This window comes from Azospirillum soli (assembly GCF_017876165.1).
Classification (GTDB): domain Bacteria; phylum Pseudomonadota; class Alphaproteobacteria; order Azospirillales; family Azospirillaceae; genus Azospirillum; species Azospirillum soli.
Genome location: NZ_JAGINQ010000026.1, coordinates 1 through 57,671 on the forward strand (window position 1 = coordinate 1; position 57,671 = coordinate 57,671).

Here is a 57,671-nt window from a genome sequence, read left to right on the forward strand (position 1 = left end):
GGCATTCGCCAGGGCACCATCCGGATTGACCGCCACCCCGGCACCGGGCGGTACCTGTTTCCGGATGCCGATTGGACCTTCGATGTCCTCCGGAAACTGCGGGCGCACCAGATCCCAGCCGCCGACTTCAGGGCACATCAGGCGAACACGGAGGGGAATCACTATGGGTGATCGAGCAGCATGGCGAGTTCGGCCGGAGTCAGCCGAACCCGCTCGGTGGCCGGGCTGGGCCAGACGAAGCGGCCTTTCTCCAGCCGCTTGGCGACCAGCAGAAAGCCCTGGCCATCCCAGAGCAGAAGCTTCAGCAGGTCGCCGCGCTTGCCGCGGAAGGCGAAGATCTGGCCGGAGAACGGATCCTGGCCGAGGTGCTGCTGGACGACGGCGGCCAAGCCGTCGAACCCCTTGCGCATGTCGACCGGCCGCGCCGCCAGCCAGATCCGCACGCCGGGTGGGACGCTGATCATCGCCGCCCCGTCACGGCGGCAATCAACGCCTTCAGCGCCGACACCGGGTAATCCGCTCCAACCTCCAGGCGCGTCCCGTCGGGAAAGGTGATCAGGGCGCGTGACGGCACCGGCGACGGTGGCGCCTCCGGTGTAGGAACCGGCGTCGCATTCAGCGTCACCGGGATCAGCTCGTTCGGGACGACGGCGCCGGGGATCCCCAGCTGCTTGCGCCACAGGTGCAGGCAGCTCTCGGCGACGCCGTGGCGACGCGCCACGTGGGTGATGACCGCCCCAGGCTCGTACGTCTCGGCCACCAGCCGGGCCTTCTCCTCGGTGCTCCACCGGCGCCGCTCACCGCGGCCGGTGATGATCTCCACTCTCGACATCAAGCGAGCCTCCAATGGGGCTCCCTTGGAGCCTCCGCTGACTCGCTCTTCGCCGATCACCTCATCCTCGGCAAGGCGGCGTTCCGCAGATGCTTACTCCGGTTCCTATGGCCCGGCTCTGCGCATGGCCGTTGACCTTTTTGGCCAGTTCGCGGCCTCGGTCGAGGCCGGCGAAGCGGAGAAGGCCGCGCGGATGGCAAAAGGGCTTTTCCATGACCTTGCCCGGGAGACCCGCTGGAACCCAGCCTACCTGCTGACCATGCTTGGCGGTCTGGTGGAAGCCCTGACCACGGGAGCCCTGACAGAACCGTCCTATCAGGCCCGTTTGCGGACCTATATTGAAACCGATAACCGTTTCAACGAGTTTGTCGCCTGGTTGACCCCGGCCTACAAACCGCCCCAGAACGTTCCGCCTGCCCCCGGAGTCCTAGGCGTGGCCGATCCCGCCGTGCTGGAGAACAGCATTTCCACCCTGCGCCGGGACGGATATCACTTGTTCGAGAAGCGTGTGCCGGACGAGGTGATGGTACGCTTGGAGTCCTTTGCCCTTCAGGCCCCGGCGAAGGCCATTTACCCTGAGCGGCGGCCGTCCCAGGACACGGCGGTCGATCTGACGAACAAGGAAGTCGACGGCTTTCAGCTCGACGCGCAAGCCGTTCTCGATTGTCCGGACGTTCAGGCCCTTCTGATGGACCCCAGCTTCTGGTCGGTGGCGCGCTCCTATCTCGGCTGTGAACCGGTATGCATCGGCGCCACCATGCGCTGGAGTGTGCCGTCCGCCCGTCTGCCCAGCGATTCCCTGGCTCAGTTCTACCATTGGGACGCCGGCTGGCTGAACTGGCTGAATTTTTTCTTCTACGTTACTGATTGCCCGTCGCCGGAGTACGGTCCCCATGTTTATGTCCGCGGCACCCACGTGCACGGGGCCAAGCCCGCGGAACTGCGCCAACGTTTCTATGCCCGCATCAGCGACGCCGATATTGAGCAAATTTATAAGCGCGAGAACATCATTCCCGTCACCGGCCCGCGCGGATCGGTCTTCGCCGGCGATACGCGCTGCTGGCACAAGGGCCTTCACCCCACCGGACACCATCGGCTGACCCTGCAGTTCAGCTTCGTCAGCACTCCTTTGCTGGCCACTCGCTTCTTCGATCGGAAGCTGCTCTTCAAAAACAGCCACACGGAACCTTTTAAGGTCTTTGTCCGAGAGAACCGGGACCGCTTCTCCCCGCTCTATTACGATTGGGAGTGAGGTTAGCGGGCGCATTCTTCGCCGCTCGACCGGCACACCGACGAAACGGTGTCCCGGTGGAGCGGCGGCCTGCCCCGCGTTAGTCGATCAGAGGCCAGTCCAGCGCGGTTCCACGGGGGATCGCCCGGCGCGCCCGACGGCCGAGAACCCGCGGCAGTTCCTTGGGAGCCATGCCGTAGCCGGGCCGGATCACCCGGACGCTGTCCTCCGTGAAGACCTCACCCTCGGCCATGTCGCGCACGATATAGAGAGAGCGTCGGAAGATCATGTTTGGGCGTTCGCTTGCGGCCCGTTCGTAAGAGACGCGGCCCAGGGCCTCCCAGGCATCGCAGCATTGAGTGACCAGCGTGCGGAGTTCGTCCGGTTCCAAGGAGAAGGGGCCGTCAGGCCCGCCGTCAGCCCTATTCAAAGTAAAGTGCTTTTCGATCAGGACCGCCCCCTGGCCGACCGCCACGACGGACACCGCGGTCCCGAGCGTGTGGTCTGACAACCCGGTCGCCACGCCGAACGCCTCGGCAAGGTGGGAGATGGTGCGCAGGTTGGCCTCGCGGGCCGGTGCCGGATAGGCGCTGACGCAATGGAGCAGGATGAGGTCGCGCGCGCCGTTCTCGCGCGCGGTGCGCACCGCGTCGCTGATCTCGCCGAGATCCGCCATACCCGTCGACATGATGATCGGCTTGCCGGTTTGGGCAACCCGAGCAATTAGCGGCAGATCCGGTACCTCGAAGGAGGCGATCTTGTAGACTGGATTATCTAGCTTTTCCAAGAGATCGACCGCTGTCGCATCGAACGGCGTGCTGAAAACGGTGATCCCCAGGCGCCGTCCCTCGGCGAACAGCTCGTCATGCCAATCCCACGGGGTCTGCGCCTCGCGGTAGAGGTCGTAGAGCTTGTAGCCGTCCCACAACCCGCCCTGAATTCGGAAATCCGGACCGGAATGATCGATGGTCATGGTGTCGGCGGTGTAGGTTTGAAGCTTGACCGCGTCGGCGCCCGCCTCCTTCGCTGCACGCATAATGGCCACGGCCCGACCAATGTCGCCGTTGTGGTTCGCCGACAGCTCCGCCACGACGTAAGGAGGATGGTCGGGTCCGACGGGTCGGCCCGCAATGGTGAAGGTGCCGCTCATGAGGTTGGCTCCGTGAAGTTCGGACAGCTGGATCAGGACCAGAAGGAGCGGATGACGCCGAATGCCTCGGCGGCGGCCAGGCCGGATTGGGCACCCCGCAGACGGGCAAGCGCCTGCACCGCTTCCAAGGATCGCGCGTGAGGGAAGGGCCGCATCTCGGCCTCGTAGCAGCGCAAGGCAGTTATTTTCTGTGCCAGCGTGCCGGAGACATTGACGAAATGGGTCGGCTGGAAGGGAGTGCCCGAGTCGGGCGATCCCCACTCGGTGCTCGACAACGTTTCGAAGGTGTAGATCGCCCGCAACACGTGACCAGGCAAGGGGCGGCAGGCCGTCAGCGTCGCGCGGTGGACAATCAGGTGGTCGACGTTCAGATCACCGCCATGATGGGTGTAGACGATGGTTGGGCGGATCTCGGACACATGTGTCTCAATCTGCTTGACCACGTCCAGCAGGTCTAGGGAATCCATCCGATTATCGGGTAGCGTCGTGAAGCGAGGCGGGCGGGTCCCGAGCAGACCGGCGGCCGTGGCGGCTGACTGGCGAAGGTCCGACAGGTTGGCGTCGTGCTGCTCGACATTCCGGATCGTGCTGCGACTGGTGACCCCTTCGGCCATGATCAGCACATGGACGTCGTCTCCCTGTGAGGCGTGACGAGCGGCAGTGCCCCCGACCCCCAGCACTTCGTCGTCGGGATGTGCGGCAATGATCAGGACGGTTTCACTCATGGCAGTGCAGGCTCCGACGCTGGGATCAGGAAGCGGTCTTCGGACGGATGGTGACGGTGGCCGTCACGGCGCCGTCTTGGCGCCGCGCGTCAGAGAATTCCAGGCGCAGGCTTCCGTGATCCAAGAAGGCGTGCGGGTAGCTTTCAGCGTCGAGCATCCGGATGTGGTCATAGAGCGCATCGAGGTCCGCCATGTCCGGCAACCGGCTGTCCTCGGGCTTGCGCCGGGTGAACAGCACCGGCGTTCCCTGCTGAGGGGTCGGGACCGGTTCCAACGCCACGATTTCGGCGATCATGTCCCAAGCCAGATCGGCCATCCGCTCGAAAATGTCCTGTGCGCGCCCCGACAGCGACAAGGGACGCTTCAGGTAGACTGGACCGGCGTCTAGCTCATCGACCATCCGCAAGGCGGTCAGCATCGTATCGCGGTGGCCGCGCTGGATAAGGTTCTGAAGCGGGCTGCCGCCGCGACCATAGGGGACGTCGGCCATGTGGAAGCAGACGCATTCGACCGCTGCCAGCACATCGGCCGGGACCTTCCAAGACCAATGCGGGAAGAACACGTAGCGGACGCCTAGAGCCTGGAGCCGGTCGGTGGTCAGGTCCTCAGGCCGCTCAATCAAGCTCCATTGCCCTAGCAAGCTGGGCGAACGACGATGAAAAGCATCGATGTTCCAGGGCTTTACCGTAGCGACCGCATAGCGTTTCACGGCTCTGCCTCATCCCACTTCTCAATCCTCAGCCGGTAACGATGCCCGGCAAGGCGAAAGAACGCCGGATAGCGGTCGTTGTCAACGACGCGCAGCAGGTTGAATTGTTCGGCAATGCTGCGGTGCGGATCAAGTTCGCTGTCGACCGGGCGGCGGCGCGGAAAGAAACTGGGGTCTCCGACCTGCGGTTCCCCGGCCGGGGGGGACGGCATCGCAAGATAGCGCAAGCACACGTCGATGGTAATCCGTCCCTGGGCATTGCGAATTTCGTCGTTCAGCTCATGACCAGAGAACTGCATGGTGTTGCGCAGGATGACGTCACCCGCATCGACCTCGGCCGCCATATCGATCAGACACACCGGGATGCGGTCGGCACCCCCTAGGATCTGCCAAGCGACCGGAGCGAATCCGCGCCCCTTCGGCAGGTCACTCTCGTGCACAACCAGATTGACCCTGTTGCGCCCCAGAACCCCGGGGGGCGTAATGTGCATGCATCCCAGATAGAAGGCGACTCCGCCTTTCCCGACCGCATCGTGGTTGCGGCACAGAACGGCGTCGTCCCCGCCGGCCTTGATCATTTCCACCAGCTGTTCCGCGTAGGGCAGAATCCAGCTGGGGTTGTCGACCACGACATGAATTTTGCGGGGGGACGACCACCAGTCAGGGGCGCGATCTGTGGTCGCCGGAGTGGATTGGGACGTCATCGCAGGCTTCTCTCCAAGTCTTCCAGCAGCCGCTCGCATCCCAGCCCGTCGCACAGAGCGGTCGCGGCACGGCTCATGGCAATTCTTGCTTGGTCGTCGTGGACCAGAACAGACAGAGCCTCGGCGACAGCCGAGGCCGGCACCGACGGGTGCCGACCAAGCATCTGTATAGCTCCGGCGGCGTCGAGTTCGTGCGCGATCCGTTCCTGGTTGTTGGCCGTAACGATAACCAAGCCCGGCAAGCCCAAGCAGCAGCGTTCCCACGAAGTGGTGCCGCCGGCCCCTACCGCTAGGTCGGCTTCCACCATCAGGCCAGCCATGTCCGTGACGTCGCAGAGCAGCCGAGCCGGCTGCGGCATGGATGTGGTCCGGGCACGCACCCGTTCCACGTGGGGAGCGCCGCTGCCCAACACCACATCGACCCGCAAGGGCAGTCCGCTTGCGGCGATCCCGTCCAGAACCAATCCGGTAGCGTCGTCGGGATCGCTCATGCCCATGGCGACAAGAACCCGCGGCTCCGCCGGCAACAACACCCGCCGCGCGAGAGCGGCAGGCTGGGCGGCGGCGAAGACCGGCCGCAGGAGCGCATGTGTGGAGCCGGTGAAGATCCGGCAGTCTGGACCGACCAAGCCCCGGTATTCCTCGGCCGCCCGCCCGAAGGTCTGGTCGAGCAGGATGTCGGCATCATGGGGTCGGTTCGCGAGATCGTCGATGGCGAGAATCCGGCGGGCCCAGGGTCGGTTCGCCCGTTCCCAACAGGCATCGAGGTCGTAATGGTCGACGACCAGCAGTTCCGCCCCTTCCGGCCATGAGGCGGCAAGCGTCTCGGGTGTCGGATCCTCCAAGATGCGGAACTCGTGTTGTGAGCGGGGCAGAGCTGCAGCGGCCTCCGGCGTGCCGGGGGCAACGGCGAATGCCGTCCGCCAGCCCCGCGCCGACATGCCGTCAGCCAAGGTCAGACACCGCATGATGTGCCCCCCGCCTATAACGCGGGACGCATCAGCACGGATGACGGCCAGCGGATTTGTAGTCACAACTTTCCCATCGGCGCCCATGGGATCGACGATCTGGCTTCCCATTACGCTCCGCTCGGCCACAGTCCGTTCACCCGATCCCCAAGCTGTCGGCTAGGGCGGCAACCACCCGGTCCACGTCGCTGTCGGCCATGCTTGGGAAGAGTGGCAGGGAAAGTGCGCGATCGTAATAGGTGCTGGCCCCCGGAAGGCGGATGTTGCCATAGCGGGCTTGGTAATAGGGTTGGCGATTGACCGGCAAATAATGAACTTGGGTGCCGATCCCTTGTTCGCGCAGTTGGCGCATCACCACACTGCGCGTCACGCCGGCACTGGAGAAGTCGATCAAGGCCACAGCCAGATGCCAAGCCGGTGCGCAGCCCGGGACCTTGCCAATGGGGCGAACCAGCGGCGCCAGAGGTGCTAGGGCTGCGGCGTAGCGATCCACCAGAGCCCGCCGGCGCGCGACGAACCTCTCCAGCTTGGCAAGCTGGCTCAGGCCAAGGGCGCACTGAATGTCCGTTGCCCGGTAGTTGAAGCCGATCTCCGGCATCTCGTAGTACCAGGGGTTGGGAGAGCCATCGGCGTCGAAGGCGTCGGCATGGTGCATGAAGTCTGCGCTCTCCCGCACCATGCCGTGGCTGCGCAGACGGCGGAGCCGGCGGGCGTCATTCGGATCGTGGATGGTCACGGCCCCGCCTTCTCCCATTGCGATCGTCTTTACGGGATGGAAGGAGAAGCAGGCGAAATCGCTGTGGCCACAGTCGCCGATCTTCCATCCGGGACCGCTCGTGCCGAGCGCGTGGCAAGCGTCTTCGATAAGCCGAAGCCCATGACGGTCGGCCAGCGTCTTCAAGGATGCCATGTCCGCCGTCTGGCCATTAAGGTGGACCGGAGCGGCCGCCCGCACCGGTCCGTCAGCGCGGGCAAGAGCCTGCTCCAGATCCTGCGGACGCATCAGACCGGTATCGGGATCGACATCGGCGAAGACCACTTCAGCGCCGACATAGCGAACCGCGTTGGCTGTGGCAAGGAACGTTACGGCAGGAACCACCACTCGATCGCCGAGTCCGATACCCGCACCCAGCATCGCCAGATGAAGAGCCGTCGTGCCGTTGGAGCAGACTACCGCAAAGGCGGCACCAGTGCGTTCGCACAGTTCCTCTTCAAACCGCTCCACCATTGGCCCGGTGGTCAGCGCCTCACCACGCAGAACTGCCGCCACAGCAGCGACATCATCCTCCTCGATCACCTGCCGACCATAGGGCAGGAAATTCCCGGCACCTGCAATTGCCATTTTCACATAGCCTGATCTTGCAAGAATGCCGCCATGGTTGGAATATCCAACCACTCGTTATTGTTGTCGCTGGTATAAGAGAAGTTGTCCGCCATCAGTTCCCCCGCTTGTAGGGGAGGCGCGTCCTTATCGCGCCAGAAGGAATAAGCAGGCAGAATGGCGTAGCAATCGCCCAGGCGCACTGTTGTGCGCGCATCGCCTTCAGGAATCATCATTTCATGCAGCTTTTCACCGGGACGGATACCGATCACTCGCTGTGGCAAATGGGGAGCCATTGCAGAAGCAAGATCGGATACCTTCATGCTGGGAATCCGTGGCACGAAGATTTCCCCCCCTTGCATTCGAACCAAGCTCGAGAGCACGAAATTGACCCCTTGGTCGATCGTTATCCAAAAGCGGGTCATGCGCGGGTCGGTAATCGGTAAGCTGTCGGCACCCTCGTTGATCATCCGGCGGAACACTGGAATGACGCTACCGCGCGATCCCATCACATTGCCATAGCGCACGATGGAAAACCGGGTAGGCATGTTGCCAGTCAAATTGTTGGCTGCCACAAAAATTTTATCAGAAGCCAATTTGCTTGCGCCATAGAGATTGATTGGACTAACAGCCTTATCGGTTGATAGAGCGATTACTCGCTTAACACCGTTGCGCAATGCTGCCTCAACGACGTTTTGTGCTCCTAGGACATTGGTGCGAATGCATTCAAACGGATTGTATTCCGCTGCCTCGACCTGCTTGATGGCAGCAGCATGAATTACGATGTCAACATCATGCATTGCCATTTCGAGCCGGCCAGCGTCTCGAACATCACCAATAAAGAAGCGCAAACGATCAGCATTAGACCGATACGGCTCGGTATTCTGCATCTCATATTGCTTCAACTCATCGCGAGAAAACACAATCAAGCGGCCAGGATTAAACTGGGAGAGTACTTTGGCAACGAAAACTTTCCCAAATGTCCCTGTGGCACCCGTCACCAAAATACTGGCGCCATCGATCATGTTGCGGAGTGTGCTGAGTTCGGTGTCGTTTGGTGCGAAACGATCGGCTGCGAAGGTCTTCATTGGTCGTTATTCTGCTCTTGGCTGATGCCGTTGATCTCTGACGTTATTGCCTGCAATGGGCTTTGCGTTGCTAAAACAATAAACGGCAACGCCAATACACGTTCATGTTAACTGTCCATATTCCGTTCGATCCAAAGCGGATTGACATTGATAGACCGCACAACGCATCGTTTAGCAAAGCGGGGGCACTTTACCACAATGCCGCTAAATCGCAATGACATCCCAAGGACATTAAGCCCACAAGGCAGTGTGTCCCACATCCATCACGCATAAAGCCTGCGCGGGTTACAACATACAAAATTCACGCTGCCCTATCTGGGGAAACGCGCGATCAAGTTGCCAGAGGCATTAGGGGTCTAACTTGACACCTGATGCACGACTTCCTTTCCACAACTTTCAATTGAATATTTAGCCCTCCTTAAAGCAATGAATCTATTGCTTGACTAGCATCCACCTCCAACTTTTTATATTGATTCCATTAAAAATCCTTAACGCAGAGACAGTTACACACCAATTTATAAAGCCTCTCCTGCAAAGGCGACGTCCAACAGCCGGTCCACCGCATGCCGCCACGTGAATCCGTTGGCGACAAAGGCGGGGCCGGCACGCCGGGCCTGTTCCCGGAACTCCGAGCGTTCGATCACCTGGGTCATCAGCGCCAGCAGATGGTCGGGGTCCGGGCGTAGGGCCCATCCCTTGATGTCCGGCACCTGGGGATAGGGCACGAACGGCTCGATCCGGCTTTCGATGCGCAGGGCGAAGTCGGGGGTGGTGAAATCGTCGGTGGAACCGCCAGCGGTGCAGATGACTGGAAGCCCGCAGGCGACCGCCTCCAGCACCGGCATGTTGAAGCCCTCGCCACGGTAGGGCGACACATAGGCGTCGGCCGCCTGATAGAGCCGGGCCATCAACCGGAAGGGCAGAGACTTGCCGGTATAGCGCAAGCGCGGCCGCACCCGTTCCCGCTCCTGGTCGGTCAGCCCGCGAATGCTGGCGAGAAGCTTGTCCTGAGACCCGTACATGGTGTCGAGCCCCTTGACGAACAGCAGGGCGTCCGGATGGCGTTCGAGCACGGTGGCAAACGCCTTGAGGGTCAGGTCGAGGCCCTTGTTCGCGGTCATCCCGCCGACGGCCAGGAACACGAAACCGTCCCAACCAAACCGCCGCCTCAACTCCGCGCGCTCTTCGGCCGACAGGGGGTGATGGAGCGACGGATGAACGCCATGCGGCACACAGAACACGCGGTCCTCGGGAACGCCGCTTTCGATGTAACCATCCCGCGACCATTGGGATGGCGTCACCATCAGCACGTCGGAGCGGGTTACCGCAACGTGCACCTCCTCCTGCCCGACGATGTTCAGCCGGGACAGCGTCCGCCATTCCGCCGTCCCGAATACCAGGGTACGGCGGGCCGGAGACGGGCTGTAATCATAGGGAAACCCCATGCGCAGGACGGCATCGAAGGACTCGCCCGGTTCCGGTGCCGGAATGGCGCGGATCGCCACGTCCATTTCGGGTTCGAACAGGCCCTCTTCCGCTTTCCAGATGTCGGGATGCGGAACGTCCCGGTGCGCCAGCCGAAGGCCGGGACGGCCTGCCATCTCCAGGCATTGGAATTGGTTCACGATGGCGTAGGAATGGGGGATATGGCGCCATCCCTCGACCAGAAGTGATCCGGTGCTCACGTCTTCTTCTCCTATCTCGGAATGGTCCGGCCGGTCAGCCGGCGGAGCGTGGACAGCGCCCGCGCCGGCACCCCGGTCCTCAGCCAGTTCGGGAAGGGGCGCCGGTAGGGGTGGATGATCCGCAACCCGTCCGGCCGGGCCATCTCCGCCAGCACCGTGTCGAAGGCTATGTCGTCACCCACGGCGTTGAGCAGCCGCTCGCGCGCCGGGGCTTGCCGGGTCGCGGGGTTGCTGGCCCACCATGGGCGGTACGGGTGGTCCTCGCAGAAGGGGATGCCGAAAATCCGGGCCATGGTCGGCAGCTTGTATTCGAGGAACCCGACCTCCGGCGGTCCGGCCGCGACGTAGAGGTCGAGGAAGCGCCGGGGCAGGCAGGCCACGATGAACAGGCAGCACAGCAACTCGCCCCGGTAGCCGTGCGTGTCCTCCAGATAGGCCAGGAAGGCGTCGCGGTCGGCCCGCTTGTCCGGATCGGCGCCGTTCAGCCAGCCCCACCAGCCTTCGACCTCCCGCGCCGGACGCAGGCCGGAGAACAGGATCTGCCCCGGCTGGAGGGTGGCGAACAGCCGGCTGACCGGGGCCAGCATCAGCATGTCCCACTGGACGATCACCAGGCTGTCCCAGGCCAGGGCGTGCCCGCGGTCACGATGCCACGCCGCGATCAGGGCGTCGCCATGCTTCCATTTCCAGTGAGGATCGCGCTCCTCCGCAAAGGCGTAGAAATCGTCGAACCAGCGGCCCAGCCGCCGTTCGGCCTCTCCGGCCTCCCCCGGATCCCCGCCGTAGAGACCGTAAATCCTGATGCCTGGATTGTTGGCGCGCAGCGCCGCCAGCCGGTTCTCGCAGACATCGAAGTCTTTGTAAAACCAGAATAGAACGGCGATCTGCATGGGCTGGGCGGTCTCTTCGGAAGGCGGGAGGGCGATCCTACGCCGCCACCGCCCGGACTGTCATCCTTCGGGGCGGCATTCCTCGAATACGGTCGCCGTCACGGCCCCGGCGCCAAATCAAGGACCAGACGGTGGCTTCGGCTGCCGTCGGCCGGCAAGGCGAACAGGCTTTTCAGCCGGAAGGCCTTGTCGCTGTCGATCAGGAGACGGCTGTTCCCACCGGGCACGCTTTCGATCCGATAGCGCAGGGCCTTGGGCAGCAGGGCTCCCTGCCGGGCCGGTTTCCAGACGGCGTTCGGCAGTTCCACGTCGAGGGAGCGCGGATCCCGCTGCACCCGCTTGCCCATCGCCATGGGGCCGTTCATCTCCAGGACGATCCGGGTGAAGCTGGTGTGTGACGCGGCCCGGATGCCCGAGACCGTCACAACACCGTCGGAGATCGGTTTGGCCGGAGCCGGTGCGGCCGCGGCGGCAACCGGGGAAACGACCGTGACCGGCGGTGCCGGCTTTCGTCCGGGCAGGATGGGCGGCGCGAGGGCGGGCGGAGCGGCCACGGGAGGTTCCGCCGGCGGTGGAACCGGCTGGGGCGCTGCCGCGACGATGGGCGGCACAGCTGGTGCCGGCGCGGCTGGGGGTGCCGAGGATGGCGGCGCGGCCGGAGTGGCGGCTGGTGGAGTGACATAGGCGCCGTGACGCCCCTCGGCCCGGCCGTACAGCACATAATGCTGATAGCCGCTGCGCAACGCGCCTTTCTGGATCGCCTCCGCAACGTCGGGATAATGGATCAGGTAGACGACCTCCAGCCAATCGGGCGGCGGCGTCTCGGATATGAGCGGCTTGCTTCCGCTCTCACCCTTCACCCAGGGAGACAGCAGCGGGCCGGGAAAGACCCGGAGCCCGAGACTGGTGCCCAGAATGGATAAGCCCCAGGGCGCGAAAATCAGCGCGACCAGGATGAGAATGCTCCTGAGCACGGCGGCGGCGACTCCTTGCCCATCCCATGGGCCTTCTTTCCCGGCGGGCATCATCCGCCGGAACGATGAACGAGCCCTGAATGGGCGAACCATGCCCGAGCCTGGGCCCGCGATCACGCGACGAGGATCTTACCCCATGGACCGGACCCCATGCACCGGGCGCATACCCTCCATTGTGCATCCCATTGTGCATCGTTGTGCAGATTTCGCGGAATCCCGATTCTGCACAATGGCGAATAATCCTACTTTGTCTTCTTAAGACAAGGCGTTGCCGCGCTTTGTCCGTGTACGTCCATTGTGCGGCGACTGCACAACGAGTCGTACACGAATGGACGTCTGAGCCATGCGGGCAACGCATTAACCAATGCAACACCGTGCACCATATCGTCCGGGAATGTTGCACAGGGCATCGGTCACGGTCTGGATACGGGCGCGGGCGTTCCCTTGATGATAGGATTTATAGCCTAAATTCGAACGAACGGCAACGGCACGCACAAAGCCGGCCGGCAGAGGACTGCCGGCCGGAGGTTCTGCGAGGATGGAGGGGAAGCCAGGCGTTACTGCTGGACGCCGAGCACCTGCTGCTGGGCCTTGTTGCCGATGCCGGCGGCGAGGTTCGACACGGTGCCGATGTTGGAGTTGAACATGCCCTTCGGGGCGCCGAACTGCATGGCCTTGACCTGCTGCTGGGCGGTGTTGCCGATGCCGACGGCGGCGTTCGACGCGCTGCCCAGGTTGGAGTTGAAGCCGCCGAAGCCGTAAGCGTATCCGGGGGCGCCGTGGCCGGCCTGGACGCCGGTCACCTGCTGCTGGGCCTTGTTGCCGATGCCGGCGGCGAGGTTGGAAACGGTGCCGAGGTTGGAGTTGGTGCCGAAGCCATGGCCGAACCCGCCGCCGGCCTGCACACCCGTCACCTGCTGCTGGGCCTTGTTGTGGATGCCGGCGGCGGTGTTGGAGATCACGCCGAGGTTGGAGTTACTGCCCAGCGGGATGCCGCCGGTCATCAGGTCGCCGGCGAAGGCCGGGGCGGTGAACAGGGCGACGGCGGCGGCGGCGAACAGGACGGTGCGGCGCATGGGTCAGGTCTCCTTCAGGGCGGTGGTTGATGCCGGGTTGGCCTCGTTTCGGGGTCCGGCGGTTTCGATGGCCTGAAGGTACGCGGGCACGGCACGCCCGGCTGTGGCCTGGGCCACAGTTGGTCACAGCTTTTCGGGAAGGCGGATTTTTCCGCTCAGAGCCAGCCGTAAGGGCCGTGGAAGAGGTCGCCCAGGGCGCGGCGCATCAGGATGGTGACGCGGAAGCGGCGGCGGTGCTCGGCCCGGTCGTGTTCCAGATGGCAGCGTTGGCACAGCGCCACCAGATTGGCCGGCCGGAGGTTGGCCGGGTCGTGGTCGCGATGGCAGGTGGCCAGGATCACCCGCGTGGTGCGGTGACGCGCGTAGTCCACCACGTCCGGCCAGGGCGCCGCCTTGCCCCGCGCGTCGCGCCATGTGTGCGCCTCCACGTCGAACCACCGCCCGTCGGGCAGGCAGCGGACCTCGTGCCCGTGCGGCCGTGCGCAGCACTCGCACCGGCCCTTAGCCCGCACGAAGCGGACCTCGTGGCTGATCCGCGCCCAATCGACGGGCCGGCGCCAGCGAAGCCGGGGCTGGAACTCGACCGGAAGGAGCGAACCGGATGCCGGATTGGACAGGGACGAGCTGGACAAGGAGGCGATCCCGTGTGCGGGAGGAAGGCGCACCGTCCGGAAGGGCTGGGGAAACCCTTGGGACCCGACGGTTCACGGGGAATCATCTCACAAGATGTAGATCCTGGGAATCCAGGATTTGCGGCCGAGAGGGTTAATCTTGGGGGAGTGCTTGGCGCGGGAGGGCTGATGAGCCGATCGGTCCCGGCGGGGCGGTGTCGATCCGCCATCCTTCGCAAGACTGGAGCGGGCGAAGGGATTCGAACCCTCGACCCCAACCTTGGCAAGGTTGTGCTCTACCCCTGAGCTACGCCCGCGCCGCTCCAACGAAGGAGGCAGGCTGATACCCCAACCGGCGGGGGGACGCAAGCCTTTCCATCATGGGATCGGTCGATTTCGTGGACGGGGTGCGCGATGGCACAGTGTCCCGGCTCCAGGCCGGCAGGCGATTCGCAAGACACCGCTAGGCTTAAAGTTATATCCCGCTAAACTTGATTGACACCCTGAGCCTCCCTATGGAATTTTCCTCCCAACAAAACAAAGGCCTTGAGGTCTAGGGAGGAAACCAAAAACATCATAATGCTCCAAGAGCATTTGGCTGCCGCGCCGGCTTATAGCCTGGACGCGGCATTTTTTTGTCCGCATGCGACTGGTATTACCAGAATGCGCCGCAGCATTGAGCAATCGGCAAAGAAAAAGGCCGCCGCCAGTGAGGCGCGGCCTTAAGTCTAGGGAGGAAACGCCCGAAAGGGCATCCGAGGGTGAATCTATGCTGCGTTGCAGCAGGGGGCAATCCTCCTTTCGTACGAGCCCGGAAGGGGCAGACCCCATAAATCCATTATCATGAATTCATGGTCTTAAATCATGAATTTCTGCCGGGCAGCGCTTTCGCGATTTCGTCCGGCCGATGGCCGCCGGGAAAGGCCAAGCTAACGCGCCGAGGGCCATGACGGTACTGGCGCTAGGTTCGACCTTGTCCCGCTGCCCTCAGGTTTTTGGCTCCCGTTTCGTTGCCGCCGGAGGTGGCGCGGCCGGCCAAGCCGGGCAACCGGAACGAGGGAGAATTTCTGGAAAACCGCTATATGCTTTTTGAAAGTTCAAGACGCTACAAAGCACGCTCGCGTTTTTTGGCGTCGACAAAATTCAACTGATCCATGTCAAGGCGCATTCTCACGTCGCCTTGCAGTTATGGAACAGGAAAGCGTGACAACCAAATCCGCCTTAACTTTAACCCCGTGTGTTGCTGACGCGCGCTGACTGCTCGCCCATGGGCATGAGGCGCGATCCGGGCTCCCTCCCTGGCCCCCCTGGAAAAACGCCCCTGGAAGACACCCATGCCGAGCGCGCACCTGTCCGACCAACCCCTCCGCGATGGCGCCGCGCGCCCAGGCACCGGCCCAGGCGCCGGTCGCATCCGGGCGCCGCAGGATCTGACGGCCGGCCTGCTGATGATGGGGATCGGCCTCGCCGCCCTGTGGATCGGACGTGACTGGAACACGGGCACGCTCGCCTATGTGCAGTCCGGCTTCTTCCCCCGGCTGATCAGCGGGCTGCTGGTCCTGTTCGGTCTGGTCACCGCCGGGCGCGGCCTGCTGCTCCACGGGGCTAGCCTGTCGAATTGGGCGTGGCGCCCGCTCGCCGGGGTGACGGTGGCGGTGCTGGCCTTCGCCGCGATGCTGGAAACGCTGGGCCTCGTGCCGGCGGTGCTGCTGTTGGTGGGGCTGGGCAATCTGGCCGGCCAGCCGCTCCGCGCCGGTCCGCTGGCGGTGCTGGGCGGTGCCCTGGCGCTCGGCAGCGTCGCGATCTTCGTCTGGGGCCTCGGTCTGCCCATGAAGGTGTGGCCGTGATGGACGTCTTCGGGATGGACCTGTTCGGAAACCTGATGCTCGGCCTCGGCGTGTCGCTGTCGCCGGGCAACCTGATGCTCTGCCTAGGGGGCGCGCTGATCGGCACGCTGATCGGCGTGCTGCCCGGCATCGGCCCGACCGCGACGGTCGCCATGCTGCTGCCGCTGACCTTCTATCTGCCGCCGGTCGGTGCGCTGATCATGCTGGCCGGCATCTTCTACGGCTCGCAGTACGGCGGCTCGGCAACGGCCATCCTGGTCAACCTGCCGGGCGAGTCCTCCTCGGTGGTCACCTGCCTGGACGGTTACCAAATGGCGCGGCAGGGCCGGGCCGGGGTGGCGCTCGCCACGGCGGCGCTCGCCTCGCTGTTCGCCGGCATCGTCACCACGCTGGTCATCGCGGTGGCCGGCCCGCCGCTGGCCGGCATCGCGCTCGCCTTCGGGCCGGCGGAGTATGTGGCGCTGATGCTGCTGGGCCTGATCGGCGCGGTCACCCTGGCGCACGGGTCGGTGGTCAAGGCCATCGCCATGATCCTGCTGGGCCTGCTGCTGAGCATGGCCGGCACCGACATCAACTCCGGCGACACGCGCTTCACCTTCGGGCTGCCGCAGCTTTACGACGGGATCGACTTCGTGCCGCTGGCCATGGGCCTGTTCGGCCTCGCCGAGATCATCCACAACCTGGAGCAGACCGGCGGCGAGGGGCGCAAGACCGCTCCCATCTCGCGCCTGTGGCCGAACCGGGAGGACTTCCGCCAGGGCTGGCCGGCGGCGGTGCGCGGCACCGTGCTGGGCACCGTGCTGGGCATCCTGCCCGGCGGCGGCGCGACGCTGAGTTCGTTCGCCGCCTACTCGCTGGAAAAGAAGATCTCCCGCACGCCGCAGCGCTTCGGCAAGGGTGCCATCGAGGGCGTGGCATCGCCGGAGGCCGCCAACAACGCCGCCGCGCAGGCCTGCTTCATCCCCATGCTGAGCCTCGGCATCCCACCCAACGCCATCATGGCGCTGATGATCGGCGCCATGACCATCCACGGCATCACGCCGGGGCCGCAGATCATGGTCAAGCAGCCCGAGCTGTTCTGGGGCATGATCGCCAGCATGCTGGTCGGCAACGTGATCCTGGTGATCCTGAACCTGCCGATGATCGGGCTGTGGGTGCGGCTGCTGAAGGTCCCCTATGGCTATCTGTTCCCGGCCATCCTGGTCTTCTGCTGCATCGGCACCTACAGCCTGAACAACAGCGCCTTCAACGTGCTGCTGATGGGGCTGTTCGGCATCCTCGGCTACGGCTTGCGCAAGCTGGAGTGCGAGGCGGCACCGCTGATGCTGGGCTTCGTGCTCGGCCCCATGCTGGAGGAGAATCTGGGCCGCGCCCTGCTCCTGTCCGGCGGCGACCCGTTCGTCTTCCTCACCCGCCCGATCAGCGGCAGCCTGCTGGCCGTCGCCGGGCTGCTTCTGGCGCTGATGGTGCTGCCCTCGATCCGCCGCCAGCGGGACGAGGCCTTCAAGGAATAAGGAAAGGGTCCGCGTTCAAATGACCGTCATCCATGACTTCGCCCGCCCGGCCCAGGACCTGATCGACGCCTTCCGGAGCCAGTCCCCCGCCACGCTGCACGAGGCGATGGGGAAAAAGGGCGCCCTGCCCTTCCCCATCAAGCCGCTCTATCCGGGAATGCGGGTGTGCGGCCCGGCGGTGACCGTGTCCTGCGGGCCGACCGACAACCTGATGATCCACGTCGCCATGACCCTGACCAAGCCGGGCGACGTGCTGGTCGTGGACTTCAAGGGCATGACCGAGGCCGGTCCCTGGGGCGACGTGCTGACCGCGTCGGCGCTGCAGCGCGGTCTCGCCGGGCTGGTGATCGACGGCTGCGTGCGCGACGCCGCGGCGATCCGCGAGATGGGCTTCCCGGTCTTCTGCCGGGGCACCAACATGAAGGGCACCACCAAGAGCCAGCCGGCCGGCGACGTGAACACGACCATCGTCTGCGCGGGTGTGATCGTGTCGCCGGGTGACATCGTGGTCGGCGACGACGACGGCGTGGTCGTGGTGCCCCAGGCCGAGGCCGCCGCCACGCTGGCCAAGGCCGACGAGCGCGAGCGGATCGAGGCGGCGTTTCGCGAGAAGCTGAACGCCGGCCAGACCACCGTCGATGTGCTGGATCTGAAGCCCTATCTGGCCAAGGCCGGCATCATGCTGTGAACGGGAAAAGGCGGGAGGGTTGGTCCTTCCGCCCTTCTTACCGTTTGGTCCAGGGGGGCCCATCCCGCAGGGAGCGGAAATTGCGGGCCATGCTCCGCAGTTCGGCCGCGAAGGCCTCGGGTTGCAGCGTCCGGTGTGTTCGGAAAGGCCTTACGAGCCCGGCACGGCCAGGATGGTGACACCGTCCACCGAGTCACGGGTGGCGATGCAGATGGTGCGCGGCGGATCGTTGGGGTCGGCCGGCCGCAGGTCCAGTGTGAAGCCGGCGAAGGCCAGGCGCGAATCCTTGAAGTAGGACGCCACATCCGGGCGCACGGCGTGGAAGGCCGTGGCCCCTGCCAGAGGCCGGTCGGCGGCAACGATGAAGGCCTGGTCCTGGAAGGGGCCGCGAAAGCGCGACCAGCCGGACAGGCGCACCCGCCCGTCGGCCTCGACGCTCCGGCGGTCGATGAAACCGCCGGCTTCGCCGGACGGGCAGTCGGCGGCGATGGTCACCGGGCGGGCGGGCAGGAACGCCTCCACCGGCACGCCGACGGCGTCGGCCGCATCGAGGTAGGGCTTCTCGATGCCAAAGCGCGGGCGCACGTGGGTGTAGCGGTTGAACAGCCAGTTCAGTTCCTCGTCCGGCAGGTCGGGAAAGCGCGGACGGAAGAGGTCGGGACGCGGGATGGTCAGCACGTGGTTGACCGCCTTGAAGCCCAGCCCGCCCGGCACCGCGCCGAGGCCGGCAATGCGATGCTCGACGAGCAGCCAGCCGTCGGGATGCTGGCGCGCCCGCTCGGCCCAGGCGGCCGTCTCCGGCGTTTGCGGCGGACGGAAGATGGCGTGCGCCGACATCACCGGGTTGTAGTCGCCGAAGGCCACGACGCTCACCAGCCCAACGGCCGCCAGCATGGCGCGGCGCAGCCGGGGGCCGCTCCAGCCGGCCAGCAGCGCGCCGCCCAGGCCCGCCACGGCCGCGACGATCAGCAGGTCCTTCCAGCCGGCCGCGAGCGCGCCGTGCGGCGCCTTGGAATAGATCCAGGCGGCGATACCCAGCCCACCCAGCAGCAGCAGACGCACAGGCGTGATCCGCAGCGGCCGGTCGCGCAGGACCACCAGGGCCATGGTCGTGATCAGCAGCCCGGCGCTGAAGAAGTGGCGCTGCGGCGAATAGGTGCTCCAATACAGCAGCCGCCCGGCCCAGGACGGCACCGGCAGCATCATCCACACGGCGGTCGGCACCAGCCCGGCCGCGAGCACCAGCAACGCGGTGCGCGTGCCGCGCGCCATGCCTCCCCGCCAGCCATGCAGCAGCAGAGCCACCAAGGGCAGATAGCTGCCGACCACGGTGATCTCGCAGCCGTTCGGCGCGCGCAGCTTCAGGCCATCGGCCAGGGGTTCATGCCGCAGGATGTTGATGTGCGGGAAGATCTGCTGAAGGAAGTGCCGCAGCGAGATGCGCCCGCCCGTCACCTCGCGTTGACCGGGGTAGACGGTGTTCGCCATGGCCGGGATGACGTCCATGAAGTAGATGCCGGCGGTCGCCGCCGCCGCGACCCCGGCGAGCGCGGCGACCACCACCCGGTTCAGCGTCACCGTGTCCGGCCGCAGCGCCAGCACCAGGAACACCCCGGCGTAGGCCAAGGGCACGATGATCGGCGGGTAGAGATGCCCCAGAAGCAGGGCACCGGTGATCCAGTACACCGTCACGAAACGCCGCCACGCCGGCCCCGACGAGAGCAGCGCCACCACCAGCCACGGGTAATAGGCGAGAATCGGTTGCCACGTCGTCCACCACGCCTGGGTGAAGGCCGAGAAATACAGCACCACGCTGCCGACCGTCGCCAGATCGCCGGGCATGCCCAACGCCCGGAACATCGCCCGGTATCCCAGCAGAAACAGCGCCGTGAAGAGATAATGGCTGAACGAGAAGGCGTGGGCCGGATCGGTCAGGAAATACAGCCAGTATTGCGGGCGGAAGGCCAGTGCCCAGTCGAGCAGGGGCAACGCGTTGAAATTCCGCAGATCCTCGCCGTAGATCGACTGGCCGTTCCAGCGCCCGAAGCCGTTCGCCACCGACATTTGGGTGAGCGGCGTCCACACCGACCATTCGTCGGAACGGATCGCGTGCGGCTCGAACAGCATCACGCCGTCGTTGGCGGCGCCGAGGTCACGCAGCACGACGCCGTAGGACGACGGCGACCACGCGTTCCCGACATAGACCAGCCCGACCAACAGCAGCACGAGCAGCAAGGGATCGCGCAGCAGCCGACCGGGAGACGGCAGGCGGGAGGCAAGGGCGTTCGTCATGACGGAATGGCACGGGACGTTGCGGCGAAGCCCGGCGAGGGCGGCGCATCTTAGTGCAAGGGCCGGCCCTGGCAAGGCGCGTAGCCCGCGGCATTTCGATCCGTGACCCTATCCGCGACCTTCGTGGCGCCGGTATCAAACCGTCTCGATCAAACCGTCAGGATCGCAAACCAGTCGGACTTCACCTGATCCGGCCGCAAGCCGGCCAAGGTGACGGTGTGGGTGTCGGAGAAGACGATGACGGCCTCGCCGGCCCCGTTGGCGGCGACGCTGTAGGCCTGGCCGGGGGTGAGGCCGATGCGGTCGCCGTCGCCACCGGTGAAGTCGGTGATGCGGTCGGCGCCGCCGCCGGTGGAGAAGACGAAGACGTCGGCCCCCGCTCCGCCGGTCAGCGTGTCGTTGCCCGCGTCGCCCGCCAGCCGGTCGTTGCCGAGGTTGCCGAACAGCGCGTCGTCGCCCGCCCCGCCGAACAGGGTGTCGTCACCACTGCCGCCGAACAGGGTGTCGGTGCCGGCGTTGCCGAACAGCAGGTCCTGGCCGGCGTTGCCGAACACCAGGTCGTTGCCCTCGCCGCCGGACAGGGCGTCGCTGTCGCCGCCACCGGCCACCGTGTCGTCGCCCGCGTCGCCCACGACCACGTCGGAGCCGTCGTCGCCGCTCAACAGGTCGTCGTCGCGGCCGCCGAACAGAACGTCGTCGCCGCGCCCGCCGTACAACTGGTCGGCTCCGGCGTTGCCGAACAGCGCATCGTTGCCCGCGTTGCCGTAAGCCAGATCGGCGCCGCCCGCGCCACAGAGGGTATCGGCTCCGTCGCCGCCCAGGATCGTGTCAGCGCCCCCCTTTCCCTGCACGGTATCGGCATCGTCCGTACCGATGACGCGCGTGGGCGCATCCGGTTCGGGCACGGGGGGGAGCGGCGAAGGCGGCAGAGGGAGTGGTGGCGGGGGGGATGGTGGTGGTGACGACGGAGGCGGCGAGCCGCCTCCATTGGAGACGGTGGTGACCGGAACGCTCGGCGCCGTACCCGGCATCGTGTCGGGGGCGCCATAGAGATAGACGCCGCCCGCAATGTCGTCGCTTTGCAGGTCGCTGAAAGATGAATTGTAGATCGGCGCCATCAGTGAGGAAGCCGAGCCGTTGTGACTCAGGCCGATGGCGTGGCCGATCTCATGCAGGGCGACCGTGTAGAAGGAATAGCGCCCGGACGCCTCCGTGCCGGGGATGGTGTAGTTCCAGGACTCGGCGGAATCGAACCGGATGAAGGCCCGCACGAAGTCGGTGCCGTTGTAGACGTAGCTGCATTGGGCGAGTGTCTTGTTCTGCCCGTCGAGGGCGTCGACGCCGAAGCGCAAATCCACGGAGGCGGAATCCTCGCTCGCCTCCACGAAGTCGATCCGGCACACCTCCTCCCAGCGGGCCAGGGCGGCTCTGGTCGCGGCCTTCTGGTCGGCGGTCAGCGTGGCGTCGTAGTCGCCGCCCGGCTGGTTGGAGTAGTTGCTGGTCGCGAAGCTCCAGGTGACCTGCGCGGTTTTCCCGACGTCGGACATGCCGCCCCAACGCCAGCCGTAAGCACTGTAGCTGGAACTGCCGGTGCTCAGATCGGCGGACGAGGTTCGATCGCTTGTTTCGGCATCGCTCTGGAACCGGCCGGAAGGTCCAGAGCAAAGCGCACAGAAACAGGGGGCGTACTGCATTCCGCAAAAGTCCGCTGTTGCCGCGCATTTGGCGCGTTTATGCGGAGCTTTTGGCAGGCTATCGCTTAATGGAGTGTCACCGGCCCAAGGTTGTCACAGGAAAGTCAAGGCAGGGGCAAGGTCGGTCCGGCGGGCTGGAGCCAAGATGGGCGAGACCGGCGTGAAGGGCCCACGGCCTCGCGAACCAGTCCATCTTGAACGGCATCCCTCGGCGGAAGAAGGGTGTCCCCTTCACGCGGCGACCGCGATGCCCGGCTCGGCGAAGGCGGCGTAGCTGTCGCGCTGCTCGGTCAGATTGGCGATCAGATCTTTCAGGCTGTCACGGGCGAAGGGGTTCACGGTCTCGTTCAGCTTCGCCTGCGCAATGGCGATGAATTCATCCAGGACGTTCAGGTGAAGCTGCGCCGCGACGAAGATGTCATAAGAAGAGGAGGAGGTGGTCATAATCAAAACTCCCGATTGGCTTGTTTTCCGTGAACCCATGAAGCCATTCCGCCAGTTAACGAGGTGTTAAGATCGCCTTTTGAGCGTATGTCTATAGGTGATTACCTCTTTTGTCTAAAAATTGCGCGATCGGATTTTGACTGGCCAAGCTCCGGACCACTAAGCGTACTCTTTTAGTGAAAGATAGAGGCGGGGCAGAGGCCGGTTCAGCGCTTGCTTGTAACGCACCGCCGTGTCGCTGCCGGTCCGCCGGTCATGCTCGGCGAGCAGCCGATGGACGAGATCGTAGGACTGATAAATGTCGTTCAGAACAAGCGCCCCCTTCAGAAGGGCTTCGTTGCCCCACATGTCCAGACGGGAGACATCCCGCACGAAAACCGCATCCGCCCACAAAATCTGGCTTGTCGCTTGGAACGGGTTTGCTGGCCGGATCGGCCGGTAGGATCGCCCGGCAATGTCGAGAAACTTGTGCAGGATGAAGCCGTGCTGGCGCAGAAAGACCTGGAGGTCGCCGAACAGGGGCTGCTGCTTGTAAAGCGCCACGAATTCGGCCTCGGTCTCAAGGACGAGCGCGCTGGAAAGAGCGCGCGTGCCGTTCTCAAGCACCATCAGCTCGGCGCCTTGGACATCGATCTTGATGTAATCGGGCGCACTGAGGTCGGGAACGTCGTCCAGGCGCACCGTCTGAACCGTCTCCCGGGCAATGACTTCAAAATTGCCCCCGGGATCGGCCCCGATCGACACGAACATGTCGATGACGGCCGGGTCGGGCTCAAGCAGCGATGAGCAACCCGGATAGCGGGCGATCTGAAAGCTGGCCGGCCCGCCCGGCCCGAGGAAGACAGGGTGGTAGCGGTAGGGCCCCTGGCGCTCTTGAAGCTTCTTGAACTGCTCGGGCGCGGGTTCGAACCCGGTGACGTGAGCCAGCCCCTGCGCGACCAGCGGCTGGTACCGGTCGTTCCCCTCCGGCATCGCGCCGATGTCAAGAACCTCGACCACGGGAAGTTCCTCACCGACAACGGGCTTCAAAAAGAACGTATTCATCGACATGGCACCATTCCTGTTCCGGCCGCCTTTGCATTGCCGCAGCCATCGCCGTTTTGGCTCCCTCGAAGCAGAGCGGCCCGATCATAGCCCTGAGTTCAACTGTGCCAAAAGCTTATCCGGGAGAGCCCGTCGCATGCGCCGTCATCGGCGCTACGTGGATCGGTCTCCATCAAAACCGCTTCAGAGCCATGGTTGCATGCCGAATCACAGCAGACCACCGCCTTGCTCAAGTCCGGCAGCCCGCCAGTCGGCGGTGCCGGTTCCCCTCCGGCATGCAGGATTCTGCACCGTGCAAAATTGCAAGGGCATCGACCGCACTCCCGCGTTTCGGGTGACATGGGCGGCGTGTCCGGCTCGGCCATGGCGGCGTTCACAAGCTCGTCCACGGCCGACGCCATCGCGAACACGCCAACGCGCACCAATGGGCTGGGAATGCCCGTCATCCCAAGACGTTCAACGTGGAGTATCCGGTTCCGCTCCTGTTTGCACCGTGCAAGCCCCCATCTCCCGGCCGCCCGGCGCCCGACCGGACGCTACGGTCGACGGTCATGGGCGCCACGATCTCACCGGCTTGAAACCCGCTCGCACCGTTTCAAACCGGCTCCCGCTCTTCGGGCCTGCGCTGGACCCGCGTTCCGCATCGCTCGCGTCGGACAACGGAGTCCGAGCACGACGGAAGCGGCCGGCTCCATGGATGCCCTCCATGGCCCCGCTCAGGCTTGCACGGTGCAAGACGCCGTCACCCGTTATCGTCGTATCGGATGGCCCGCCGCCGTGGCCGGTTTCTGCGCCGCGCTTCGGCCTCTCGGGCCTCCGCAGCGACGCGGTCGACCGCCCCCAGCGCGGCGGTCTGGCGCTCGGCATCCGGCAGGCCCCAATAGTCGAAGTTCCCCGTCATCACCGCGACGACGCGGCGCATCTCGATTCGGATCAGCTCCGCCGCCTCGCGGGCGGCGTCGCCCGGCCGCAGTGCCGGGTCGCCGACGCCGTCCAGCGAACGGGCGATCCGCTCGACGCCATGGCCAATGGCCCGCAGCTCCCGAAACACGTCGCGCAACGTCTCCACCTCGGCCGGCGTCCATTGCGGACGGCGGGCCAGGTGCACCAGCGCCAGCGAACGGAGCCAGTTGGCGGGACTGGTGCCGCGCGCCGTCGCGGCGTCGCTCAAAGCCGCCCGTTCCGGTCCTTTCAGCCGCACCCCGATCTGCTCACCGGTCCCGATGCCGCGTGGTGGCGCCGGAGGGCAGCCGCGGACCGCCTCGCACACCAGGCGACGAAGCGCGCCCGACGCGCCGCCCTCGGTCTTCCTGGCCTCGGCTTTGAAAGCGGCGGCCAGTTCGGCCGGCACCCAAGCCGAGAGCAGTTCCTGCCCGTTTCGTCCGGCCATCAGCCCTCCTGTATTACTCTGCTCCCACCAGACATATCCTGCCCCTCTCTTCCTTTGAGCGTTCCACGCTCTCGGTTTTCCTACGGCTCCGTTTCCCTTTGCACGGCGCAAAACCCGCCATGCGGTCGGGCTCCGGTGAACGGGACGGTCCCGTCCTTGGCGATCAACCGAAGCCGGCCGACACCGGCGGCGCTCGGCGACGCAGGGCAGGCAGCGGCTTCGCGGCGGCCTTTGGGTCCTGGCAGGCTCCGTCCGCCGCTCATTCAACGCGGACGATGCGTAGATCGGCGGCGGTCACCTCCGCAAGGCCGGTGGCGTAGACCACCAGCGCCATGCCAGGCCGCCCGGCTGGCCGGTCGACGACCAAGCGGCCCACCGCCCCGTCTCCCGCCGTGACGTGAAAGATGGGCGCCCGCACCGCGTCGGCCACCGCCGGAGCTTAGACCGCCGGCCCCGCCGGATCGGCCATGTGCCGGTGGTCCCCCTCCGGCGTGTCGGGTCTTGCACGGTGCAAGACATCGGCTGTCCCGCTTACCCTTGCACGGTGCAAGACCGTGGCCTCCACCAGGCTGGACGACGGCTTACCCAAAAGTGTCAATCGGCTTCGGGCTCAGACCCTGGATCGGCGTTCAACATTGGCTCTGACGCAGTTTTGGTGATGTTGCGTGTCGGCAAACGTTGGTTTCTCAAAAGGAATCAATGTCATGCCCCAACCTCTCCGACCAGCGGCCCTCGTGCCGCGTGGCTTCGTCGTAGATGGGACCGCCGATGACGGCGCCCGCACACGGATCACCGTACGACACGCAAGCCCGAGCAGCCCCCGTGACCGGGATGCGGGACTCCGTCGAGCCGGGTGCACAGTCGCTATCGCAGGCACCTTGCGGGTCCGCCGACATGGCAGTCTACGCTTCGTGCCACCGACGGTCGTCGGGGTCCTGGAGGTGCATCTGGCGTGGTTCGACGCGCAATGGGTGGCCGGCCAGCGGAATGGCGCCGCGCTGTGGCGCCAGCTCAAAAAACGGCTTCCGCGGCAGCCTTCGGGGCGGCGGCGAGTGGGCGACGCGACGTCGGCGGGCGGAGCCGGCGGATCGCCGAGCGTTGAGCCAAACCCCGTCGGCACGCACCATCGCGCGCTTGATGACCATTGACCGGGACGAGCTGAGCAAAGCCGAGACCGTCGTTGTTGCGGCAACCGAAGGTGGCGTGCCGCGGCTGGCCGAGGCTCGGGAGATCATTGCCGGCTTCCAGGCGATGATCCGCAAGAAGACGCTGGCCGATCTCGATCCGTGGTTGGTTCGCGCCCGCTCGAGCCTGGTTGCCTCCTTCGCCAACGGCGTTATGAAGGATCTGGCGGCGGTCACCGCCGCGATCACTTCGCCCTGGTCCAACGGCCAAACCGAGGGACAGATCACCAAGCTCAAACTCGTGAAACGCCAGATGTACGGCCGCGGAAAGCTCGATCTCCTTCAGGCGCGTCGTCGGCTTCACGTGACCGGCCACCAGCAAAACTGCGTCAGAGCCAAAATTACATCCCTAACAGAAAGAGATTTTCGCGCTACAGCATGTACACAAGGGCCTATCCTGCGTGGAATGGACGTTATGGAAACCGCCAGAGCAAAAGGGGATAAACAATCTCCGATGGTAAACGGCGCCTATGATCGGGATGTCGTGCCTGCTGGGAAGGCCCCCGGTTTCCTTTCGTTCTATGCCGTGGCTGGGCTGTCCTCCTGGTCGATCATCCCCTGCTCGCGAGCCCGGTCGAGCAGACCCTTGACGCTCGACGGCCCCCAGGTCTTCGCGCCGGTCGCCGTGCGGACCCCCTGACGTTCCAGTTGGCGGCCAATGCGGGCCAAGGTGGGCTTGTCGCCCTCGGCGGCGTTGTGGATGGTCGCCACCAGTTCCACCAGACGCGCGGTCTGCGCCACCGCCTTCTTGGAGCGGCGCGGGGCGGCCTTCAGCAAACCGGGATCGGCCAAGCCGTCGGCGACCAGACGCCGCACCGCGCGGATCAGCGCGTCGCGCGTCCACGGCGCCGGGTTGTCGCCCGGGCGCTTCTTCACTGCGGTGTTGAGGACGTCCACGACACGGTCCCAGGGGTGGTCCGGCCGCAGGCGCTGCACGATGGGCAGGAACGCGTCGGCGCCGGCGATGATCCGCTCGCTCAGGCGATCATCACGAGCCCGGGCGACGCGACGGCGGGCGAGCGGGTCTTTGGCGATCAGGCCGGGGTTGCCCGGCTTCTTGCCGATCGCCTTGGCGGCCCGCACCCCGGCCTTGGTGCGCTCGCGGATCAGGGAGCGTTCGAACTCCGCCACCGCGCCGAGGATCTGCAGGGTGAACTTGCCTTGCGGGCTGCCGGTGTCGATCGGATCGCCGAGTGATTTGAAGACGACGCCCTTGCGCTCCAGGGTGTCGATCACGTCGAGCAGATGCGCGAGCGAGCGGGCCAGACGGTCGATGCGCACGACAACCAGGGTGTCGCCCTTCCGGACCCGGTTCAGCACGGCCTTGAGCTGCGGGCGCTCGCGGTCGGCACCCGAGGCGTTCTCCCGGAAGATCTCGGTGCAGCCGAATTTCTTCAGGTCGAGGATCTGCACCTCGGTCGACTGATCCTCGGTGGACACGCGCGCGTACCCGACGATGGCCATGCCCCTGCCCTTCTTGTGCGGTCTCGCCCGGGGTTCGGCCGCAGCACGGCCCCACCGTGCGCAGTATCGCCGGACCGGCCGAATTTTCAAGCCTTGCGCAGACTATCAACCGTCCGGTTGCAAACCAGCGCAAAAGATTTTACCGCTCTCGCGTTCGCCTACAACCGTCCGTTTGGCAAAATATCTGTGCGTCGTGGGCCAGCGGGCGCTTCGCTGATCGACCGGAGCCGTCAGCCAGCACGAGACAAGATGCCAAGCGGCGCCGGCCTCTCCCACCGGCGGGACATCAGGCAATGAACGCCTCCCCGGCGGGCCGCGTCTTGATCTGCCTTCCTGAAAGAACCTCGGCTTTTCAACAAGATGGGTGATTCCCCGCGCCCCGACGGGGAGCTTTTCGCATGAACCGCCCACATTTCGCACGATCCGGTCTGCAAAACGGGAGCTGGCGGGACGTCGAAGCCCTTGGAATCCGGCTTTTCGCACGAACCACCCGACGACAACAACGGAGGGCTTAAAGGGGTGATCGCCCCGCCCGTAAGGCCACCCGATGTTTCCACCCCACTGACAGAAGTCTTACCAGCGTTTACTATCATCGGGCGCCCAGCGGGGGGCTTCATGGCATAAATTCATGAATTGTCCTGGTGGCGGACGCCCCCATCGACTAAGGCCCTGTCAATCCCCGAACCAACGAAAAGGCCGGCACCCGCCGGAGCCGGAACCCGCCCCCGTGATATCGCCAAAAGCCATCCGCTACACCGACCTTGCCGGCGGTGCCGTCCCGTCGTCTCCGTGGCGCTTTTTGTGGATGTTCGTCCGGCACCGTTTTTGGGGGCGGACCCTGCTGATGAATCTGACGGCGGCCGGAGGCATCGGGCTGATGGGGATGGAGCCGGTCGCGCTGAAGGCCCTGGTGGATGCGATCGCGGCGGGTGGAGGGCAGGGAAACGGGTGGAGTTCGGGCGTTCTGGGCTGGTTCCTGGCGCTGGGCGGTCTGTGGATCGGGTCGGCGCTGTTCAACCGGGCGCGCGAGATCGTCGATCTGAACACCGCGCCGGCCATGCGCTACGAGATCCAGTTCTACCTCTTCACCTATCTGGCCGAACACGCGCCGCGCTATTTCCAGGACAGCTTCGCCGGCAAGCTGGGACAAAAGGTCAAACAGGCGGGGCAGAGCGCGCTCCAACTGATGGAGGTGCTGACCAACGACGTCATCCGGATCGTGCTGATCCTGGGCATCAGCCTCGCCCTGCTGTCGTCCGCCAACCCCTTCTTCGCGGTGCTGCTGGTCGGCTGGACGGTGGCGCAGCTCTGCGTCTCGGCGCTGCTGGCGCGCCGCTGCCTCGCCCTGTCGCACGCCTTCTCGGAGGAGGTCGCCGCGTCCTCCGGCCACATGGTGGACGTCATCGCCAACATCGAGCTGGTGCGCGCCTTCGGCCGCCGCCTGCACGAGCATGGCCTGCTGTCCGACGCGCTGATGGGAGAATGCGCGCGGTCGAAGGAACTGCGCTGGTTCCTGGTGAAGATGTGGCTGGTGCTGTTCAACGCCCTGCTGGTCTTCCAGATCACCCTGATCGGCATCGCGGTGAACGAGGCGACGGCCGGGCGCATGACGGTCGGCGATTTCGCCATGGTCTTTTCGCTGGCCAGCATCGTCGGGTTCAACGTGTGGAATCTCTCGACGCGCATGCTCCATTTCTTCGAGCATCTCGGCATCCTGTCGGGGGCGCTCCACACCATCCTGCGGCCGCACGAGATCACCGACCGGCCCGCCGCCCCGGCCCTGGAGGTGCGCGGTGGCGGCATCGCGTTCCGGGGCGTGTCCTTCGCCCACGCCGACGGGACGCCGGTGTTCGAGAAACTGGACCTGACCATCGCACCGGGCGAGCGGGTCGCCCTGGTCGGGCCGTCGGGGGCGGGGAAGAGCACGCTGGTCAAGCTGCTGCGCCGGCAGTTCGAGCCCCAGGGCGGGCACATCGAGATCGATGGGCAGAACATCGCGGGCGTCACGTGGGACTCGCTCAACCACGCCATCGCCGAGGTGCCGCAGTCCCCCGCCCTGTTCCACCGGACGATCCGCGAGAACATCGCCTACGCCCGGCCGGACGCGACTGAAGCGGCAATCCTGGCAGCCTCCCGCAAGGCGCACGGACACGACTTCATCACGCGCCGGCCCGAGGGGTACGAGGCGGTGGTGGGCGAACAGGGGATCCGGCTGTCCGGCGGCGAACGGCAGAGAATCGCCATCGCCCGCGCCTTCCTGAAGGACGCCCCGATCCTGGTGCTGGACGAGGCGACCTCCGCGCTCGACTCCGCGACCGAGCGTCTGATCCAGGACGCCCTGTGGGAGCTGTTCCAGGGCCGCACGGTGATCGCCATCGCCCACCGGCTGTCCACCATCACCGGCATGGACCGCATCCTCTATCTGGAAGAGGGGCGGATCCTGGAGGCGGGAAGCCACGACGCGCTGCTGGTCCAGGACGGCCGGTACGCGGCCCTGTGGCGGCGGCAGGTCGGTGGATTCCTTCCCGATTGAAGCACCGGATCCGGCGCCCGTGAGAGAGTCCGAGTCGGCCTGAAAATGGCGTGGTCGGTAGATTCCCACCCTCCTCCGGCCCCGGCCCCAGGGGTGCTGAAGGGGTGCTGGAGGTCGGCAGATTCCCTGGGATAATGACCGCCAGAGGCCTACCCCTTTGGGAATCTACCGACCGGCGGTGGGAGTCTGCCGACCGGGACTCGGAACGACTCGTCTTTTCCCAGGGAATCTGCCGACCATACAAATAGAAGATCTAGTAACTTCAAATAGCTTGGTCGGCAGATTCCCAAGTTTCGCCAGAAGAGCTTAGCGGTCGGCAGATTCCCAATTGACCCTTTTGCGGGTTCGAGTTGTTAATCGGGTCATGTTGGACATTCGGACGCTCCTGCTGACCCACGGCCTCGACGAAGCACGACGCCTTGTCACCGACAAGCGCGAACGCCAGCGGCTGGAGATCGCCGCCGCGATGATGGCCGAAGGGGACGACAATCTCGGCATCTGCCACGCGGGTTTCGCGCTGACCTCCCTGCCCCACAAGGACACGCAGGAAACGGTGTGGCGCCGCGACGGCCACCGGGTAACGCTGCTGGTCGAAAGCGGGCTCGACCGGGCGGCCAAGCCGATCGGCATTCCGTACGGGTCGAAAGCCCGGATGATCCTGATCTATCTGCAGACACAGGCCGTGCGCACGCAGTCGCGCGAGGTCGAGCTTGGCCGGTCGATGAAGGCGTGGCTGACCGCCATGGGCATGTCGAACACCGGCGGCGCCACCTACAAGGTGGTGACTGAGCAGGCCAAGAGGATCGGCGCCTGCCGCTTGACCTTCTTCACCACGACCAACGGCGGGGAATTGCGCACCAACGGCGCCTTCGTCGATCAGGAGTTCTCGCTGGCCGGGACCATGAACGAGGACCAGCCGATGCTCTGGCAAGAGTGCGTGCGGCTGAACGAGGCCTTCTACCGTTCGCTGATCGATCACCCGGTGCCGGTGTCGGAAACCGCGCTCCGCCACATCGGCAACAAGAGCCTGGCCATCGACGTCTATGTCTGGGCCGCCTACCGGCTGCACGCCCTGCAGAAGCCGACCCCGATCTCCTGGGCGGCGCTGTATGGGCAGTTCGGCGCGGGCTTCACGCTGCTGAAGCACTTCAAGCCAGCCTTCCAGGACGCGCTGCGCGACGCGCTCGCCGCCTATCCGGACGCCCGGATCGAGGTGGACGAAGCCGGCTTGATCCTGCACCCGAGCCGTCCGCCGATTGCCAAATCCTCCGACCGTCTGGGCCTGAACTGACCCAACGGAACGGGTGGTTTGGGAATCTACCGACCGCCCCCTGCCCGTCCGATCCGGGAATGGGATCGGACGGCACTTCATGATTTCATGGATTGATCTGGTGGCCTGCCCTCATGGGATGGAACGGGATCAGCGTCGGCGCAGATCCTGAAGGTCGATGTCGTCCACGCGGAAGCCAGCGGCGCGCAGAGCCCGCATGACGATGACCTTCTGAGCGGTACCCTCGCGCGCGGCGGCGTTGCGCAGTTCCTCGATCAGGTAATCGGGGAACATGGCCTGCCAAGGCTTGGTCGGAGCCGGGCGCACGACCATGGCCGGGGCGGCGGCGGGAGTGGGAACAGGGGGGGGCGGCTCCACCGGAGCAGCCGGCACCACGACCGGTGAAGCGGCAACAGAGGCGGCCGGAGGCGGCTGGGTTGTTTCCGTGGGGATGAAACCGCGGCTCAAGCCATAGGCGCGGATGCGCGCGAGATCGTCGTCACCGCTGAGGCCGGCGAGAGGCGGACGGTCCTTCTTGCTCATCTCATGATCTCGTGAAATCGCGGGGAATCAACGGCTTGACGCTTTTTCATGATTTTCTGTCATGAAAAAAAACCATGATGACAGGCCCTGTTGCCGTGTCATGAAGCCATGCTGGCGGGGCCACGGGCGACCAGCGGGTTGACCGGGGCGGCGGCGACGAAGCTGACGAACTCGTCCGTCAGGGTGCGGACGTTGATGTCGGCGTTGCTGTCCGGATCGATCTCGCCGGGGCCACGGCCGGTGTAGGTCATCTCCTTCACAAGCGACCGTTCGATCAGCTGGGTGGAGAAGACCGGCACGCCCTGCTCCGCCAGCAGGCCCCGCGCGTGGTGGTCCACCCGCGACTGGATGGCTGCCTGGGTGCGGACGATAACGATGCCGCAGGACGGCGTGTGGCGCAGCACGCCGACGCTGTCGGACACCACCTTGTAGGTGCGCACCGTCTCCTTGATGTCCATGTAGGACTGCTGCGTCGGGATCAGCACCACGTCGCTGACGCTGAAGGCGTAGAGCATGGTCAGGTTGCCGAAGCCGGCGAGGTCGATCAGCGTGTAGTCGTAACTGGGCGCGTGGGCTTGGACGGTCTGGCGGACGTTCGCCTCGGTGATCTCGTCCATCGCGGTCACGCCGGCGTCGCCGCGCCGCGCCGTCCATTCGGCCAGATGCCGGTTGGGGTCGCAGTCGAGCAGCAGGACGCTCTTGCCCCGGCGGCGCAGGTCGGACGCCAGCGACATCACAAGGCTCGTCTTGCCCACGCCGCCCTTGGTCGAGGCGAAGCTGGCTACGGCGGTCATGGCGGCGTCTCCCGATGCGATGGGTGGCAATATGGCAAGGCCTGAGGTTGTGCCGCCCTCACTAACACGCAATGGACGCGAGGAAAAGAGACGATGCCATGATTTTCTGATGTCATGGTAAAAAAGCATGATCATAAACCATGAAATGATTTGCTATGCCTTCATTATACAGAGCGCTGAATGAGACTGGTGAGGCCGGCATGGACCAGAAACTTGAGCAGGCGGTTTGGCCGGGAAAGCGGTCCGGCAACGCCGTGCTGGGCGTAACACAGGAGGCGAGGGGCCTCTCCCCTGCGTCACGCCCATAGCAATCAGGCACGGCTTGGCTCGGGGGAGCACTATAGAGCGAAGATGGCTCGCCCGCACATTACATCTTCGCAATGCTTGTTTTTATCACCGGCAAAGCCCCAGGGTCGATAGTGGGAAATGGTAGCTCGGTCGGAGGGCAGGGCGTTGAAAGCAAGAGAGGAGGCGGGAAGCCTCCTCTCTTGAGCGGCGATGGGTGATCGGTCTGGCTCCCCGATCATGGATCGCCACCGTTTGACCGTTAAAGCGGATATCGATCCGCTTTGGACCGCGACGGCGGTCCCGGCCGCACGTGCGGCCGAAGCCTGGCCAGCGAATGAGGCCATATGAATCTAAAGCGAATGCAAATTCGCTTTAGGTACGGCCAGTCTTCCCATTGGCCGGCGCCGCACCGGGTTCCGTCGGTCTGGCTTTTCGCGACGAAGTGAGTGGCGGAAGCGGGCTCCGGCAAAGGGCGGTCAGCGCGCCAGCCGCGCCTCGATCTCTTCGCACAGGTAGTGGTAGAGGCAGATGTGCGCCTGCTGGATCAGCGGGGTGTGACGCGACGGAACGGCGAGCAGCACGTCGCTCAAACCTGCCAGACGGCCGCCCCCTTCCCCAGTCATGGCCACGGTCGCCATGCCGCGGGCCCGTGCCGCCTCGAAGGCCGCGACCACGTTGGGCGAGTTGCCGCTGGTGCTGAGGCCGAGCAGGACGCCGCCGTCCTCCGCGTAGGCCTCGACCTGACGGGCGAACACGCTCTCGTAGCTGTAGTCGTTGGCCCAGGCGGTTAGCACCGCCGCGTTGGAGGACAGGCAGATCGCCTTCAGCCCCCGGCGCTCCTTGAGGAAGCGGCCGACCAGCTCACCCGTGATGTGCTGGGCGTCGGAAGCCGAACCGCCGTTGCCGCAGACCAGCAACGGCCGGTTGGCGCCGAGCGCCGCCGTGATGCGGGCTACCGCGTCTTCCATGAGGGCCGGATCCAGGGTTTCCCGCGTCTTCCGGAGCACGGCGGCGGAGGTCTCCAGGTAATCGCTCAGCGAGGTGCTACCGGCGGTCTCAACGCTCATGGACGGTCTTTCCTCTCAGGCAACGAAGGGAGCGGGCGAAGCCCTCATCAGCGCACCGCGAAGCGGTAGCGGACCCAGGCCCAGGCGCGGTTCACCGCGTAGCCCATGCCGTAGCGTTTCGTGTACTGGACGAACTTGCGGACACGGTTGCCGCTCAGCACCTCGACCAGGGCGGTGGCCTGGGTGGCCGGGGCGGGGGTCCACCAGCGGTCCGGCAGGAATTCCAGGCCGATGTGGCTGAAGGTGGCCACCTTGCAGATGTCCGGGCGGTCCAGCCCCCGGCCGGCCAGCTCGCCGCAATGGTCGGGTAACAGGTCGGCGTAAAGGTCGCTCAGCGCCGTGCAATGCGCCTCGGGCGTGACGGTCAGGTGCGGCCCGATGCCGGCGCGGGCGCGCTCGACGCGCGAGGGGTCGGCGGCCAGCTCGGCCAGCAGGCGCTCCACCGCGCCGGCGTCGCCGAGCGGAACCTTGAAGCCGTTGACGCCGTCGATCACCCGCTCGCCCAACGCGCCGATGTCGGTGACGACCGGCACCAGCCCCATCAGCCACGCTTCGGACAGCGTCATGCAATAGGTTTCGGGCCAGTTCGACAGGTGCAGCGACAGGGCCATCTCGCCCAGCACGGCCGGCGGCTGACCCGGCGGGAAGGGGCCGTGCCGGACGACGCCGGAGAAGTCCTCGTGCGAGAGCACCCCGTCATAGGGCGCATCGACCCGGCCGAACAGGTGGAACTCGACCCCGCGGCCGCGCAGGTTGTGGAAGACCTCGACCAGCAGGTCGGCGCCCTTGTTGAAGCTGAAATTGCCGTAGACGGCGACCTTCAAGGGCTTGCTGACCGGCCCGCCGGCCGTCAGGCGCGGTGTCGGGAGGATCGGCTGGCCCAGCACGACCGAACGCGTCCGCTCCACCTCGTAGGGGTAGACCTCGGCGACCAAATCGCGCGCCGCCTGCGACGGGAACAGCAGCAGGTCAATGTTGCCCAGCATGTCGGCGAACGCGCTGCGGCGCAGCCGTTGCGCGCCGTAGGGGATGCCGCGCGTGGCGTTCAGGCAGACGTCGCACTGCTCGGTCCGGGCGAGGTGCCCGGCACAGCTGCGCCCCTTCGGGTCCATCAGGTTGAAGTGGGTGCACAGCGCGTAATAGTCGTGCGCCGTGTAGACGGTCCGTACCCCCAGCGTCCGGGCCAGCAGCGCCAGGCTCGGCACGAAGCCCAGCAGGTGCTGGAAATGCACCATGGCCACGTCGTAGCGGCGCAGCAGCATGGTGAACAGCGTCTCGATCTCGACGTTGCGCAGCATGCCCTCGTCGACACTGCCCGAGACGGTGAAGCGGTCGACCACCTGCAGACCGCCGTCGAGCAGTTCGTAGGTGTTGCTGTTGCCGCCGGGCACCCGCGTCAGCGTCAGGAAGGTGAAGCGGTCGGCCAGCCCCTGCTGGACGATCTGCTGGTACACCTCCACGCCGCCGAAGGGCTGCCGCCCGACGATGTTGTGCGTGACGAAAAGGATGGTCGGCTTGCCGCCGGCGGCCGCGCCGTCAGCCATGAACACGCTCCAGAATGGCGGTGACCCGGTGCCGGTAGCAGTGCTTCTCCCGTGTGACCGCCTGGGCGCGCCCCGCGGCGTGGGCCCAGACCGCGGCATTGTCGCGCAGGGTGCCGACGATGTTCACGAGCTCTTCCAGGCTGCGGAAGGGGAACACGCTCTCGCCGTCGGTGAAACCGTCCGGCAGTTCCACCGTCCCCGGCTCGTAGAGCTGGATGCCGCCGGCGAGCGCCGTCTCGAAGAAGCGCGGCCCCGGCGACAGCGTCATCGAGGGCGAGCCCGGCGAGGTGGAGAAGTTGCGGGTCAGGTAGAGGGTGGCGCTGCTGCGGTTGGCGAAGCGCGCGAAATCCATGCCCGAGACGTGGATGTCCTGCGCCGACACGTTCGGCCCGCCTTCCGCCGAGAAGCCGCCGAAGGGCGAGGGCGGAACGAACAGCTTCAGCCGCAGGCCGGAGTCGATGGCCAGAAGCTTCTGGAACATTTCCACCCGGTTGGGCCAGGCGGTGCCGGCGAAGAACAGGTCGTAGCGCCGTCCGGCCGGGTCGATGGGGCGCTCGTGGAACGGCTCGAACCCCGCCAGCGGCAGGTAATGGCCCTTGCTCCCGTAGCGCGGCACGCTCAGCCGGTCGTTGGTGAAGGCGACGTCCACCAGCTCGGCGCTGACGAGGTTGCGCGATAGTTCGTACGGGTCCTCGGTGAACCAGATGGCCGAACGGCCGGCCAGCCGGGTCAGCTTGTGCAGCAGGAAATGGTCGATTTCCTCGCCACCGAAGGCCAGAAGCAGGGTGGGGCGCAGGGACTCCGCCACCTTGATCGCGTCGAGGTAGGTGACCAGCACCGCCTTTTCGACCGAAGGGTCGGCGGCGAAGGCGCGTTGCAGCGCGACCGACAGATAGCGGTTCGGGTTGGCGATCTTGGAATCGAGGACGAGGACGCGGTGGCGGGTCATGACAGGGCTTTCACGGCTTCCCCGACCCTGGCCCGCGGGGCCTCTCCGCTCAGGGCCAGCACGTCGAGGACCGTGGCGGCGCGGTGCGCGTAGGTGTGTTCGGCCTGCGTGCGCGCCTGGGCGGCGCGGCCGACCGACAAGGAGAAGTCCGGTTCGTCGGCCATACGCTCGACGATGGCGGCGAAGTCGCGGACCGTGTCGAACAGCAGCACTTCCTTGCCCGCCTCGTAATAATCCTCGATCTCCAGACCTTCGACGAAGAAGGCCTGGGCGGCGCCGCCCATGGCCGCCTCGAAGGTGCGCGGACCCGGCGTGCTGGGGGCGAGGCCGATGTTGCGGTTGGCGAGGTTGAGGCGGCGTCCGACGTTCAGCACCAGATCGGACGAGTTGTAATAGAGCGGCAGCGTCTCGTTGCCGACCCGCAGGTTGCGGGCGAAGGGCAGAGCGCCGGTGTCCCAGCCGCCGCCCAGCACCACCGTGTGCCGGGTCTCCAGCAGCGGCTTCAGGTCGCGCAGCAGCCGGTTGCGGTTGTCGAAGGACACGCCGCAGAAGAACACGGCCGGGCCGCCGCGCCGCGTGACGGGCCGGAAATGCGCCTCCGGGCTGGCGGCCATCGGCAGGTGGACGACCGGGCAGGGGGCGATGTAGTGCCAGCTCGACCACCGGTCGCTGACGAAGATGGCGTCGGCGACGGCGCCCGCTTTGATGTTGGCGTCGAATTCGTAGGGATCGTCGAGCAGCCAGAAGGCCAGCCGGCTGCCCGCCTTGTCACAGGCGTGACGCAGCCGCCCGTAATGCGCCTCCGCCGGCAGGCAGGACGCCATTAGAAAAACCAGCTCCGGTTGCTGGAGCCGGACGGTCTCTTCCAATCGTTCGAACGCTTCCACCAAGACATGGCGGGCCGGATCCGCCGTGCGGAAGCCGGCGGCTGCATAATGGTTCAGATAAGCGTTCGAATTCAGAACGTCGGGGGCCGCGCTCGAAACAATTATGGGTCGGTGGACCACGGTTTATTCTGCTAGGTATGATTGGCAAACAGGGGATACAGAACGCGCCTAGCCATGTCAATGTGACCTAAGGCCAAACAGGCGGCGTGCCAGGGAGCGTGTCGCCCGGTAGGGCAGGCTGCCGCGCAGCCAGGCTGGCACAGGCAAGCGTTCGCGCAGCGCGCGGTTCACCTCGTCGGTGAGGCGGATCTGGTCCTCCAACTGGCGATGCAGGGTGCGGATCACGTCGTCACGTTCTTCGATCTGCCGGCGCAGGTCGCCGACCCACGCCTCGGCCTGCCGTTGCAGGGACTGCAGTTCGCCGATGCGCGCTTCGAGCTGCCGGTGCAGATCGCCGATCAGAGCGTCGCGATCCCGTGCCTGCTGCTGGTGGTTCAGGATGTCGCCGATCTGGCCTTCGATTTGCCGGTGGAGGGCCTCGATCTTCTCGTCCCGGCCGCCGATCTGCTGGCGGATCTCGTCGCGCAGCAGCCCGTCGCGCACCAGAAGCAGCGTTTCCAGGATCGACCCGACGCCGGCCAGGACGCCCAGCCCCGTGCGGCCGCCGGCCAGATCCTCGCGCAGCAGCTCGTTGCGCAGCAGGCCGCGATAGGCCGCGTGCTTGTCCGCCGCCGCGAAGATGGAGTTGCCGGTCGCCGCGTCGGCACTGGCCGGGCGGTGGTGCCAGCGGGCCAGCGGACGCGGCAGAACGCCGATGTCGAAGCGGCGCACGAAGCGGATGTTGAACTCCCAGTCGCCCAGCACCGGGAAGCCCTCGCGGAAGGGGCCGACCTCCGCGTAGGCGGCGCGCTCGAACAGGAAGGCGATGGGCGGAAACAGGTTGGTGGCGACCAGTGTCGCCGCCGTGATGTTGTCCACGGGGGGGACGAGGCCGCGCTCCTGCTCCTCCAGCGTCTCGGCGTCCTCGACGATCCGCCAGGCCTGCGTCACCACGCCATGGTAGCGCCCGGCGCTCTGCTCCAGAAAGCCGGCGGTCTCCTCCAGGAACGTGGGTTCCCAGCTGTCGTCGTCGTCGTGGATGACGATGAAGCGGCTGTGGCTGCGGGCGATGCCGACGTTGGAGGCGGCCTCCATGCCCAGCGATTCCGGGTTGTGGATGACCTGGAGCCGCCCGGCGTAGGCTTCCCTGTACCGCTCGGCGAGCGCGTCCACCGGAGCCGGATCGCCGCCGTCGTTCACCACCACATGCACCCAGTCGCCCACGCTCTGCCCCAGCACGCTGGCAAAGGCGCGCTCCAGCATCTTCGGGCGGTTCTTGGTGCGGGTGATGACGGCGACGGCTGGGACGGCGGGCATGTTCATGAGGCGGACCGGCGAAGAAAATAATACGGAAGGGGAATCAACCTTGCGCGGTGCAACCCCTATCCGGCAAGAGCCAACTCTTCCTGTCGGGCGATGAGCGCGGCGGATGCCGCCGGATCCTCCTGCCCCTCGGCCATGCGCAGCAAAAGCGCGTGCAGGTCGCGGGTGATCGGGCGCAGCGGCGCGTCGGGCGGGGCCGAATGCTGCTTCAGGCCGGGGTCGATGGTCGCGGCGACCTCGGCGCGCGCCTTGGCCCGCCGCTCCGGATCATCGAGGCCGAGAAAGTCGGCCCCGAGAAAATCGACGAGCCGCTCGAACTGGCGGTTCGGGTCGGCGAACCACGCGTCGTAGTCGGTGACGAGGCGCGGCGCACCCTGGCTGCACTGCAGGGCCTCGAAATAATGCCGGGTCCACAGCCGCTCGGCCAACTCGTAGGGCACCTGCCCCTTGGAGGCGAAGGAGGTGGCGACCGTCGCCGGGTCGCGCAGGCTGACGAGGTAGAGCGGCTCCAGCCGCAGCACCGTGGCGAGATCGCGCCACAGCGGCATCAGGCGGACCGTGCGCGGGTCCTTGAAGCCCCAGACGGCGGTGGTCTCCGACAACTCGCGCCGGACGATCTCCGCCAGCTCGTTCTTCATCGCCAGCACCTCGGGCCGGCGCCACGCGGAGTCCGGAATGGCCCAATCGGCGCGCTCCTCGTTCCAATAGCGGTCGAGCGTGCGCAGCAGCCGGTCCTGGATCTCGGTGATCTGGGCGTGCTCCCAGTAGTCGTAGCGTGGCGCGCGCTCGAAGCTCTCGCGGGTCAGCACATGGCGCCCCAGTTCCACTCCCATCAGCGCGATGGCGCGGGCGAGCAGGGAGGTGCCGCTGTTGTGCATGCCGAGCACGATGACGACGCGACGGCGGGATGAATTGGCGAACGGCGGGCGGGCGAACAGGCGGCGGAGCATCGGGACGTAACCTGGCTTGCGGGTTGGGTCAGAGGGGCCGGGCGCGGCTGTCGAACGCCAGATCCAAGGGACCGTTCGAGCACTGACCGCGCACGGGCAGAACCTTGAACATCGCGACGTCCACCAGACGGCTCAGCCACTGCCGTTCGCCTTCGATCAGGCCGGAAATGGCGGCGTTGATGAAGTAGGTGCCCTCCAGCAGCCGGCACTCGAACTCGTGGGTCACGTCCAGCGTCGTCCCGGCCTCGACATAGTCCAGGACACGCGACGTCGACAGGGTCGTGGCGCCTCCCAGCTCGACGCCGTTGATCGTCTTGACGCGGGTGCCGACGGCAACCCCCCAGGCCGCCTCATCCACTTCGACACGGTAGCGGATCGCGTAACGCCGGCCGGACTTCAGGACGTTCACCGGCCGGCCGTCCTGGGTCGTGATCCGCACGTCTTCGATCCGGGCTCCCCGCGTTTCGTAGGCGGTCGGGCTCTTCGGCACCAGGCCGGGGTTGAAATGCTCCTCCAGCTCGGCATCGGCCTTCGGAGCGGAGGAGACCTCGTCCGTGCCGGAGGTCCCTTGGCCGTCCTTCCCCGGGCCGGCCTCGTCGGGCAGCGGCGCCTCGCCCCTTCGGGACGCCAGCAGGGAGTCGCGGAACACGGCGCGCCGGTCCGCCGGCGTGTAGAGCAGGCGGTGATAGAAGTTGATCGTCCGCCGCGGCGTCCCGTCGTAGAGCATTTCGCCGTGATCCAGCAGGATCGCGCGGTCGCACAGATCGACCACCTGGTTGGCGGAATGCGACACGAACAGGATCGTCGCCCCCTTCTTTTTGATCGCTTCGATGCGCGCCATGCAGCGGCGCTGGAAGGCCTCGTCGCCGACGGCGAGCGCCTCGTCCACGACCAGAATGTCCGGGTTGACCGAAATGGCGACGGCGAAGGCAAGGCGCATGACCATGCCGGTCGAATAGGTCTTGGTCGGCCGGTCGATGTAGGGGCCGATGTCGGCGAAGTTCGTGATCTCGTCGAACAGCGCGTCCGTTTCCGTCCGGTCAAGGCCGAGGATGGCGCTGTTCAGATAGACGTTCTCGCGCCCGCTGAACTCCGGATTGAAGCCGGAGCCCAGTTCCAGCAGGGCCGAGACTCGGCCATGCACGGCGATGTCGCCCTTCGTCGGCTGCAGCGTCCCGCAGATGATCTGCAACAGGGTCGATTTGCCGGACCCGTTGTGGCCGACAATGCCGACAGTGCTGCCGCGCTCGATCTCGAAGTTGATGTCGCGCAGAGCCCAGAACTCTTGGTAATAGCGATGGGTGCGGAACAAAGATTGTTTCAGGCGGTCTTCCGGACGATTGTAAATCTGGTAGACCTTGGAAACGTCGCGAACCGTTATCGCCAAATCGGACCGAAGCATGCGGGACGAACCACCGTAAAGCCATTCAAGCTCGCCGTGACCCTGCCGCATGGCGCGGCATGCTGCGCGAGGCCTTATCTGGAAGCGGGGCATTCATGACACCCCGGGCACTGTCAGCGCAACAGTTTCGGCTGGCCACGGCCGGCTTCGCGGAAGCGGCTGGGCCATTGCCGTTCGCGATGCAGGAAAACCGGTCCCGCCCCTCGGATTGCCCAGGGGCGGACGGCTGGGCTTCGGACACACGGGTGTTCGGGCCCGCCGTCGCGGTCCTGAGCGGATCGAAATCCGCTCTACGCTCTGGCCGGAGCGCTGCCTTCGTAGTTCTGTTGGTTGAAGTCGGGCAGCTCACCGATCCGGCTGGAAAGGGACGCCACCTTTTCCGCCGGAACGGCAACGATGTTCCGCTCAACGGCGGGGCCGAAGATGTTCTCCGGGTTCTGCCGGAAATTGTCGGCGCGGTAGGCCGGAGGAGCGTGCAGGAAGCATTTGTAGTCATACTGGTCCAGCACCTTGAGAACCGGTACGGCGCGGGACCATTCCGCCGCTTCGGCGTAGATGAGCGGGCGTACGGTGGAGAGCAGCCGGTCGGCGCCGCCGAGCACCTCGTGCTCCATCCCCTCCGCGTCGATCTTCAGCAGGCTGCAGGAGCGGATCTGGAAATCGTCGAGCCGGCGGACCGGCACGGCCGTGAAGTCGCCGCTCTCGACCGTCTCATAGGTGAACACCACGGCGCCGAAGTTCTGATCGCCCGCGGCATAATCGATCTTCTGTTCGGCCAGAAAGCCATCCTTGCCGCTCAGCGCGCAGTTGAACGCATAAACGTTGGAAACCCCGTTCAGCGCCATCGAGCCACACAGGCCCTGGAAGATGATGCGTTGCGGTTCGAAGCAGAGGACGGTGCCCGACGGCCCAACCTTCTTGGCGAAAGCAAGCGCGTGGGTACCGACGTTGGTGCCGACGTCGATCACCGTCGCGCCCGACTCGATGAACTGGAGAAGGAAAGTGATTTCATTGGCCGCCCATTCGCCATATTCCTGCAGCGAGCGGCCGATGGTGTTGTCGTTGCCGTTATAGATAATGCCGCCGTAGGGCGTCTCGACGGCTTTAAAGCCAAGCGGATTGTCGGGCGGGAATGCCATTTTTGTTACCTCCGAGCCGCACGTATATTTTTCTTGCAACATCATTCCCCTGAAGCGGGGGCGGGGCGCAGGAACAATACGTCCTCATGATTGTACCGCACAATCACATTCCTCGGGCACATTCCTCGGGACTGTCAAAAACGGCGGCGAAAACCGTTTCCGAGAACGGACACGCCGAAACACGTTGACAGCACCGCCCACGCGCGGATGGATGTGCGGCATTCATAAGATTGCAGCCCATCGGACAGGCCTTCGTGGTGAACGGGAACATCTTCGTGCTGAAACGGCTCCGCTTTCCCAGCCGGCACGGCCTGACGTGGGTCGCATCCTGTCCATGACCACCACTCCGCTGGACGGGCGGGTCGGCGGGAAACGGCTGTGTGCCCGTCTTGGAGTCTGGGCATGACTCCTCGAGTGGTCACCGGCGCGGACGCCCGCTACTTCGCGATGGCCTGCCTGCTCATCCAATCGCTGGCGCGGTGGCTGCCGGGCGTGCCGGTGCTGGTCTGCGACTTCGGCCTGAACTCGGCACAGCGCCGTTTTCTGGAGGCGCGGGGAGCGCTGCTGCCGCGCCCGCCCTCCGTGCGGGAAGGGATTCATCCGTACCGCGCCAAGGCGGCGCTTGTTGATTATCTGCCCCAGGACCCGGCCGGTGCTGACGGGCTGGTGGTGTGGTTGGACTGCGACATGATGGCCGTGGCTCCGCTCGCCGAACCGCTGGCGGGGGTGCTGGAGGCCATGGGCAAGCGCGGCTCGCCGCTCGCCGCCTGCCCGGACGCGGAGGTCGCGGACACCGCCGGCTTCATCGCCCGCTGGGGTGCCGACGTGGCCCCCTTCGCCGAGGCGGTGCGCGCGGGCGGCATCGACCCGCGCCTGCCCTACCTCAACTCCGGCTTTTTCATCGCCTCACGGGACGCTCTGGCGGAGGTGCGCGACCGTTGCGCCGCTCTGGACGATCACCGGATGATCGACCAGAACGGCTTCAACCTGACGGCCTGGGCGCCCGGCCGGCGCAGCGCCGTGCTGAACGCCGCCGCCTGGAACGTGCACGGCCGCCTGCTGGCGGAGACGGTCTCCGATGAGGCCGGAGAGGTGCGCTGCGGCCCGCACCGCGCGCTCGTCCTGCACGCCACCTCGGTCGGTGGAACTCACCACGAGGAACGGCAGGGCGTTCTGCGCGGCGAGGCCGGGGACCTGCCCATAACCGTGAAGTTCTTCTGTTCTGCCCCGCTCGCCTCAATTCAGCAAAATTTCTTTGCTGAATTCACAAAACAACACCGCGCCGCGCTGATTGCCGCAGGATGCTACCAACCGGCGTGGGAATAGAGTACACAAGGCCGCGCGCAACCGCCTCTTCACCATCGTTGGGCGATGCTCCTCCGTCCCGGATCGGGCGTCGAACTCCGCTGCACCAGGGTCATCATGCCGGCTTCACTCGCTCTTCCTCCCCATCGGCTCACGCACCTGCAGCGTCTTGAGGCCGAAAGCATCCACATCATGCGCGAGGTCGCGGCCCAATTCCGCAACCCCGTCATGTTGTATTCCATCGGCAAGGACAGCTCGGTGATGCTGCACCTGGCGATGAAGGCTTTCCACCCGTCGAAGCCGCCCTTCCCGCTGATGCACGTGGATACCACCTGGAAATTCCGCGAGATGATCGCGTTCCGCGACCAGAGGGTGAAGGATCTGGGGCTGGATCTCATCGTCCACATCAACGAGGACGGCGTGCGGCAGGGCATCGGCCCCTTCACCCACGGGTCGGCCGTGCACACCGACGTGATGAAGACGCAGGGGCTGAAGCAGGCGCTCGACAAACACGGCTTCGACGCGGCCTTCGGCGGTGCCCGCCGCGACGAGGAGAAGTCCCGCGCCAAGGAACGCATCTTCTCCTTCCGCACCTCGACCCACCGCTGGGACCCGAAGAACCAGCGGCCGGAGCTGTGGAACCTCTACAACGGCCGCATCGACAAGGGCGAGAGCATCCGCGTCTTCCCGCTGTCGAACTGGACCGAGCTGGACATCTGGCAATACATCTACCAGGAGAACATCCCGGTGGTGCCGTTGTACTTCGCCAAGCCGCGCCCGGTGGTGAAGCGCGACGGCGCGCTGATCCTGGTGGACGACGACCGGCTGCCGCTGAACCCCGGCGAGGTGCCGGAGATGACATGGGTGCGCTTCCGCACGCTCGGCTGCTACCCGCTGACCGGTGCCGTGGAGAGCCGCGCCACCACCCTGGCGGAGGTCATCCGCGAGATGTTGCTGGCGACCACCTCGGAGCGGCAGGGCCGCGTCATCGACCAGGACGCCGCCGCCTCGATGGAGATCAAGAAGCAGGAAGGGTATTTCTGATGCCGCACGACCACACCGCCGCCGCCGAGGCGATCGCCCAGGTCGAGGAGTATCTGCGCGGCCAGGAGAACAAGGACCTGCTGCGCTTCATCACCTGCGGGTCGGTGGACGACGGCAAGTCGAGCCTGATCGGCCGCCTGCTCTACGACTGCAAGCTGCTGTTCGAAGACCAGCTGGCCAGCCTGGAAAAGGACAGCGGCCGCTTCGGCACGACCGGATCCGGCAAGCTGGATCTGGCGCTTCTGGTGGACGGGCTGGCCGCCGAGCGCGAGCAGGGCATCACCATCGACGTCGCCTACCGCTTCTTCACCACCGACAAGCGCAAGTTCATCGTCGCCGACACCCCCGGCCACGAGCAGTACACCCGCAACATGGCGACCGGCGCCTCGACCGCCGACGCGGCCGTGCTGCTGGTGGACGCGCGCAAAGGCGTGCTGACCCAGACGCGCCGGCACAGCACCATCGTCTCGCTGCTCGGCATCCGGCACGTCGTGCTGGCGGTCAACAAGATGGACATGGTCGATTGGGACCGCGCGGTGTTCGAGCGGATCGCCGACGACTACCGCGCCTTCGCCCACGGGCTCGGCATCCGCGACGTCGCCTGCATCCCCGTGTCGGCCCTGACCGGCGACAACGTCACCACGCCCTCGGCCAATATGGACTGGTACAAGGGGCCGACGCTGCTCGCCCAGCTGGAGACGATGGAGGTGTCCAGCGACGCGCTGAACCGGCCCTTCCGCCTGCCGGTGCAGTGGGTCAACCGCCCCGACCAGCATTTCCGTGGCTTCTCCGGCACCATCGCCGGCGGCACCGTGCGGCCCGGCGATCCGGTCGCGATCCTGCCCAGCGGGCGGACCACCACGGTGTCGCGCGTCGTCACCATGGACGGCGACCTTGAGGAAGGTGTGGCCGATCAGGCCGTCACCCTGGTCCTGGCCGAGGAGGTGGACGTGTCACGCGGCGACGTGATCGCCGCCGCCGACGCGCGGCCGGAGGTCGCCGACCAGTTCGCCGCCCACATCGTGTGGATGAGCGAGCAGCCGCTGCTGCCCGGCCGCTCCTACCTGCTGCGCCTCGGCACCAGCACGGTCGGCGCCCAGGTGACCGAGCTGAAGCACGTGCTGAACGTCAACACGCAGGAGCACGTCGCGGCCAAGCACCTCGACCTCAACGCGGTCGGCCTGTGCAACGTGGCGCTCGACCGGCCGGTACCGTTCGACGCCTACGCCGACAACCGCGCGACGGGCAGCTTCGTGCTGATCGACCGCATCAGCAACGCCACGGTCGGCTGCGGCATGATCGACTTCGCGCTGCGCCGCGCGTCGAACATCCACTGGCAGCCGATGAAGGTGGACAAGGCCGCGCGCGGCGCGCTGAACGGGCAGAAGCCCTGCGTGCTGTGGTTCACCGGCCTGTCCGGCTCGGGCAAGTCCACCATCGCCGATCTGGTGGAGCAGGAGCTGCACCGCCGTGGCCGCCGGACCATGAGCCTGGACGGCGACAACGTCCGCCACGGCCTCAGCCGTGATCTGGGCTTCACCGACGAGGACCGGGTGGAGAACATCCGCCGCGTGTCGGAGGTGGCGAAGCTGATGGTGGACGCCGGCCTGATCGTGCTGGTCAGCTTCATCTCCCCCTTCCGCAGCGAGCGCCGCACTGCGCGCGAACTGATGGAGCAGGGCGAGTTCCTGGAGATCTTCGTGGACGCCCCGCTGGAGGTCTGCGAGGCCCGCGATCCCAAGGGCCTCTACCGCAAGGCGCGCGCCGGCCAGCTGCCGCACTTCACGGGCCTCGGCAGCTCCTACGAGCCGCCCGAGGCACCGGAACTGCACCTGAACAGTGCGGACGAGACGCCGGAGCGGCTCGCCGCCCGTGTCGTCGCCGCTCTGGAAGAGCGGGGGATGATCTAAAGCGAATTTGCATTCGCTTTAGATTCATATGGCCTCATGTGCCGGCTCTCAGCGGATGCCTGTGGCATCCGCCTGCCGCCAGCGGGAACTTCGTTCCCGCGAGAGGCCGGGCTTTGGCCGCCAAGGTCTGAACAGAAGGCTGGCGGCCGGGACCGCCGTCGCGGTCCCAAGCGGATTGAAATCCGCTTTAGCGACTGGGGATCAGCGGTAGCGGTGGGCCTGCGCGGAGAGCCAGACGCGCAGGCGTTGCCGCGGGGTGAGCGCCGGGGCCCCACCGTCGAGCCAGCGTGACAGGTCGCGGCCCAGATAGGCGGCCAGGCTGTCGATCTTCGGCCGGTACATCCGCTCCAGATAGTGGCGCAGCGTCGGCCGCATCGGGTGGCCGGAGCCGACGTTGTGCGGGGTAGACAGGGATTCGTCCGGGATCCCGTCATAGTGGGCCGGATCGATGCCGAGATGCGCGCAGCAGCGCCGCAGCACGCCGCGCGGGTCGGTGACGATGTCGTCGAACGTCTCGACATGAATCTGCTCGGCCGGATAATGGCTGCGCCACACCCTCAGGCAGCTTTCATAGTCGCCCCGGCTGGCCGAACCGCGGGCGTTGAAATGGTCGATGAACCAAGCGTCGGACGCTTCCTCGATGGTCATCTCCGCGCGCGGCAGCGCCATCAGCGCCGACGACCAGGCCCGCTCGATCGGGTTGCGGATCAGGTAGAAAAGGCGGATGTCCGGAAACTCGCGGTGAATTTCCGCGACCTTGCCGCTGTCCAGGATGCCGTAGGCCGGCGTGATCTCCCCGGCGCGGGTTCCGGCCGGAGCCGGGGCGAATTGCGCCCGGTACCAGTCGAGTCCGCGATCCCGATGCCAGTCCCAGAAATGCAGTTCCTTCTCTTCCGTCAGGAAGATCGAGGGGTGTTTCTTGAAGTTGAAGTAAAGCCATGTGGTGCCCGACTTCTGGGCGCCAATGCCAAGGAACTGAAGCATGGAGACGTTTCCGGGGAGGCGTTCACATCACGTCGGCGAAGGCGGCGCGGGTGCGGTTGAACCAGTAAAGACCGCCCCAGGCGACCAGGGTGGCGACCACGGTGTAGGCGGCCAGCAGCCCCCAGTCCGGCATGGTCCCCCAGATGACCAGGGCGCGGGCCTGCTCGACCGGGATCGTCAACGGGTTGAGGAACAGAAGCTGGCGCAGCGGTTCAGGGATCGAGCTAGCCGGGAACAGGATCGGGCTGAGGAAGAGAAGCAGGGTCGTCACCGGCGGCACGACCTGCCCGATGTCGCGCAGGAACACGCCGATCGACGACAGGAACCAGACCAGCCCCAAGGCCAGCATCGTCAGGGGCAGAAGCACCAGCGGCAGCAGAAGGACCGTCCATTGGATCGTCCCCTGCACCAGCACATAGATGACGAGCAGCGCCACGAAGCTGACCGCGCTGTGGAACAGGGCGGACCCGATGGTGCTCCAGCCGAGGATTTCCAGCGGGAAGACGACCCGCTTCACCAGATTGGCGTTGCCCAGGATCAGGCCCGGCGCCCGGCCGATGCATTCCGCCAGGAAGCCGTGCAGGATCAGGCCCACGAACAGGATCAGCGCGAAGCTGCCGTGTCCGTCCGTCACCACCGTCGCCCGTTCCGGGGCGGCCGCGCTCCAGCGGGCCTGGAACATGACCCCGAACACCAGCGTGTAGAGCGCCAGCATGACGAGCGGGGTCAGGAACGACCACAGCAGGCCGGCGGCCGAGCCGCGGTACCGGCCCGCGATGTCGCGCCAGGTGAGCTGGCGGACGAGATAGTGGTTATGGAGCAGACTGAAAGGGATGCGCAGAAGGCTCTGGAACATCGAAGGCAATCAAAATGGAAAGGACAACGGCCGCGCAGCGCGCGGCGCGGCCGACCCTAACACGCCTTCCACGCCTCCGTACACCGGCGAGCACCGCTCCCGTTTCCCATGCAAAACAGGACGGGCGGATGACGATGTCCGTCATCCGCCCGCCCGTGAGCCGTCCTTTCAGGGTCTGGCCGGATCAGCCGAAGATGACCCAGTCGGTTGAGAACTGCTCCCTGCGGACACCGGCCAGGGTCACGTTGTGGGTGTCGGAGAAGACGATGACCGCCTCGCCGGCCCCGTTGGCGGTGACGCTGTAGGCCTGACCGGGGGTGAGGCCGATGCGGTCGCCGTCGGCACCGGTGAAGTCGGTGATGCGGTCGGCGCCGCCGCCGGTGGCGAAGATGAAGACGTCGGCCCCGGCCCCGCCGGTCAGCGTGTCGTTGCCCGCGTCGCTCACCAGCAGGTCGTTGCCGAGGTCGCCGAACAGCGCGTCGTCACCGTCCCCGCCGAACAGGGTGTCGTTCCCGCTGCCGCCGAACAGGGTGTCGGTGCCGGCGTTGCCGAACAGCAGGTCCTGGCCGGCGTTGCCGAAGACGAGGTCGTTGCCCTCGCCGCCGGACAGAGCGTCGCTGTCGCCGCCGCCGGCCACCGTGTCGTTGCCGAGATCGCCCACGACCACGTCGGCCCCGTCGTCGCCGCTCAACAGGTCGTCGTCGCGGCCGCCGAACAGAACGTCGTCGCCGCGCCCGCCGTACATCTGGTCGGCCCCGGCGTTGCCGAACAGGATGTCGTTGCCCGCGTTGCCGAAGGTCATGTCGCTGCCGGCCCCGCCGAACAGCGTGTCGGTGTCCGCGCCGCCCTGGATGTTGCCGTCACCATTGTCGCTGACGACCATGTTCTTGCCGGCGCCGCCGAGCACCTGCACGTTGCCGATCACCGTGGCGAAGTCGACGCCGTCGAGCTGGATGGCCGTCCCGGCCGGCAGGCCCCGGCCGTCGATGACCAGCGCTTCCGATGTCCCGCCGTCGGTGCCCTGAATAAGGATCGGACCCGATCCGATGGACGAAGCACCCGGCGTGAGATTGGGGGTGATGGTGCGCACGACCACGCCGCTGCCGGCCGGCAGGGTCGCCGCGTAGGTGTTGATCGCCGTGGCGATGGCCGGGTCGCCGCTCAGCCCGGCGGTGGCCGAGTTCAGCGCGGCGGCGACGCCGGCCGCGCCGACCGGGGCCTGTGGCCCGGTGGAGGTCAGCCCGATGCCGGCCGGCAGGGTGGCGTTCAGCGTACCCGCGCTGTCCAGGGCGACCGGGGTGCCGTTACCCGAGACGATGGACACCGATCCGGCCGTGTCGGTGCCGGTCGGAGGGGTCGGCGTGCCCGACCCGCCACCGCTGCTGTTGTCGCTGCCGCCCCCGGAGACCGGCGGCGGAGGCGGCGGCGGGGGAGGAGGGGGCGGAGGCGGGGGCGGGGGCGGGGGAGGAGAAACCACCACATCGTCGTTCTGGATCACGCCCTGGGCCGTCGCCGTGGTGATGGTGGCGCCGTCCGTCGCGTTGGAGAGGGTCAGGGTGAAGCCCTCGTCCTCCTCCACGATGGTGTCGGCGGTCACGTCGACGGTGATGGTCTTGGTGGTCTCGCCGGCCAGGAAGTCCACGGTGCCGCCCGGCAGTGTCCCGCCGAAGTCGGCGGCGTTGGCCGGGTTGGTGCCCGAACCGGTGACCGCCCAGTCCACGGAGCCCGCGGCGCTGGTGTCGCCCGAGCGGGTGACGGTGAAGGTGAAGGGCGTGGTGCCGGTGGAGCCTTCCACCTTGTTGGCGTCGGTCGCGGCGATGGCCAGTTCCGGCTGGGCCGCCTGGGCGTCGCCGATCACGATCTCGTTGCCGGACAGTGTGAACTGGCTGCGCTCGAAGGTGCCGTTCAGGGTGATGTCGATGTCGCTGCCGGCCACGCTGTCCATGCCGATGTGCAGCACGGTGTTGCCGTCCACCGTCTCGATCTGGATCTGGTTGGCGCCGAGCGCCGCGCCGTCGCCGGTCCCGATCGAACCGCTGAAGGCCGCGTTCTCGAAGATGATGGTCGAGATCGCATCGGTCCCGGCCTGCCCCTGGCCGAGGGTCACCTGGATCGGCCCATCGCCCGTGATGGCGCCCGTGATGGCCAGATTCTCGACGCTGGTCAGCGTCATGCCGGAAAGATCGAACGACGTGCCGCCGAAGTAGGTCGCCCCGCTGTCGGGGTTGATCAGGGTGCGGGTGGTGATCTCCAGCGTGTCGGTCCCGGCGCCGCCGTCGAAGCGCGTGGTCCCGGCGCCCCAGGTGCTGTTGATGATGTAGCGGTCGTTGCCGGCACCGCCGTCGAGGATGTCGGCCTGCGCCTCGCCGTCGTACTCGCCGGTGCCCCAGGCGACTTCGCCCGCGTAGATGGTATCGTCGCCGTCGCCGCCGTAGACGGTGTCGGCGCCGTAGTCCGTGTAGATCAGGTCGTTGCCGGTGTTGCCGTAGATGCGGTCGTCGCCGCCCATGCCGAGCAGCGTGTCGGCGCCGTCGTTGCCGTACAGGAGGTCGTTGTCGGCCAGGCCGACCACGCGGTCGTCGCCATCGCCGCCGTACAATGTGTCGTCGCCGTCCGCGGCTTCCAGCGTGTCGTTGCCGCCCAGGCCGTATTCGATGTCGTTGCCGGCGTGGCCACGGAACCAGTTGTCGTTGTCGTCGCCGTACAGGGTGTCGTCACCGCCGCCGCCGGCGATACGCTCGACGCTGGTGTAGGTGTCGCCCGCCGCGTAGCCGGTGTTGCGCGTCGGGTCGGCGAGGTCGATCAGCACCGGCGCGTTGCCGAGGGTGATGTAGTCGACCTCGTCGAACTCTTCGTCGGTCCCTTCGAAGTTCTGGGGACCCGGCTGGACCGGAAGGATCGCCAGCGTGTGCGCCCAGGCCACCGGAGCGGCAAAGGCCGGCAGCGCCTCAACCGGCGCGGTCGCCGCGTCGAGGGTCCAGGAGCCGCCCAGCTCCGCCGCGCCGACAAGACTGGTGGAGGCGGCGATGGCGGCGCCGGTCGCCGCGGCGAACCGGTCGAGGAAGAGACGCCCGGCGTCACCCTCGGCGACGTGGCAGGCGTGGATCAGGATTTCGGTGCCCGACGCGTCCGGCCAGGCACGGTCGAGGAGGGAGCGGGCGTTGATCGGGTTGGCGCCCAGCAGCACTTCGCCCGGCCGACCGTGCGCCAGAAGATGAACGGCCTTGGGGTGCAGCAAAAGCGCGTCGCGCAGAACGTCATGGGCGTCCTCCCCTGAGGATACCGGGATGACCCGGACGCCAGGGCGTCTTTGTTCGAGCAGCCGCTCGATATCGGCAAGGCTGGAGTCCGCGATCAAGATTTCGAGCACCGCACATTCCTCCTGGTAAAAGCGTTGCCTGCCATGAAAGCGAGCATGATTATTGGCCGAAATATTCGGCCGAACTTGGTCGGGCAGTCTTAATTATGAAGAGGTTCAGAAGGTATGATCGGGCGACGGTTTCAACAATCTCTGAAATAGCGTTAGCCCCAGCATCGATTGAGGATATCGATACCATGTTATTTTTACATAGCCGGTGATGATTTCGATAATCTGTGGCTGTCTTTTTTTGCCAACGGAGAATTCGGATACATGATGGGATTACCCAGGGATGGGAATCTCACACGGGCCGGGAGTGGAAACGTTCCAACGGGGTGCTTCGCAAAGCGCGCTCTGGCCGCAATGTCTAAAATTTATCACGAGCTTGGCCTAACTGCCTTCTTCCCCGCCGCCCTACCCTCGTTCGGGTTACCACCTTCGCGAGCCCCGCTCGCCAAGTCACGACGGTGCGGGAATGTCCGAAAACGCGGTCTCTTATCCTGGTTTCCCGGCGCCGATGGAGGCCGTGCGGGAGCCGGCCTATTTCGTCGCGGTCAACGGGAACGACTCTTGGTCGGGGCGCCTCGCCGTCCCCAACGCCGACGGCACCGACGGTCCCCTGGCCAGTCTGGAGCGGGCGCGCGACCTGATGCGCGCGACCTCCATCGATGTGACCTACGTGCGCGGCGGCACCTATCGTCTGGGCCGCACGCTGGAACTGACCTCGGCCGACAACGGCGTCACCTTCATTGGCTATCCGGGCGAGACGGCGGTGCTCAGCGGTGGGGAGGCGGTCACCGGCTTCCAAAATGAGGGGAACGGGATCTTCTCGGCGGCGCTCGGCCGGGCGAGCGACCTCGACCTCATCGTCGGCGGGGTGCGCCAGCGGGTGGCCCAGTCGGGCGATTGGGACCCGGCGAACCCGACGCGGTCCGGCTGGCTGGTCGCCGAGGGAGCGGGCAGCAAGACGGCGCTGAAGTTCCGGACGGGCGACATCCAGCCCGGCGACGTGACCGCCGGCACCAAGATCCAGACCTTCAACACCGACCGCCTTGCCGACAGCATCGTCGAGGTGCAAAGCGTCGATTTCACCACCAACACCATCACCTTCAAAAGCCCCGTCTGGTACCAGGTCCAGACCGGCGGCACCTACCGGCTGCTGAACAGCCCGGCGCTGCTGCGCGACGCGGGCGAGTTCGCGTGGCGGGCGTCCGACGGCCGGCTGGTCGTCAAGCCGGAGGCCCCCGCGACCTTCGAGCAGGAGGGCGTGGTGGTGCCGCGCCTCGGCACGCTGGTGCGGATGACCGGGACCAGCAACGCCACGCTGTTCGGCCTGACCTTCACCGAGACGCCGCTGAACGGCAACACGGTGGAACTGATCGGGGCGAACGGCAACCGCATCGGCGGCAACCACTTTGTCAACGCCGGCAACGGGCTGCGGCTGTCCGGTTCGTCCGCCAACTATATCGACGGCAACGTGATGGAGCATCTGGCCGGCACGGGCATGGACCTGTCCGCCCGCTCCAACGACAACACGGTCACCGGCAACCTCATCCGCGACGTCGGCGAGATCGCCAAGTACGTCTCCGGCATCACCGGCAACGGCATCGACCGCAACACCTTCTCGCACAACGAGATCGACGGCAGCCCAAGCTACGGCATCTCCATCAAGGACTGGAACGCCAACAACGCCAACACCGGCAACGTCATCGAATACAACCGCATCACCCGGACCGGGCTGGAGACCGCCGACAGCGCCGCCATCGAGATGCTGGGCCGTTCCAACAACAACGCGGCGGCGGTGATCCGGGGCAACTGGATCGACGGGGTCACCGGCCTCGCCACCGGCGCCGACGGGTCCTGGGTGGTGGGCCACAAGAGCTTCGGCGTCTATCTGGACGACCAGACCAACGGGGTCACGGTCACCGACAACTTCATCCGGGGCACCGGCTGGGCCAGCGTGTTCATCCACGGCGGCGACAACAACCGGGTCACCAACAACCTCAGCGTCATGGGCTCCAACCGCGAGGAGATGATCCGCGTGGAATGGGTGCCGAGCGCTGGGGACGCCGGCCTGCCGCGCAACAACAGCATCACCGGCAACATCGCCTACGGCGCCGTGCCGGTGGACGATTATTGGGAGCTGTACACCGCCGGCCAGCCCACCATCACCGGCAACCTCGTCGCCAACAGCCCGGCCTACAACGGCGGCGACCTGCGCGCCGACCCGCTGTTCGTGAACGCGGCGGCGGGGGACTTCCGCCTGGGGGCCGGCTCGCCGGCCTTCGGTTTGGGCATCCATGAGCTGCCTTGGGGGCAGATGGGGCGCAACAATTACGTCGCGCGCAACGCGCTGCCCGCTCCCCTGCCCCCGGCCACCCCCACCGACGTTTCCATCATTCCCGTTCCGACCGCCCCACCCCCTTTGCCGCCCGCTCCGGCATCCGGGGGAGGAGGAAGTTCCGGAAGTGGTTCGGGCGGCACGACCGTGGTCTCACCCCCGACACCGCGTCCGCTTCCGATGCCGGACAATTCGATGGTCGTGGCCGCAGGCATGGCTTCCGCGGGAATGATCAACGCGGCGGCGGAACTCGGCGTGGCCGAAGCCGGCCTTGGCGCCGCCGTGGGCGCCTTCGCCGACCGGCTGGGGGCGGGCAGCGCCATCACCGTGCGCACTGTGCAGCCCAGGGGCGCGGTCGCGCTCGGCGGCGATGCGGCCACGGCCCTGCTGGTCGATGGGCGCGCCCTGCCGGCGGGCGTGCCGGTGCAGATCGATCATGCCGGTTTTGCCGCTCTGATCGGTTCCATCCAAGTCATCGGAGGCGCCGGGAACAACCATTTCGCCGGGTTCGGGGGCTCGCAAACGGTGTTCGCCGGGGTCGGCGACGACATCGCCCAAGGGGGTGACGACTTCGACATCCTGTTCGGCAACACGGGCAACGATGCGCTGTTCGGCAACGCCGGGGCCGACCTGCTGTTTGGCGGGCGCGGCGACGATGTGCTGTTCGGCGGCCGCGACAACGACGCGCTGAGCGGCGACGACGGCTCCGACGTGGTCGCGGGCGACGCGGGCGACGACACGGTGGCCGGCGGCGGTGACAGCGACGCCCTGTCCGGCGGCGACGGCAACGACCTCGTCTTCGGCAACGCCGGCCAGGACCTGCTGTTCGGCAACGCCGGCACCGACACCCTGTTCGGCGGCGGTGGCGACGACACCCTGTTCGGCGGGGCGGGCGACGACGCGCTGTTCGGCGACCTCGGCAACGACCGGCTGGCGGGCGACGCGGGCAACGACACGCTGACCGGCGGAGCCGGGGCCGACGTCTTCGTCTTTTCCACCGGGGGCGGCGCCGACCGCATCACCGACTTCACCGGTGCCGACGGCGACCGCATCGGCCTCACCCCCGGTCAGGCCTACAGCGTCACCGCCAACGGCGCCGGCGAGGCCGTCATCGTCTTTTCCGACACCCACACCGTCACCTTGGCCGGTGTCCGCAGGGAGCAGTTCTCGACCGACTGGATCATCTTCGGCTGAAGTCGGGCATGGCACGGACGCCGCGATAGTGCGTGACAGCCACATCCGTCTAGAGTACCACAATGCCACTTGGCCGATACGCCTGATACCCAATGAGGAAAGGGGGCATCGCGTTGGATTGCGCTCCCATGCCTTGCCTTCATACTGCCTTCACGCCCGCATGATTCGCCGATGAGCCTTCTGTTCGACTCTGCCGACCGCAGCCAGACCGCGCGTGCCCGCGAAGACCTTTTCCAAGGTGTGACGAGCTGGTCGCTGTGGGGCATGCTGGGCTGGCATGACATCAAGAAGCGTTACCGGCGTTCGGTGCTCGGGCCGTTCTGGCTGACCATCAGCATGGCTGTGCTGGTCGCCTGCCTGGGCTTCATCTACGGGTCCCTGTTCCGCTTCCCGCTTGCCGACTATCTGCCCTTCCTCGCCCTGGGGCTGGCCATCTGGAACTTCGTCGCCGCCATCCTGACCGAAGGCTGCCAAAGTTTTCTGGAGTTCGAGAGCCTCATAAAGCATGTGCGCATGCCGCTGTCGGTCCATGTGCTGCGCGTCATCTGGCGCAACCTGATCATTCTCGGCCACAACGCCGTGATCTTCATCGTCATGGCGCTGTGGCTCGGTCTGTGGCCGGGGATGAGCGGGCTTCTGTTTCTGCCGGGTCTGTTCCTTCTGCTGGTCAACGCCATGTGGATCGCCTTGGCGCTGGGCATCGCCTGCGCGCGTTTCCGCGACGTTCAGCCGATTGCCGCCAGCGTGGTCCAGCTGCTGTTCTTCGTCACGCCGGTCATGTGGAAGCCGGAATTGATGGGCGAGCGTCAATGGATGATCGCGCTCAATCCGATCTACTATCTGATCGAAGTCGTCCGTGGCCCGCTGCTGGGGGAGGCGTTGGCGCCTTCCGTCTGGGCGACGGCCGTGCTGATCACGGTTCTGGGCTGGTCGGCCACCTTCGCCATCTATGTCCGGTTCCGCAAACGCATCGCTTATTGGCTGTAGACCCGTGGCTAAGATTCACCTCGATCAGGTCTCCGTCGAATTCGTCATCTATCAGGGCAGCGGACGCTCCCTGAAGAAGACCCTGCTTCACTCTTCGACCAGCGGGATCATCCGGCACGACGCGCAGCACCGCATCCAGGTGAACGCGCTCAACAAGGTGTCCTTGCATCTGGATCATGGCGACCGGCTGGGGCTGATCGGCGGCAACGGCGCGGGCAAGACGACGCTGCTGCGAACCTTGGCCGGGGTGTATGAGCCGACCACCGGACGGGTCCGGGTCGAAGGGCAGGTGACGCCTCTGTTCGACCTGTCGATCGGCTTCGATGGAGATGCGTCCGGCTACGACAACATCCGCATGCGGGCGGCCTATCTCGGCGTCTCGAACGAAGAGATCGAGAGCAAGATGGACGACATCGCCGCCTTCACCGAACTGGGCGGCCATCTGGATCTGCCGGTGCGGACCTATTCGGCGGGCATGATGCTTCGTCTGGCCTTCGGCGCGGCCACGGCCATCGACGCGGAAATTCTGCTGATGGACGAATGGATCGCGGTGAGCGACGCGCAATTCCTGGAAAAGGCCGAACGCCGGGCCGAGGAGTTCGTCAGCCGCGCCAGCATCCTGGTGGTCGCCTCGCACGTCGAAAGCGTGCTGCGCCGCCTGTGCAACAAGCTGCTGTGGCTTGAGAACGGGCGCGTCGTCACGATCGGCCCGGTGGACGAGGTGCTGAACCTCTACCACAAGCGCATGGGCAGCAACGCCAACGCTTTGAGCCGCAGCCTGGAGCCTTCCGACCGGCAGGCCATGTAACGTTCTGGGTAACGTTCTGGCGCCACCCCGCAAAGCCCCTAAGAAGGCGCATGTTGAACAGCGACGCAACCCTTACGCCGGCCGGGGTGAGCACGACAGGGCGTTCCAGTTCCTTGTCCGATCTGCGCCTGGATGGGACCGTGCCCACGCACGTGGATTCCCGCCAGGATTTCACATGGCTCTTTTCCGGTTGGGCCTACCGGCCCAGCGCCGGTCTCAACGGGGCCGTTCTGTCGGTCGGCCAAGCCGCCTTCACCGCGCACGCCCCGCTCGTTCGCCTTGACGCCGAGGCCGCGCTGACGGAACGCGGCGCGGCACCGGGAATTCCCGCCTGCGGTTTCGCTGGCCTCGCTTCTCTGCCCGCCGGTTTCTCTGGACAGGATCTAGAGATCTCTCTGCGGCTTGACTGGGACGATGGCGAACGGGAGGTTCGGCCGCTCGGTACCTTTGGAACGGTGCGGGAAGAGGCGCCGGAGCGGACCCCAGCCAACCGTCTGGTGGCGGTCTGTATGGCCACCTACAATCCCGATCCCGAACTGTTCCAGGCGCAGGTCGCCTCGCTCGTCGCCCA

Annotated in this window: 46 protein-coding genes, 1 tRNA gene and 1 pseudogene (1 of these 48 running past the window's edge); 14 read left to right on the forward strand and 34 right to left on the reverse strand. The window is 66.1% G+C overall.

Translation table 11 applies throughout. From position 1 onward, the window contains the following. Positions 1 to 161: 161 nt before the first annotated feature. Positions 162 to 464, reverse strand: a complete 303-nt coding sequence (gene tnpB, locus J2852_RS26775; protein WP_209881599.1) for an IS66 family insertion sequence element accessory protein TnpB — start codon at positions 462 to 464, stop codon at positions 162 to 164. Continuing rightward, the gene (gene tnpA, locus J2852_RS26780; RefSeq protein ID WP_209881601.1) at positions 461 to 832 is read right to left on the reverse strand and encodes an IS66-like element accessory protein TnpA; all 372 of its coding nucleotides are present in this window, start codon (positions 830 to 832) and stop codon (positions 461 to 463) included. The genes tnpB and tnpA overlap by 4 nt, the downstream gene beginning before the upstream one ends. Positions 833 to 956: 124 nt before the next feature. Here tnpA and J2852_RS26785 point away from each other — a divergent pair, with 124 nt between their 5' ends. Further along, the gene (locus J2852_RS26785; RefSeq protein WP_209881603.1) at positions 957 to 2,084 is read left to right on the forward strand and encodes a phytanoyl-CoA dioxygenase family protein; all 1,128 of its coding nucleotides are present in this window, start codon (positions 957 to 959) and stop codon (positions 2,082 to 2,084) included. A gap of 79 nt (positions 2,085 to 2,163) precedes the next feature. On the opposite strand, the gene pseI is transcribed toward J2852_RS26785, so the two are convergent. From pseI to J2852_RS26850, 13 genes are all read right to left on the reverse strand, one after another. Next, positions 2,164 to 3,213, reverse strand: a complete 1,050-nt coding sequence (gene pseI / locus J2852_RS26790) for a pseudaminic acid synthase (protein WP_209881605.1) — start codon at positions 3,211 to 3,213, stop codon at positions 2,164 to 2,166. Between the two features lie 32 nt (positions 3,214 to 3,245). Next, positions 3,246 to 3,938: a PIG-L deacetylase family protein gene (locus J2852_RS26795; protein WP_209881607.1), complete on the reverse strand. Its 693-nt coding sequence runs from the start codon at positions 3,936 to 3,938 to the stop codon at positions 3,246 to 3,248. A 25-nt stretch (positions 3,939 to 3,963) separates the two neighbouring features. Beyond that, positions 3,964 to 4,647, reverse strand: a complete 684-nt coding sequence (locus J2852_RS26800; RefSeq protein ID WP_209881608.1) for a formyl transferase — start codon at positions 4,645 to 4,647, stop codon at positions 3,964 to 3,966. Then, positions 4,644 to 5,351, reverse strand: coding sequence for a formyl transferase (locus J2852_RS26805; RefSeq protein WP_209881610.1), 708 nt, complete (start codon positions 5,349 to 5,351; stop codon positions 4,644 to 4,646). Before J2852_RS26805 ends, J2852_RS26800 begins: the two co-directional genes overlap by 4 nt. Then, on the reverse strand, positions 5,348 to 6,406 hold the full coding sequence (gene pseG / locus J2852_RS26810; protein WP_209881701.1) for a UDP-2,4-diacetamido-2,4,6-trideoxy-beta-L-altropyranose hydrolase: 1,059 nt from the start codon (positions 6,404 to 6,406) through the stop codon (positions 5,348 to 5,350). The genes J2852_RS26805 and pseG overlap by 4 nt, the downstream gene beginning before the upstream one ends. Positions 6,407 to 6,455: 49 nt before the next feature. After that, complete coding sequence (gene pseC, locus J2852_RS26815) at positions 6,456 to 7,661, reverse strand: UDP-4-amino-4,6-dideoxy-N-acetyl-beta-L-altrosamine transaminase (RefSeq protein WP_209881612.1); 1,206 nt, start codon at positions 7,659 to 7,661, stop codon at positions 6,456 to 6,458. A gap of 2 nt (positions 7,662 to 7,663) precedes the next feature. After that, on the reverse strand, positions 7,664 to 8,728 hold the full coding sequence (gene pseB / locus J2852_RS26820; RefSeq protein ID WP_425514406.1) for a UDP-N-acetylglucosamine 4,6-dehydratase (inverting): 1,065 nt from the start codon (positions 8,726 to 8,728) through the stop codon (positions 7,664 to 7,666). A gap of 515 nt (positions 8,729 to 9,243) precedes the next feature. Then, positions 9,244 to 10,413, reverse strand: coding sequence for a glycosyltransferase (locus tag J2852_RS31750; protein WP_209881614.1), 1,170 nt, complete (start codon positions 10,411 to 10,413; stop codon positions 9,244 to 9,246). Between the two features lie 11 nt (positions 10,414 to 10,424). Next, the gene (locus J2852_RS26830; RefSeq protein ID WP_209881616.1) at positions 10,425 to 11,303 is read right to left on the reverse strand and encodes a hypothetical protein; all 879 of its coding nucleotides are present in this window, start codon (positions 11,301 to 11,303) and stop codon (positions 10,425 to 10,427) included. Between the two features lie 98 nt (positions 11,304 to 11,401). Beyond that, on the reverse strand, positions 11,402 to 12,277 hold the full coding sequence (locus tag J2852_RS26835; RefSeq protein WP_209881618.1) for a hypothetical protein: 876 nt from the start codon (positions 12,275 to 12,277) through the stop codon (positions 11,402 to 11,404). Between the two features lie 557 nt (positions 12,278 to 12,834). Next, positions 12,835 to 13,353 (reverse strand): hypothetical protein, encoded by a 519-nt coding sequence (locus tag J2852_RS26840; RefSeq protein ID WP_209881620.1) that lies wholly within the window; start codon positions 13,351 to 13,353, stop codon positions 12,835 to 12,837. 155 nt (positions 13,354 to 13,508) lie between these two features. Continuing rightward, a complete protein-coding gene (locus tag J2852_RS31755; RefSeq protein WP_246500011.1) occupies positions 13,509 to 13,985 on the reverse strand; it encodes a hypothetical protein in 477 nt (158 codons plus the stop codon). A gap of 221 nt (positions 13,986 to 14,206) precedes the next feature. Continuing rightward, positions 14,207 to 14,281: transfer RNA gene (locus tag J2852_RS26850), tRNA-Gly, on the reverse strand. 1,017 nt (positions 14,282 to 15,298) lie between these two features. On the opposite strand from J2852_RS26850, the gene J2852_RS26855 reads away from it, so the two are divergent. Genes J2852_RS26855 through J2852_RS26865 form a run of 3 tightly spaced genes read left to right on the forward strand, consistent with a single transcriptional unit; the run spans position 15,299 to position 18,013 of the window. Next, entirely contained in the window at positions 15,299 to 15,811 is a 513-nt protein-coding gene (locus tag J2852_RS26855; protein ID WP_209881622.1) for a tripartite tricarboxylate transporter TctB family protein, read from the forward strand. Further along, entirely contained in the window at positions 15,811 to 17,325 is a 1,515-nt protein-coding gene (locus J2852_RS26860) for a tripartite tricarboxylate transporter permease (RefSeq protein WP_246500012.1), read from the forward strand. The genes J2852_RS26855 and J2852_RS26860 overlap by 1 nt, the downstream gene beginning before the upstream one ends. Before the next feature lie 19 nt (positions 17,326 to 17,344). Continuing rightward, positions 17,345 to 18,013 (forward strand): 4-carboxy-4-hydroxy-2-oxoadipate aldolase/oxaloacetate decarboxylase, encoded by a 669-nt coding sequence (locus J2852_RS26865; protein ID WP_209881623.1) that lies wholly within the window; start codon positions 17,345 to 17,347, stop codon positions 18,011 to 18,013. 150 nt (positions 18,014 to 18,163) lie between these two features. On the opposite strand, the gene J2852_RS26870 is transcribed toward J2852_RS26865, so the two are convergent. The 5 genes from J2852_RS26870 to J2852_RS26890 all read right to left on the reverse strand — a co-directional run bounded on the left by J2852_RS26870 (position 18,164) and on the right by J2852_RS26890 (position 24,877). Next, positions 18,164 to 20,305 (reverse strand): DUF7657 domain-containing protein, encoded by a 2,142-nt coding sequence (locus J2852_RS26870; protein WP_209881625.1) that lies wholly within the window; start codon positions 20,303 to 20,305, stop codon positions 18,164 to 18,166. A 149-nt stretch (positions 20,306 to 20,454) separates the two neighbouring features. Continuing rightward, positions 20,455 to 21,852: a matrixin family metalloprotease gene (locus J2852_RS26875; RefSeq protein ID WP_209881627.1), complete on the reverse strand. Its 1,398-nt coding sequence runs from the start codon at positions 21,850 to 21,852 to the stop codon at positions 20,455 to 20,457. 378 nt (positions 21,853 to 22,230) lie between these two features. Beyond that, entirely contained in the window at positions 22,231 to 22,443 is a 213-nt protein-coding gene (locus J2852_RS26880) for a hypothetical protein (protein WP_209881629.1), read from the reverse strand. A 159-nt stretch (positions 22,444 to 22,602) separates the two neighbouring features. Next, positions 22,603 to 23,493 (reverse strand): FkbM family methyltransferase, encoded by an 891-nt coding sequence (locus J2852_RS26885; protein ID WP_209881631.1) that lies wholly within the window; start codon positions 23,491 to 23,493, stop codon positions 22,603 to 22,605. 736 nt (positions 23,494 to 24,229) lie between these two features. After that, entirely contained in the window at positions 24,230 to 24,877 is a 648-nt protein-coding gene (locus J2852_RS26890; protein ID WP_209881633.1) for a hypothetical protein, read from the reverse strand. 935 nt (positions 24,878 to 25,812) lie between these two features. Here J2852_RS26890 and J2852_RS31760 point away from each other — a divergent pair. Next, positions 25,813 to 26,353, forward strand: a pseudogene (locus J2852_RS31760) (transposase); the annotation flags it as partial. Between the two features lie 227 nt (positions 26,354 to 26,580). Here the strand turns inward: J2852_RS31760 and J2852_RS26895 are convergent. Next, the gene (locus tag J2852_RS26895; RefSeq protein WP_209881635.1) at positions 26,581 to 27,525 is read right to left on the reverse strand and encodes a recombinase family protein; all 945 of its coding nucleotides are present in this window, start codon (positions 27,523 to 27,525) and stop codon (positions 26,581 to 26,583) included. Positions 27,526 to 28,252: 727 nt separating this feature from the next. Here J2852_RS26895 and J2852_RS26900 point away from each other — a divergent pair. Both J2852_RS26900 and J2852_RS26905 read left to right on the forward strand, forming a co-directional pair. Next, positions 28,253 to 30,058: an ABC transporter ATP-binding protein gene (locus J2852_RS26900; protein WP_343206828.1), complete on the forward strand. Its 1,806-nt coding sequence runs from the start codon at positions 28,253 to 28,255 to the stop codon at positions 30,056 to 30,058. A gap of 364 nt (positions 30,059 to 30,422) precedes the next feature. After that, positions 30,423 to 31,349, forward strand: coding sequence for a replication protein RepA (locus J2852_RS26905; RefSeq protein ID WP_209881639.1), 927 nt, complete (start codon positions 30,423 to 30,425; stop codon positions 31,347 to 31,349). A gap of 129 nt (positions 31,350 to 31,478) precedes the next feature. Here J2852_RS26905 and J2852_RS26910 read toward each other — a convergent pair whose 3' ends face one another. The 10 genes from J2852_RS26910 to J2852_RS26955 form a co-directional block, all read right to left on the reverse strand. After that, the gene (locus J2852_RS26910; protein WP_209881642.1) at positions 31,479 to 31,871 is read right to left on the reverse strand and encodes a hypothetical protein; all 393 of its coding nucleotides are present in this window, start codon (positions 31,869 to 31,871) and stop codon (positions 31,479 to 31,481) included. A 98-nt stretch (positions 31,872 to 31,969) separates the two neighbouring features. Next, positions 31,970 to 32,665 carry a ParA family protein gene (locus J2852_RS26915; RefSeq protein ID WP_209881644.1) on the reverse strand — a complete coding sequence of 232 codons (696 nt, stop codon included), beginning with the start codon at positions 32,663 to 32,665 and terminating at the stop codon, positions 31,970 to 31,972. Positions 32,666 to 33,429: 764 nt separating this feature from the next. Continuing rightward, positions 33,430 to 34,020, reverse strand: coding sequence for a D-sedoheptulose-7-phosphate isomerase (locus tag J2852_RS26920; protein WP_209881646.1), 591 nt, complete (start codon positions 34,018 to 34,020; stop codon positions 33,430 to 33,432). Positions 34,021 to 34,067: 47 nt separating this feature from the next. Continuing rightward, positions 34,068 to 35,564, reverse strand: coding sequence for a glycosyltransferase (locus tag J2852_RS26925; protein WP_209881648.1), 1,497 nt, complete (start codon positions 35,562 to 35,564; stop codon positions 34,068 to 34,070). Further along, entirely contained in the window at positions 35,557 to 36,513 is a 957-nt protein-coding gene (locus tag J2852_RS26930) for a CgeB family protein (RefSeq protein WP_209881649.1), read from the reverse strand. Before J2852_RS26930 ends, J2852_RS26925 begins: the two co-directional genes overlap by 8 nt. Then, positions 36,510 to 37,337 (reverse strand): CgeB family protein, encoded by an 828-nt coding sequence (locus tag J2852_RS26935; protein ID WP_209881651.1) that lies wholly within the window; start codon positions 37,335 to 37,337, stop codon positions 36,510 to 36,512. Before J2852_RS26935 ends, J2852_RS26930 begins: the two co-directional genes overlap by 4 nt. 240 nt (positions 37,338 to 37,577) lie before the next feature. Beyond that, entirely contained in the window at positions 37,578 to 38,822 is a 1,245-nt protein-coding gene (locus tag J2852_RS26940) for a glycosyltransferase family 2 protein (protein ID WP_209881653.1), read from the reverse strand. Between the two features lie 59 nt (positions 38,823 to 38,881). Next, positions 38,882 to 39,772, reverse strand: a complete 891-nt coding sequence (locus J2852_RS26945; RefSeq protein ID WP_209881655.1) for a sulfotransferase family protein — start codon at positions 39,770 to 39,772, stop codon at positions 38,882 to 38,884. Positions 39,773 to 39,800: 28 nt separating this feature from the next. Then, positions 39,801 to 41,174: an ABC transporter ATP-binding protein gene (locus J2852_RS26950; RefSeq protein ID WP_209881657.1), complete on the reverse strand. Its 1,374-nt coding sequence runs from the start codon at positions 41,172 to 41,174 to the stop codon at positions 39,801 to 39,803. A gap of 290 nt (positions 41,175 to 41,464) precedes the next feature. Beyond that, a complete protein-coding gene (locus tag J2852_RS26955; protein WP_209881659.1) occupies positions 41,465 to 42,313 on the reverse strand; it encodes an FkbM family methyltransferase in 849 nt (282 codons plus the stop codon). A 402-nt stretch (positions 42,314 to 42,715) separates the two neighbouring features. Between J2852_RS26955 and J2852_RS26960 the strand changes: the two genes are divergently transcribed. From J2852_RS26960 to cysN, 3 genes are all read left to right on the forward strand, one after another. Continuing rightward, a complete protein-coding gene (locus J2852_RS26960) occupies positions 42,716 to 43,639 on the forward strand; it encodes a hypothetical protein (RefSeq protein ID WP_209881661.1) in 924 nt (307 codons plus the stop codon). A 96-nt stretch (positions 43,640 to 43,735) separates the two neighbouring features. Next, positions 43,736 to 44,662, forward strand: a complete 927-nt coding sequence (gene cysD, locus J2852_RS26965) for a sulfate adenylyltransferase subunit CysD (protein WP_209881663.1) — start codon at positions 43,736 to 43,738, stop codon at positions 44,660 to 44,662. Then, entirely contained in the window at positions 44,662 to 46,572 is a 1,911-nt protein-coding gene (gene cysN, locus J2852_RS26970) for a sulfate adenylyltransferase subunit CysN (protein ID WP_209881665.1), read from the forward strand. Before cysD ends, cysN begins: the two co-directional genes overlap by 1 nt. A gap of 201 nt (positions 46,573 to 46,773) precedes the next feature. Here cysN and J2852_RS26975 read toward each other — a convergent pair whose 3' ends face one another. From J2852_RS26975 to J2852_RS26985, 3 genes are all read right to left on the reverse strand, one after another. Then, positions 46,774 to 47,556 carry a sulfotransferase family protein gene (locus J2852_RS26975; protein ID WP_209881667.1) on the reverse strand — a complete coding sequence of 261 codons (783 nt, stop codon included), beginning with the start codon at positions 47,554 to 47,556 and terminating at the stop codon, positions 46,774 to 46,776. Between the two features lie 22 nt (positions 47,557 to 47,578). Next, positions 47,579 to 48,412 (reverse strand): ABC transporter permease, encoded by an 834-nt coding sequence (locus J2852_RS26980; protein ID WP_209881669.1) that lies wholly within the window; start codon positions 48,410 to 48,412, stop codon positions 47,579 to 47,581. A gap of 184 nt (positions 48,413 to 48,596) precedes the next feature. Further along, positions 48,597 to 51,782, reverse strand: a complete 3,186-nt coding sequence (locus J2852_RS26985; RefSeq protein WP_209881671.1) for a DUF4347 domain-containing protein — start codon at positions 51,780 to 51,782, stop codon at positions 48,597 to 48,599. 463 nt (positions 51,783 to 52,245) lie between these two features. Between J2852_RS26985 and J2852_RS26990 the strand changes: the two genes are divergently transcribed. From J2852_RS26990 to J2852_RS27005, 4 genes are all read left to right on the forward strand, one after another. Beyond that, positions 52,246 to 55,305, forward strand: a complete 3,060-nt coding sequence (locus tag J2852_RS26990; RefSeq protein WP_209881673.1) for a NosD domain-containing protein — start codon at positions 52,246 to 52,248, stop codon at positions 55,303 to 55,305. Between the two features lie 171 nt (positions 55,306 to 55,476). Next, positions 55,477 to 56,292, forward strand: a complete 816-nt coding sequence (locus tag J2852_RS26995) for an ABC transporter permease (RefSeq protein WP_209881675.1) — start codon at positions 55,477 to 55,479, stop codon at positions 56,290 to 56,292. Positions 56,293 to 56,296: 4 nt separating this feature from the next. Beyond that, on the forward strand, positions 56,297 to 57,100 hold the full coding sequence (locus J2852_RS27000; RefSeq protein WP_209881677.1) for an ABC transporter ATP-binding protein: 804 nt from the start codon (positions 56,297 to 56,299) through the stop codon (positions 57,098 to 57,100). Between the two features lie 140 nt (positions 57,101 to 57,240). Beyond that, positions 57,241 to 57,671: the beginning of a glycosyltransferase gene (locus J2852_RS27005; RefSeq protein ID WP_209881678.1), read on the forward strand. The gene runs 943 nt beyond the window's last position; the window shows 431 of its 1,374 coding nt (coding positions 1-431); the start codon lies at positions 57,241 to 57,243; the stop codon falls past the right edge of the window.

Excerpts from the sequence above, each read along its gene's own strand:
- tnpB (WP_209881599.1), bottom strand. The coding sequence starts at position 464 with ATGATCAGCGTCCCACCCGGCGTGCGGATCTGGCTGGCGGCGCGGCCG.
- tnpA (WP_209881601.1), bottom strand. The coding sequence starts at position 832 with ATGTCGAGAGTGGAGATCATCACCGGCCGCGGTGAGCGGCGCCGGTGG.
- J2852_RS26785 (WP_209881603.1), top strand. The coding sequence starts at position 957 with ATGGCCGTTGACCTTTTTGGCCAGTTCGCGGCCTCGGTCGAGGCCGGC.
- pseI (WP_209881605.1), bottom strand. The coding sequence starts at position 3,213 with ATGAGCGGCACCTTCACCATTGCGGGCCGACCCGTCGGACCCGACCAT.
- J2852_RS26795 (WP_209881607.1), bottom strand. The coding sequence starts at position 3,938 with ATGAGTGAAACCGTCCTGATCATTGCCGCACATCCCGACGACGAAGTG.
- J2852_RS26805 (WP_209881610.1), bottom strand. The coding sequence starts at position 5,351 with ATGACGTCCCAATCCACTCCGGCGACCACAGATCGCGCCCCTGACTGG.
- pseG (WP_209881701.1), bottom strand. The coding sequence starts at position 6,406 with ATGGGCGCCGATGGGAAAGTTGTGACTACAAATCCGCTGGCCGTCATC.
- pseC (WP_209881612.1), bottom strand. The coding sequence starts at position 7,661 with ATGGCAATTGCAGGTGCCGGGAATTTCCTGCCCTATGGTCGGCAGGTG.
- pseB (WP_425514406.1), bottom strand. The coding sequence starts at position 8,728 with ATGAAGACCTTCGCAGCCGATCGTTTCGCACCAAACGACACCGAACTC.
- J2852_RS26830 (WP_209881616.1), bottom strand. The coding sequence starts at position 11,303 with ATGCAGATCGCCGTTCTATTCTGGTTTTACAAAGACTTCGATGTCTGC.
- J2852_RS26840 (WP_209881620.1), bottom strand. The coding sequence starts at position 13,353 with ATGCGCCGCACCGTCCTGTTCGCCGCCGCCGCCGTCGCCCTGTTCACC.
- J2852_RS26855 (WP_209881622.1), top strand. The coding sequence starts at position 15,299 with ATGCCGAGCGCGCACCTGTCCGACCAACCCCTCCGCGATGGCGCCGCG.
- J2852_RS26860 (WP_246500012.1), top strand. The coding sequence starts at position 15,811 with ATGGACGTCTTCGGGATGGACCTGTTCGGAAACCTGATGCTCGGCCTC.
- J2852_RS26865 (WP_209881623.1), top strand. The coding sequence starts at position 17,345 with ATGACCGTCATCCATGACTTCGCCCGCCCGGCCCAGGACCTGATCGAC.
- J2852_RS26870 (WP_209881625.1), bottom strand. The coding sequence starts at position 20,305 with ATGACGAACGCCCTTGCCTCCCGCCTGCCGTCTCCCGGTCGGCTGCTG.
- J2852_RS26875 (WP_209881627.1), bottom strand. The coding sequence starts at position 21,852 with ATGTCCGACGTCGGGAAAACCGCGCAGGTCACCTGGAGCTTCGCGACC.
- J2852_RS26880 (WP_209881629.1), bottom strand. The coding sequence starts at position 22,443 with ATGACCACCTCCTCCTCTTCTTATGACATCTTCGTCGCGGCGCAGCTT.
- J2852_RS26885 (WP_209881631.1), bottom strand. The coding sequence starts at position 23,493 with ATGTCGATGAATACGTTCTTTTTGAAGCCCGTTGTCGGTGAGGAACTT.
- J2852_RS26890 (WP_209881633.1), bottom strand. The coding sequence starts at position 24,877 with ATGGCCGGACGAAACGGGCAGGAACTGCTCTCGGCTTGGGTGCCGGCC.
- J2852_RS26895 (WP_209881635.1), bottom strand. The coding sequence starts at position 27,525 with ATGGCCATCGTCGGGTACGCGCGCGTGTCCACCGAGGATCAGTCGACC.
- J2852_RS26905 (WP_209881639.1), top strand. The coding sequence starts at position 30,423 with ATGTTGGACATTCGGACGCTCCTGCTGACCCACGGCCTCGACGAAGCA.
- J2852_RS26910 (WP_209881642.1), bottom strand. The coding sequence starts at position 31,871 with ATGAGCAAGAAGGACCGTCCGCCTCTCGCCGGCCTCAGCGGTGACGAC.
- J2852_RS26915 (WP_209881644.1), bottom strand. The coding sequence starts at position 32,665 with ATGACCGCCGTAGCCAGCTTCGCCTCGACCAAGGGCGGCGTGGGCAAG.
- J2852_RS26920 (WP_209881646.1), bottom strand. The coding sequence starts at position 34,020 with ATGAGCGTTGAGACCGCCGGTAGCACCTCGCTGAGCGATTACCTGGAG.
- J2852_RS26925 (WP_209881648.1), bottom strand. The coding sequence starts at position 35,564 with ATGGCTGACGGCGCGGCCGCCGGCGGCAAGCCGACCATCCTTTTCGTC.
- J2852_RS26930 (WP_209881649.1), bottom strand. The coding sequence starts at position 36,513 with ATGACCCGCCACCGCGTCCTCGTCCTCGATTCCAAGATCGCCAACCCG.
- J2852_RS26935 (WP_209881651.1), bottom strand. The coding sequence starts at position 37,337 with ATGGCGTCCTGCCTGCCGGCGGAGGCGCATTACGGGCGGCTGCGTCAC.
- J2852_RS26940 (WP_209881653.1), bottom strand. The coding sequence starts at position 38,822 with ATGAACATGCCCGCCGTCCCAGCCGTCGCCGTCATCACCCGCACCAAG.
- J2852_RS26945 (WP_209881655.1), bottom strand. The coding sequence starts at position 39,772 with ATGCTCCGCCGCCTGTTCGCCCGCCCGCCGTTCGCCAATTCATCCCGC.
- J2852_RS26950 (WP_209881657.1), bottom strand. The coding sequence starts at position 41,174 with ATGCTTCGGTCCGATTTGGCGATAACGGTTCGCGACGTTTCCAAGGTC.
- J2852_RS26955 (WP_209881659.1), bottom strand. The coding sequence starts at position 42,313 with ATGGCATTCCCGCCCGACAATCCGCTTGGCTTTAAAGCCGTCGAGACG.
- J2852_RS26960 (WP_209881661.1), top strand. The coding sequence starts at position 42,716 with ATGACTCCTCGAGTGGTCACCGGCGCGGACGCCCGCTACTTCGCGATG.
- cysD (WP_209881663.1), top strand. The coding sequence starts at position 43,736 with ATGCCGGCTTCACTCGCTCTTCCTCCCCATCGGCTCACGCACCTGCAG.
- cysN (WP_209881665.1), top strand. The coding sequence starts at position 44,662 with ATGCCGCACGACCACACCGCCGCCGCCGAGGCGATCGCCCAGGTCGAG.
- J2852_RS26975 (WP_209881667.1), bottom strand. The coding sequence starts at position 47,556 with ATGCTTCAGTTCCTTGGCATTGGCGCCCAGAAGTCGGGCACCACATGG.
- J2852_RS26980 (WP_209881669.1), bottom strand. The coding sequence starts at position 48,412 with ATGTTCCAGAGCCTTCTGCGCATCCCTTTCAGTCTGCTCCATAACCAC.
- J2852_RS26990 (WP_209881673.1), top strand. The coding sequence starts at position 52,246 with ATGTCCGAAAACGCGGTCTCTTATCCTGGTTTCCCGGCGCCGATGGAG.
- J2852_RS26995 (WP_209881675.1), top strand. The coding sequence starts at position 55,477 with ATGAGCCTTCTGTTCGACTCTGCCGACCGCAGCCAGACCGCGCGTGCC.